The organism is Paenibacillus chitinolyticus, from assembly GCF_045038035.1.
GTDB lineage: Bacteria > Bacillota > Bacilli > Paenibacillales > NBRC-103111 > Paenibacillus_F > Paenibacillus_F chitinolyticus_A.
In genome coordinates, this window is the sequence record NZ_CP173427.1 from 2,357,585 (window position 1) to 2,414,704 (window position 57,120).

Sequence of the window (57,120 nt, forward strand, 5' to 3'; positions counted from 1 at the left end):
TCGCTTGAAACCGAGACGCCTTTCCGTTCCGACGCCAGCCTGAAAATCTCGCGCGACGAGCTTGGGGAACGTACCTTGGCGGCGGAGAAGGCTCTGATCGCCTACCCGAAGGGGCAAAAAGCGGAAGAAATCAAAGCTCTCTACAGCGACTATTTGCACGAATATATTCATGGCTACCGCTATGAAGCGATCGAAGAACCGGGCATGAAGCTCATTCCGCTCGTGAAGCAGAGCTACGAGAAACTCGTCAAAAACAACCCGGATACGAAGACGGCCGGCATCGTGAAAGAATATTTGACGGTCATCAACGCGAACAAGGATGTTATTTATACCCCCGGGAAGAAAGGCGAAAGCGTCATCGGAGACCCCAAACCCGGCATCGAAACTTTCTGGAAGGGGCTTGACGCCCGTATCGCCGCCGCATTTCCGGATGTGAAAACCGCTAATTAAAGAAATAAAAGGATGGGATGAAGGATGAAACAGATAAAAAAATGGACAACCGCACTGACAGCCGGAGGCGTTCTGCTTCTGTCCCTGAACTCGACCACGCAGGCTCACTGGTTGTTTAAAGATATCGATCGTGTGGCCTGGGCTCAGGACAGCATTATCCATGCGTACCAGATGAATGTCATCGACGGCATCGCCGATCAGGAATTCGCCCCGCAGAGCCAGGTTACCTGGGCACAGTTCATTAAAATGGCCGTGATGACCGACAACCCGGCCTTTACGGCAGGCGGCGCAGGAAGCGGCAGCTGGTGGCAGCCGTACTTTGCGGAAGCGCAGCAGACGAAAGGCTTTATTGACGGCAGCGTGAAGAAAGAGAACATGAATAAGCCGATCTCCAGGCTTGAGCTCGCCCGAATCGTCAGCCGCATGATCGACCCGTCGCTCCGCTCAAAGCCGGTTGATGATAAAACGGCCGCGGACGTCAGCCGGAAGAACGGAATCCTGCAAGGCAGAACCGATACCGACCTGGCGCTGGACCCGTATTTAACCCGGGCCGAGGCCGCCGTCATTATCGACCGTCTCTTCGAGAAGAACGGCAGCTACGGCCAACGCCACGATATGCTGCTGGTTAAAGCGGAGAACGGCAAGTTCATCCTGAACGGATTGGCGGTAGGCCAGGCGGCGGATGAAGTTCACGCGCTGCTCGGCAAGCCGTTCGCAACCGGCCAGGACGAAGCGGACGGCAATCCGCAGGAAATTTATAAAAATTTCGTTGTCACTTATTACGAGGGTAAAGCAAGCCGGATCACGTTTAAAGCAGCAGACGATGACCTTCTGAAAGCCAAAAAAGATTTAAGCGGAGCGGCCGTCTTCCGGAATGCGGACACGAGTTTCTATTATTTCCCGGCGTCCGGCGAGCTTCTGACGGCAACGGACAGCACCGTTTATGTGCGCAAGGACAACAAGAATTTTCCTTCATACGTCCAGGGAGGCGAGCTTAAAGCGGTGAACGAAGCGGCCAAAGCTTATCAGCAGCAGGTCCAATAAGTACATGAAAGAAGCCGAGCCGCGTTCTTCGCGGCTTTTTTCGCAACTCCCGGAACACGGGTTTATAATCGTAAAGGGGTTGCTTGATGCAGGTTTATCCCCTGCCAATGTACAATCTACATCGTTTCTACATATTGTGCCGATAAAGTAAAATAGGGCCCGACCCGGCCCTAATCCGGGAATGCCAAGTAAAGGGGGAATCTGCCCTGAAAACGATTCTGGTCGTGGATGACGAAGACAAAATCAGGGAAGTCATCGTGTCTTATCTGCAAAAAGAAGGCTTTCGTACCGCCGAAGCGGGCAGCGGACAAGAAGCGCTGCAAACGGTCCGGCAAGGCGGCGTCGATCTGCTCGTTCTGGATCTGATGCTACCCGATATGGACGGAGAACAGGTTTGCAGGGAAATCCGGCGGTCCGATGCGGTACCGGTTCTCATGCTCACGGCCAAAGCTTCCAAGACGAATCAGATTCACGGTCTGTCGCTCGGAGCCGACGATTACTTGACGAAGCCGTTCGATCCGAGGGAGCTTGTGGCACGCGTGAGAGCTATTCTGCGGCGTTCGGACGACAGCCAGCTGCTGGCGGACCGCGTTTCTTTTCGGAACGGGCATATGGAGATCGACTCGTTGAGGCAGGTTGTTTTTTGCCAAGGGGAGGCGGTCAGTCTGACGCCTATCGAATACAAACTTCTGATAGCGCTTGCGCGTTATCCCAAAAGAAGCTTTACGAGGGACGAGCTCGTCGATAAAATTATGGGTTTCGCCTACGACGGGGACGTGAGGACCATCGATCAGCATGTGAAGAACATCCGGCAGAAAATCGAAAAGGATCCGAAAAATCCCGTCTATATCCAGACGGTTTACGGAGCGGGATACCGTTTCTCCGGTGAGCTCAAGTGAAGAAGAAGCTGCATGTCCGGCTTGCTGTCATGATCGTCGCGATGGCTACGGGAATTCTGATCATCTCGACGGCGACCATTCTGATCAGCACGCATTATCATATCACGATGTACATGAATCAGGCGGACGGTGCGATGCACGATATGCCCCGGCTCAATACGCATCTGGAACAGGCCATCATGCAATCGGTGCTCTGGACGTTCCTGGGTTCGATCGTGCTGGCCGCCTGCATGGGCTTCTTCGTAGCGAAGCGGGTGTCGGCTCCCCTCGTGGAAATGAAGGCCGTGGCCGAGAAAATGACCCGAGGCCAGCTGGACAGCCGTACCGCGGTGGGCGGAGACGACGAGCTGGCGGAGCTCGGGCGGTCGATCAACGAGCTGGCGGAGCAGCTGCAAAGGCTGGAGAAAATCCGCGTTACGATGACCGAGGATATCGCCCATGAGCTCCGCACGCCTCTGGCGACTTTGAAAAGCCACATGAGGGCGCTGGAGGACGGTATCTGGGAGCCGACACCGGAGCGCATCCATTCGTGTTACGAAGAGATCGTCCGCCTGGCCGATCTCATTAAGGAGCTGGAAGAGCTCAACGAACTGGACTCGCCGGTATTCCGGCTCACCCGGACGAAGGTGCCTCTGGACACCGTGATGGAGAAGGTGAAGGCATTTATGTCCGCCGCCTTCCTGGAAAAACGGATCCGCTTCACCGTCGACGCCCCCCGGAACGTGTACCTCGATGCCGACCCCGACCGTCTCACGCAAATTCTGGTCAATTTGCTCAGCAACGCCTTGACCTATACGCCTCCTGACGGGGAAGTGGCGCTCAAAGGCAGGCGTGCGGGAGACAAGGTGCTCATCACCGTCAAAGATACGGGCCCGGGTATACGGGAAAGCGATCTGCCGTACATTTTCGAGCGCTTTTACCGCGGCGACAAGTCGCGCAACCGCAGGTCCGGAGGCAGCGGGCTGGGACTTGCCATCGTCAGCAAGCTGGTGCAGGCGCACGGAGGCCGGATTTCCGCGGCCAATGAAGGGGGTGCGGTTTTCCTAGTCACCCTTTCCGCAGCACAGCCGCCCCTTGCGGCACTAAAGACGCAGATTTTGCGGGAGCCGGATTTCGGAGACGAGTAACGGTTTAAAAAATAAAAATAAACGTTTGAGGGAGCTTCGCCTACACAGGTTCTTCATAATTGATGGGTACACTGATCAATAGAACCCATGAGAATTTTTGTGAAGGAGGCATCCGTCAAATGAAAAAATGGATAGGTGTCGGGATGATAACCTTGACCGCATCGCTGGCTCTTACGGGCTGCTGGAACGATCCGTCCCAAAATACAGCCGGCGGAGCGGCGGCGACTCAGCCTGTTACGGCGGCGGGCGGCGGGGAAGCCGATTCGAAGGCACCCTGGATCGCGTCCAAGAACACGACGCGCATCAATTCGAGCGATCCTTACGAGGCGGCGGTGCTCACCTCGCGTTCGCTGTGGATGGCCACCAGCGACGACAACCGCCCGGGAGGCGTCGTGCTCGTCAATCCCGAGGAGTGGCAGACCGCCCTCGCGAGTGCCGATCTGATTCATCATCCGAATAACGGACCGGTTCTTTTCGTTAACAAGGACGGTATTCCGGATGTAACCGTGCGGGAACTGAAACGTCTGAAACCGGCCGGAGTCGAATCCAACCGGGGCGTGCAGGCCATTCTCGTCGGGAATTTAGACCCTAAAGTGGAAAAACAGGCCAAGGAATTGGGCCTGAAAACGGACAAGATCCCGGCGGACAATCCCGCCGCGGCGGCAAAAGCGATCGATGCTTATTACGCGAAGGTAGCGAAAGAGAACCCGCCTTCCGTTATCGTAGGTTCCAGCGAGAACAAGGAATACACGATGCCGGCCGTCAATTGGATCTCCCATATGCCGGAGCCTCTGCTCTACGTGAGCAAGGATAAGGTTCCCCAAGAGACGATTGACGCTTTAAAAACGCGGGACGGCAAGGCGAACATCTACCTGCTCGGCCCGGACTCCGTCATTTCCGGAGCTGTCGAGAAACAGCTCGGCGAATACGGCAAAGTCGTGCGGATAGCGGGACAAAACCCCGTCGAGAACAGCATCGCGTTCGCCAAGTACAAGGACCCGACAACGGGATTCGGCTGGGGAATCACGACACCGGGCCATAACTTCTCGCTGATCGGCAAGGAGAATCCGGATCTGGCCCTGGCTGCCGCCCCGTTCTCGCATCTCGGCAAGCACGCTCCTCTCATCTGGACGGAGAAGGACAAGCTGCCGGATTCCGTCATGGCGTACCTGATGTCCGTGCAGCCGAAGTACGACAAGTCTCCCGTGGAAGGCCCGTTCAACCACGCGTGGCTTACGGGAGACGAGCGTTCGATTTCGGCTGCGGGCCAGGGCGAGATCGACTCGATGCTCGAAATCGTCTCCAAGTCAGGCGCAGGCCACGGCGGCCACGGCGGCATGTCCGGTATGCCGGCCGCCGGTGACCAATCAGGGACAGTCGGCGGCGATGCGGGTAAAAATTCCGGCGCCGGCGGCGCAGCCGGAGCGGGCTCCGGTTCCGGTTCCGGGAAGACCGACATGCCGGGCATGTCTCATGCGGGCCATTAACGGAAGTCGTCCGCCCGCATCAAACGAGAAAGAGAACGCCGGCGGCGTTCTCTTTGTTTTAACAGCGAAACGACAAGAACGACCTGACGGGTAAACGTCGCCTTGCGTAGGAGATCGACAAGTTCCGTGACGGACACTACGTGCGCGTACATTTCAACGCGGAACCTGCAGTTGCAGCAGAACTTGATTGCATCAAATCGAGGCCAGCCCGTTTTTACGGGTTGGCCTTTCTTCCGGCCGTTCTTGCGCTTCCGGCGGCTGTACTACTCCACAACACCCGTGCGGAGCAGCTCCATGTTCAAATGGACATCGACGGACATGGAGGACATTTTGTCATGCCAACCGCTTTTAGTCAGCTTGCCTCCACGTAGCGACTGGCGGTAGATCTCCCCGAAGCCGACGGGGTCTGTTTTTAATTCCGTCATTTTCGCGAGCACGCTTTCCATTTTCTTCGTGAATTCGTCGGTTACAAGCTTCTCTATCGTGCGCGTTACTTCGGATTCGGTTAAATTGATTCCGGCGGAAATCTCCTCCAGAACGAATTTCAGCTTCATGTTCAGCTCGTAAGCGGGTTTTTCGCGGTCCGTCAGGCGGATTCCCTGCTTGGTATCGACGATCCGGACTACCGTATGAATGTGCTCCCGCCGGTCCGCGTTATTTTCGCTCAAGTAAGGCTCCAGCTTATTCTTGTCGAGCTTAAGTTCGAAGGTGCTGGTCTTGAACCGGTTGCGGATCAGCTTCAGATAAGCGGCGTCGCTGTCGGACAGCATACCGACAAGTTTGTCGGATTGGAACAGGGCGGCCTTCTCGGACGCGATCGTTTCCCCTTTGCGGACAAAAACGGGAAGAACGGGATCTTTGCCGACGGAATAATAATCTCGCAGAAATTCGTGAAGCGTAGGTGAAATAATTTGTCCTTCCAGCACATTCTGCTTGATCGTGTCGTACAAATACGTTCCGATATTACTGATGCTCCGGTACGGATACTGGAGAAGATCGGCGCTTTTCTCGGTGCTGATGCCCAGATATATTTTTGTGCCGATGGAAGGATCGCGGATCAGGGAATCGACGAGATCGATCAGCCCGTCGCGGGCGATCGCTTCCTCGTACAAGACGACGCGCAGTTGGCCCAGCATCAGCTTTTTGGAGGATTTGCGGTTCTGGTCCTCCCGCAGCTTTTTGGTCGTGTAAGCCTGGTTGGCCAGAATCGTAGCCCGGTGACCGGATTCTTTATCCAGGGTATACATGACGGATGTGCCGCTGAGGAGACTGCCGGAGCCTTTGTCGTAACCCAGCGCCACCACAAGACCGATTCTTTCGAAGACCCGCCTCTCCACACATCCAGTCGCAGCCAGAACCGTCACAAGGCCCAGTACGCAAAGCAGCCGAATGTTCACCCGGAGCCACACCCGTTTCGGGGCGGTGAGACCTGTCTTCTGAAGAGCAGGATCAAGCTGAGCAGGAGCGGATACGCAAAAGCCATGTAAATGCTTACTTGCCCGGCTATCGCATTCATCTGCCTAATTTCAAGTCTGCTGCTTAGGAGCGTACAAATTACAAACAAAACGACGACGACGAGGTAAACGGACGCTTTTTCCTTCAGCGGACTTATTTTCGGAATCCCGCGGGAGGCCGACCATACATACAGCATCACGTTCGGCAGAATCCCGATGAGATAGAGCGAAACCGTAATGTATTCGACGCGCTCGATAAAGGGAAATTCCACGATTTTCAGCAGGGTCAGAGTCGGCCAAATGGTGTGGATAAGCTGTCCTCCGCTGAAATAGACAAGTGCCGTAAGCACAAAAATGAGGTAGGTGAGCGTAGTAAACATAAGAGCGAAATGCGTATATTTCTGCGCTTTATTTTTATCTCGTACAAAAGGAAAAACAAACATCAGCAGTTCAAAACCGACAACCGAGAAGGACATTTCTTCCGTTCCTTTCAGAAAATCCCCGGGAGAGTGATTCATAACGGGAAGCAGAAATCCCCAATCCGCGTATTGGAGGGGATAGTAGAACAGCAGAATTTCGGAAGTTACGATCAGAACGCTTACTAATCCGATTCCGGTTATTACTTTGATGCCGCCGAGCACCCCGTACAAGGTCAGGGCAAGAACCATAAGGGCGAGGAACCAGGGGGACAGGTCGGGGAAAATCCACGTCTGGACTATTTCCGCATAATTGCGGAGAATCGTCAGAGCGATGAGCATCAGGTAAGTCACATAAAGAAAGGTCATTACGCCGCCCAGCCATTTGCCGAAGGCATCTTTATGAATGCCGTAGAGATCCTTGTCCGGATATTTTTTCAGAAATGAGAACATGGCGACGACGACAAGATGGCAGAGCAGTCCGGCGAACAGAACGGGAATCCACGAATCCTGCCCCACCATCTTGTAAATTTTCCGTTGGAAGCTGGCCCCTCCCACACCTACCTGCGCAGTCGTAATGATAAAGAAAAGCAGATGGGCTCGCAGCGATTGGTGGGGAGATTCCGGATAGCTGTTCATGTCAGTCACCTAGTTTTCTTCTTGGAATTGTTCGAACAAATCTATATTTTGCCGGTTATCCGGAGTCTCGGCGGCGTCCCCTTTCTTTTTCCGGGCTTGAAAAGAGAAGCTTTTGACGATATTGTCCATAAATTTGCCGTAAGGCCGTCTGATAAACAATTCGGTAAATTCGGACATGTCAAACGGATAAAAAGGCTTCAAGTACGGTGTGCCGAGCGATGTGAGCCTAAAAAGATGGATGAGCAAAAAAGCAATGCCGATGACAATTCCGACTCCGCCCCAGAATCCGGCGATCAGGATCATGGGGAAGCGGAGAATCCGGATGGCCGATCCCATCATAAATCCCGGGGAGGTGAAGGAGGCCAGCGCGCCGAGCGCGACAATCATGATGAGCAGGTTGCTGGTGAAGCCGGCCTGTACGGCGGCTTGCCCGATAACGATACCGCCCACGATGCCCATCGTCTGTCCGACTTTGGTCGGCAGTCTCGCGCCCGCTTCCCGCAGAAGCTCAATGATGAATTCAAGCAGCAGGGCCTCGAATAAAGGCGGGAAAGGAACCTTCGCCCTGGAGCTGGAAAGAGGGTCGAGCAGGGCTGACGGGATCATTTCGTAATGAAACGTGAGCGCGGCCACATAAAGGGGAGTCAGCAGCATGGAGAAGAAGACGGCCAGCATCCTCAATATGAACACGAAAGCGGACATCTGCCAGTGTACGTAGCGGTCTTCTTCGGCTTTGAAAAAGTCGATGAACGTGGAAGGACCGATCATGACACGGGAGCTGCCTCCGACGAGTACGATCACTTTGCCTTCGAGCAGCGAACCGACGGTCCGGTCGGGTCTTTCCGTCAAGAAATACATGGGAAAAATGCTGTCGGGATTGTCTTCGAGCAGCTTGGAGATCATACCGCTGTCCAGAATGCCGTCCGTCTTGAGATTGGACAGGCGTTTGCGGACCATTGCGGCATACGCGTTATTGTTGAGTCCTTCCATGTAGCACATGATCGTTCGGGTTTTGGTCTGACTTCCGATAATGAACGATTCGGTTTTGAGCAGCGGATCGTTCAGTATGCTGCGGATCAGGGCCATATTCTGATCGAGCGATTCCGCGAAGCTGACCTGTGGCCCGAAAATCTGGCTTTCGTTCTCGGCCGCAGTCAGATTCCTTCCGGGAATCTGGTCGGCCTGAAGGATAACCCCGCTTTCATAAAACGACGGATGAACGTAAATCCAGCCTGCGAGCAGCAGGAAAGGGATTTCGCCCCATTCTTCGATTTTTTTGCCCCCGCCCACGGGCAGGTACGAAAGAAGCTCATCCGGACCGAGACCCCCGCCGAGCTCCAGCAGCGGATGAAGAATGTCGCGGTGCAGAATATCTTTGTTAATCAGCTGGTCGAGATAAAACAGCTCGTAAGACTCTCCGGGTATCCCGATGATTTTGCTTTGGATCTGATTCGTACCCTGGGAACAGTACGCTTTGAAATCATCATAGCTGCGGATGGTAAAATCAGGCATTAGGCCGACACGTCCTCCCTTGCGGGCTTGGTCCGCTTAGTATGACCGGAATCGGCTCTCTTTACTTACATTTCCCGGGAAGAAAGGAAAATAGGCAGGCGGAAATCGTTGTTGCGGGACGATAACCCTCCGGCATGTGATATATGGTTAAAAGCGGAAGACTAGACTTCGACGACGGAGGGGAAATTCATGGAGCCGAAACCGGCAAAAAGCTGCTGCGGGGGGAGCCGCGGGCAACGTGTGGAGTGGTGATCGGACTGGTTCGGTGCGGCCTTATTACGCATGCGGCCCCGCCGACAACCCGCAGGGGCCCATGCTTGACGCCGGGCCTTATTGTGTCCGTAAGCAGGACCGGAAAGGCTGGAATACAGCCTGCGAACCTGCTATAATGTGGGAACCGAGGTGATGAGTGATGGGGAAAAAGAACAGACCCGCCCCTGGGCCGCGTGCCGCCGATTCGGATAAGCCCGCAACGCTTAAGGACCTGCTTAACCCGCAGGTTATCGAGAAGTTGAAGGCTCAATCCGATCAGATGAAGGCGGACGAAGCGAAGCGCCGCGAGGAAGAGCAGCGGAAAGCGGCGGAGGCCCGCAAGGCCGAGCAGAAACGGCTGGACAACAATTTCGAACATTTGCTGGCCAACAGCGAGATGGATTGGCGCAAATACAAATAAGCAAGCACACAGGCAGTCTGCTCCGGCAGGCTGTTTTGGATTTTACGGGCCGATCGCTCCCGCTCATTCGGGAAGGAGCGCAGTTGCCCGTCAAGCGGATTTCATCATATAATTATGTAAGCATATACAAATGCGGAAGGAGCTTAAAAGATGGAACAACTCCAAAGCTTGGCCGATACGTTTAAGCTCATGGGAGACAAAACCCGGCTGACGATTCTTGCCCTTCTGCGGGAACGGGAGCTCTGCGTCTGCGATCTGGTGGACGTGACGGGAATGTCCCAGCCGAGCATTTCCCAGCACCTTCGGAAGATGAAGGATGCGGGACTGGTGAGCGAGACGAGAAAGGGACAGTGGATCTACTATTCGCTGGCGGCTGATCAGAAGGACCGGACTCTGGAGCTGCTCCGTCAAGTTCCTTCGATGAGACACAAAATCGCTGAAATAGAAGAGAAAACGGACGGAAACGGACGCTGCTGCTGAGCCCCGTCAAAAGTCCTGCCTTCCCAAGTAACGGCGGGGGAACGATCCGCTACGCTTCATCCCGTAATGGCACGGCCCGGAATAAATTCCGGGCTTTTTTTACTGTTGACACTGACATCCATGTGAGGGTTTATAATAGCCTCAGGAACGAATAAAGGCAGAAAGGAGTTTGCCGGAATGAAAATCGGAGAACTTTCCGCCCGTACCGGAGTCAGTATCCGCTCCCTCCGCTATTATGAGGAACAGGGGCTGCTTTCGCCGGTCCGCGGGGACAACGGATACCGGGAATATGCTTCATTCGCCGTAGAACAGGTGCGGACGATCCAGCTGTACCTCGGGCTCGGCCTCAATACCGAGCAAATTTCCGGATTTCTTCACTGCGTGCTGATGAACAATGAAGCCTTCTGTTCCGAAGTGCTTCCGGTTTATAAGCAAAAGCTTTCGGAAATCGAAGAGCAGATCGGGGTGCTGCAGAGCATCAAATCGAATCTGGAAGAAAGAATCCATTATATTTTAAACAATGAAACCAAGGAGGAGAAATTTCAATGAGCCTGACAACCGTCAACGATGCAACGTACATGGACCATATTTCCGACGGAGGCGTGACCGTTATCGATTTTACCGCTGTGTGGTGCCCGCCTTGCAAAACGCTTCTTCCTATTCTGGAAGAACTGAGTAACGAGTATGCCGGCAAAGTGAATATGCTGAAAGTCGATTGCGACGACTCGCCGGAAGCGGCTTCGGCTTTCGGCGTCATGTCGATGCCTACCGTGCTTGTCCTGCACCGGGGCGAGCCGGTGGAGAAGCTTGTCGGCCTGCGGCCCAAATCCGTCTACCAATCGGTTTTATCCCGTTATATCGGCTGAGGCCCCTGCTTCGCCGGTCCGGAGAATGAAAACGAAAGATTTCGTTCAACTTATACAGAATCGGGGTAAAAGAAGAGAGAGCCTCATTACGAGAAGGAGGGTTACCCATGGCTAACGAGCTCCAGCCCGTCACGGACTGGTTACATTCCAACACGAACAAGGCAATCCGGATCGCCAAAGAAGAACAGGAAGACATCGACCGGGTCGATCTTCAATTGAGCCAGTTTGAATACCGGGAGTATCAGCCCGATGCTCCGGACGACTATACGAACGGCAGCGCTTTGCTTCTTTACGGGGAAGGAACGGTCCTTAATAACGGCAGCGAAGAAGCTCTTCCTCAAGAAACCTTTGTTATCCCGCTCGAAGGCCTCTCCGTGGCGGATTTAAGCGAAGACAGCGTTGTGCTGAAAACGGAACGCGCCATTTATTCGCTGACTCTCCGGTAAGCAGCCGCATGCCAAGTGCATGCGGACGATCGCAGTCCCTTTTCGGGGGCTGCTTTTTTTTGCCCGTGGCCTTATGGACCGAATAAAGATGTATAAAAAGGCGCCGCGCCGCGTCTATTAAAAGAAGAACATTTTTAAGCATTTCAAAAGGGCAGGGAATATTTCCGATCAATTTGTAAACGATTTCTTTTAGGATATTATCCAATTATATTCCGGGGAGGGTTTTTGTTGAAAAGATCTATAAGATGGCTTCCATTGGTTGTCGCCGTTCTGCTGCTGTTCACGGCAGCCTGCTCGAAATCCGGAAGAGATCCGGGTACGTCCGCATCGCCTGGCGCTTCCGCAGAGCAGTCAAGTAAGGGAGATAAGAAGGAAATTACGTTCTGGACGATCTCCTTAAGCCCGACATTCGACGGTTACTTGAATGGTGTCATCCAAGATTTTGAAAGCAAAAACCCCGGCGTTACGGTGAAGTGGCAGGACATTCCTTTTGAGGCCATAGAACAGAAAACGCTTACATCCGCAGCATCCGGCTCCTTGGCCGATGTGCTGAACCTGAACACGGATTATTTGAAAAAGCTGGCCGCTCTCGGCGCGGTCGCCAATATGGATGAACTCGCCGCGGACGTGAAAAAGGAGTACTTCGAAGGTGTATGGTCGGCCGGCGAGTTTCAGGGAGTCTCGTACGCTCTGCCCTGGTATTTGTCGAACAGCGTCCAGCTTTACAACAAGGAACTTCTTAAAAAAGCGGGCTTCGACGCTCCGCCGAAAACGGAAGAAGAATCGTGGGAAATGTCCAAGGCGATCAAAGAAAAAACGGGCGCCTACGGGAACACCCTGAAAGACATCCACTTATACCTGCCTCAGAACGGGATCAAGCTCGTCAGCGACGATTACAAGAAAGCGGCTTTTAACAACGAAAAGACGCTTGAAATTTTCAAGAAATTCAAGGAGCGCTATAAAGCGGGGCTTATCCCCGATGAAATTTTGCTGAACCAGGCAAAGCCGCAGGAGTGGTACGCCCAGGAGAAAATCGCGTTCTGGGGAACGGGCCCGCAGCTGTTCCGGCAGGTGAAGGATTTGTCGCCTCAAGTGTACGCCAAATCGGATTCGTCCGGCGCTCTGATCGGCTCCAGCGGCAAGGTTAACGTGGCTATCATGAACATCGCCGTTTCCGCCAAAAGCAAACATAAAAAAGAAGCGGCGGATTTCGCCAAGTTCCTGACCAACGGCGAGAACCAGTTGAAGTTCGCCCAAATCGTCGCCATTCTGCCCTCCGTTAAGAAAGCGGCGGAAGATCCGTTCTTCACGAAGGGGAAAGATTCAGCGGATCCCGCCGAGAAAGGCTTGTATTACGCGGCCAAACAGCTGGAAATTTCGGAAAACATGTTCCCGCCGGTCGAGAATATTTCGAAAATCAACAAAGCCATCAACGACGAGTTCCAGAAAGTGCTGCTGGAGGACAAAGATCCGGCCCAAGCGCTGCAGGACGCGGAAGCGGCCGTCAACAAGCTGCTTAAATAGGTGAACATCCCGCCACCGGACATCACGGTTTTTTACGGAAGAAGACAAGATCCCGCCACCGGGTTATACACGGGTCAGCCCGGCTGGCGGACTAGGAGGTCTCTTCAAGATGTACAAGACGATTCACGCCTGGGCTTTCCTGGCGCCGGCCGGGATTCTGCTGCTCCTGTTCAGCATTTTTCCTTCCGCGGCGGCTCTTTATCTCAGCTTTACGTCCTATAACGTATTCGAACCGATGGAATGGGTGGGACTGGCCAACTACCAGACCTTGATGCAGGATGCGGAATTTTGGCGGGCGATGTTCAATACGTTCTATTATTGGATTCTCGTTACGCCCGCGCTGGTTATTCTTCCCGTTTTTCTTGCCATCCTGGTTAATCAGGGCTTGACCGGGGTGAAAGTTTTCCGCCTGATTTACTATTTTCCCGCGCTTGTATCGGTTGTCGTCACGGCCTTCTTGTGGGGCTGGATGTTTCAGAGCGAAGGCATTTTCAATTATATGCTGAGCCTGTTCGGAGCGGAGCCGGTGAAGTGGCTGACGAGTAAATATTTCGTGATGCCGAGTCTCGCGATCGTCACCGTCTGGCAGGGTCTCGGCTATTACATGCTGTTTTATTTGGCCGGACTGCAGGCCGTGCCGGAAGATTTGTACGAAGCGGCGGAGCTGGACGGCGCCGGGTTCTGGAGCAAGCATGTCCGCATCACGTTTCCGATGCTGAAGCCGGTTATTTTCTTCGTTTCGGTCGTCTCCACCATGGGCGCCTTCAAAGAGTTTACGCTCATGCTGACCATGACCGAGGGAGGCCCGATCGGGGCTTCGACGACCGTTGTGTACAGGGTATTCGACGAAGCTTTCAAGCAGCTCAATATGGGCTACGCCAGCGCCATCTCGTTTGTGCTGTTTATCGTCATTCTGCTGTTAACGCTCGTAAACAAGCGTTCGATGGAAGGAGAGTGAGGGAGCGATGCGGTTAGAACCGGCAGCAGTGCCGTCCGGCCCGGACCGGCGGATAAGGCGGAAGAGACGTCCGGGATTCCGGCGTCTTATTTCTTACGTGTGCCTGACTCTGATTGCGGTCGTCATGATTCTTCCTTTCTTGTGGACACTGTCCACTTCTTTAAAAGGGCAGAATGAGACCATCTACTCGATGCCGCCCCGCTTTATACCCGAGCTGTTTACGCTGGAAAACTACGCGACGGTGTGGAATTTCCTGCCGCTGCCTTTGTACGTATGGAACAGCACCGTACTCGCTTTCTTCGGAGTGCTGCTTCCGGCCGTATTTTGCTCCATGGCGGCTTTTCCTTTGGCAAGGATGACTTTCAGAGGGAAGGGAGCCGTCTTCCTGATCATTATCGCGACGATGATGATTCCGGGCGAGGTGACCATGATTCCCGTCTATCTGATTCTGAACAAGCTGCATCTTCTCGGTTCGTATACAGGCGTCATCCTGCCCGCCGCCGTCTCGGCCTTCGGCATTTTTCTGATGAGACAGGGGTTTCTCGGCATCCCCAAAGAAATCGAGGAATCGGCCGTGATCGACGGTGCGGGTGTGATCCGGATCTTCCTGCTGATCATGATGCCGATGGTCAGGCCGATGTTGGCCACGCTTGCCATTCTAAGCTTTATCGCCTCGTGGAACAATTTTTTGTGGCCGTATCTCGTCATTGAGGACGACCGCCTTTATCCGCTCACGCTCGGTCTTTACAAGCTCAAAGGCACGTTCGTCACGAATACCAGGCTGATCGCGGCGGGCTCGGTCATTGCCCTGCTGCCCATTCTGGCCGTATTTATCAGCTTCCAGAGCTATTTTATAAAAGGCGTCCAATCGGGCGCGGTAAAAGGGTAAGCGCTTTAATGGACGGAATGTGGAGCCGACACTCAGGCCGGGCGGCTTTTCCCTTTTTTTCATAATAAGTCCGGAAACGGGCAGGATAAGAATTCCTTTATAAAACGCGCAAATTGTATTATAATTTCTATTGGATCACTGGACATGAACGCCATTGATTTTTGGGCAGACAAATTTAGGATCCTTGGACGTAGACGCCAACGGTTTAAAGGAAGGTTACTTTTGGAGAAGAAGACTGCACTGAGCCAATTATCAAGCCAGACGGGAAAGATGCTCAGGGAACGTTTTGGCAAAGGACCTGAGTCCATTTTTATCTCGTATAATGAATACGGCATTACTCTACATTTCCGGAATTTCGTGAGTGCAGTGGAAATGATTCTGCTGGATAAGCAGAAAGGCGAAGCCGTCCGCGAAACCCGCCAAATGGTCATGGATGTGCTGCTGCCGGACTTGAAGGAATTCATTACTCAGACCGTAGGTATTGCGATCGAGGAAATCTATTATGACTGGGATTTGGAAAACCACTCGGGCATCATGATCGGCCTGACGAATAAATCCCTCGATGCGGTTATACAGGAGAAATACGCCGGATACGAGAAAGTTCATCAGCAGGTGAGCGATGTAACGGCGCACGTACAAAAAATTCCCGATCATATTTATTCGTTCTGGACGAATCCGAGAACGCTCATTATCGTCAGGGAAGGCTTGCTCATCATGCTGGAAAAAGAGCTGATTAAAACGGGGTACGAGAATGCCCTTAGGGTCGCCAAAATTTCCCTCGAAAAGAAGCTCTTACTGCATGATGTCGATATGGAACAAGCGATCGGCAGAACCGTAACCGGTTTATATCTGGATTGGGATTTCGAAAGAGACAGAAGCGTTCTCGTCTATACATTTAAATAAAATCATACGGACTGAATGCCCAGATATCTTACATACGCTGGTCATGAGCCAAGATCGCGCAGAGGCGCGTTTCTTGGCTCTTGCTTTTTATGGAATCAAATCGTCAAAAGGAGGAATCCGGAACTCTTGATACACTTACATGGAATGAGAAAGCATATGCCGTATGATCTGGCAGAGGGCGGCAGGCCGTCCAGTGGGTCTGACGCGAGTTCTCCGGGACCGCTGCCCGAAAAGCCCGCAACGAAAGCCTATTCGTATACGTTGGAACGTAAAATCAGGCTGACCGAAAAAATAGCCGTTTCGAAGGAGCTGGATCTGACCGGCGCCTACCTGTTATTCCGTTTCTCGGATTCACCGGGACCGGCTTTTCCGGCCTTGTCTCTGCTGCCTTCGGCCCCTTCGAAGAGAGATTCCCGGGATGGGGAGGACTTGTCCATCCTAATCGTGGAGGACAATCCGATGAACCGGAAGCTCCTGCAGACCATTCTGAGAAAACGCGGGTTTGAACCCGACATCGCGGAGGACGGGGCCGAGGCGGTCGAAGCTTCTGCGCGTAAAGCATACGATCTTATTTTTATGGATATCGCGATGCCCAACATGGACGGCCTTGAGGCGGCAAGAAGAATCCGCGAGGAGGCTTCTGATGACAACAGTCCCGTAATCGTGGCCGTGACGGCTTACGCCCGCAAAGAAGACCGGGTGAAGTGCCTGGCGAGCGGGATGCAGGATTATGTCAGCAAGCCTTTCCGGATCGTGGAAATCGAGGATGTGCTGACGAAATGGATCGGGTACATCAACGGGTTGAAAAAATAAAAAAGAAGCTGGTTTTCGGTTGGCGAAAATCAGCTTCTTTTTTGTGCGTAGGTGCCCATGGGCCGCTTTATTTACTTTATTTGCTTCATTTACAGGAGATGACAGGATGAAACGGGAGATTGGCGGAAAAACTGAAAAGGTGCTTTGACAAAACGTAACGTAAATTGTTACACTAAGAGTCCGTCAAAATTCAGGATTATCCCCGCGGAATAGAACCCTTTACCAAATTCTAACTACGAAAGAAGCGTCTGCATAATGGAAAGTAAATTTGTCAAAGAAACAAGATGTATGAAAGTAGCACGGGTATTCCCTCCCGATGTTAATAACCACAACACGATGTTCGGCGGTAAGCTGATGTCTTATATCGACGATATTGCTTCCATCTCGGCGTCCAAGCTCTGCCGGGTGACGGCTGTTACGGCATCGACGGACTCTGTCGATTTCTTATATCCGATCCGTCCGTCCGATTCGGTTTCGCTGGAATCTTTCGTCACCTGGACAGGTAGAACGTCCATGGAGGTGTTCGTCAAAGTTATCACGGAAGACCTGGTGACCGGCGTAAGAAAAATCGCGGCGACCGCTTTCCTGACCTTTGTCGGCCTGGACGATAACAACAAGGCGGTTCCGGTTCCGAGAGTCATTCCCGAGACGGAAGAAGAGAACAAACTTTACGAGACCGCCGAACACCGCGCGGAAATCCGTAAGGTCAGAAGAGAAGCAAGCAAAACATTTGCAGACTTTCTTTTGACCAAATATCCTTGGGAATAAGGAATAAGCCCAGGGCAGGCTGGGAGTTCCGGCAAAAAAGACTTCGGCGGAAATTTAACCGGAGTCTTTCTTTTGTTTCAGCCGGACTGGCATCGGGTAAATAAATAGTTTATTTCCTTTCCGGGATTCGATATAATAGCGGGTAAGACAACGAAGATTATCGAGGAAGGGATTGAAGGATCGGTTGAAAAATCGGTTGATTGAAGAGCGTGTCGCACGGCTTTTGCACGAATCGAACAGTCAGGTTCAAGTCACGCTGGAGTCGCATTTTCCCGGAGGACGGATGGCCGGCGGAAAGTACAATATGGGCCGTCATCTCATCACCTTATATATAGAAGAAATCAAAGCGCAGTGCTTGCAGCTGTACGGATCGCACGACCTGCTGGAAGCGTATGTCGACATCGTCCTTGCCCACGAAATCGGTCATGCCGAGGACGCGGATCTGGACCGACTGGCGTCCCTGATGGATGCGTCGGACAGCGAGCTTGAGCGCAGTCGGATTGCGCTGCGCATCGAAGAAAACGCCTGGGCTTACGCCCGCGCGCTGCTGCCGGTAACGAGCGGTCCCATGCTCGAAGAGATCGTCCGGGAGTCGCTGCAGGCTTATCACGAAGCGATTGACGAACTGGAGCTTGAACTCCAGCCGATCGGAGCTTAATGAAACCCGCCTAATGCACGTTTAAAAGAGCGCGGAGGCACGCTAAGCTTTGTTGATTTCCTACAAATAAAAAAACCGGAAGCTTCCGGTTTTCGAACCCGCAGACCCGTTCCATCCGGAACGGAACCTGCGGGTTTTTTGTTATGCGGATACGAAAGCGGCAGTGGAAAGCCGGCGGCCGGACAACTACCGGACGTGGGGGAGCGGGGGTTCTTTAGGCCGGGCGGAGCTAAGAGAGAACGGAACATACATGAGCAGGAAAATGACGAAACCCGCGGCTTCCAGAGACAGAAGGTACCACGGATACGGGCCGAGATAGTCGATCAGGGAAGCCGTTTCGGGCTTGCGTGCCAGGAACATATAGTTGCCCCCGGTCAGGAGGTTAACGGTCCCGACTCCGACCAGCAGCACATTGAGGTAACCCATGGCCAGGAACACGGATTTGAAGGTCGGGCGGAAGCCCTCTACCCAGATCAGATAAAGAACCCCGAGAATAATAGCGATATGAGCGGCAAAAAATTCAAAAAAACGGAAATGCGGGAAATCGTACCAGAGTACCGGCGTAGCAAGCGCCATAAGCGCCCCGCCGATTCCGGTGAAATAAACGACCTGAAACAGGTGCCTGCTTTTGAAAAGGAGCATAAATACACTGAGATAAAGGGATATGCTGCAAAGCTCGAGCGGAAGGGTGTACCGGACGTCGTAGATTCCCTCCGCCGCGTACCACACGTTCAGACCCGCTTCGCACAACACCAGAATGACGGCGATGGCGATTCGTCCCCGCAGAGCCCGGTTCCCCTGAGCGAACCAATTCCTCGAACCATAGAGCGCAAGAACGAGGGCCGCAAAAACGGTTAAAGCCGCCCAGTGCGCTCCCGAAAAAGCGGTAAATCCCTCCGCTTCGTTTGCGCCGAAAAAGCGCTCCATTTCTTAAGCCTCCTCAAAAAAAACTCATTTTTTCATTATATTAACATATTTACCTGTGTGCCGAAGGTTTTTTTGTTCAATCACTCTTTCAAACTACCCGGGATTGGTTAAGTAAGGAGAGAGGAGGTGTTCATTAGATGATGAGTAATAATGAAGAAGCCCGCAAGGCCGATTTTTCCAATGAGACTCCTGAGATAACACCCAAGACACCGCCGGAAATCAAACCGAACGATGTGCCGGAAGTGGCTCCGCGAGCGGTACCCGAAACACCGCCGGCAGCTCCGCCGGAAATCAAGCCGACGGTTCCACCGGAGACCGGCCCGCAGAGAAATCCGGAGTTTCCGGATCAAAACCGATAGATTGAGAGAGATGGGGCGGGCAGCTCCGGACACTGAAATTTTCCGACTTGCCTTTTTCCATTTTCCAACAAAAAATTGGAAAATAATCGCCGAGGGTTTGACAAACATCTCGGCCGACAAGATCTATAATCACATTTATGCGCGTATTCGCACATATTCAAGCGGGCTCCGTCATAGGTATCTTGTAGAGTGTTTTCAAAGAATAGGTCGCCCATGACAGGCAAACGCTAATTGCATGCACAGAAGGAGAAGATTAATTGTTTATGGAGAGAAGAGAAGAACCCGTGATTTTGTTCCAGGCTTCACTGTCTTTAGTAGTGTCCGCAGCCAATAAATCGCAGGCTGCCGAAACGGCCGCTTTCCTCTTAAACAGGGAAAGCATCGATCTGAGCCCCGTTCAGATGGTCAACGAGCAGGGGGAGAAAGCCGAATTCCGGATGGAATCCGTAGATGCGGTCGAGTGGACGCGAGTAGAGGATATCCGCGAAGGAGGCCGTTTCAAAGTGTACGGCACGATCAGGCTGAAGCTGAGAGCAGGCAGCCCGGAAGATTACGCGTCCGTGATTCAAGCAGGTTTGTCCGGTTATCACCTGCCGCGCTCGGTCATACACGATCACACGGTATGGGTTATTCCGACAAACTGCGGTCCGGCATTCGCATGTGTGCTGGATGAGAAAGCGTCCTGGAAACCGGCCGTCCAAGAACCCGCCATGCTGGTTGCGGTTGGTTAACGATAAAGACTGTCTCCCCCCGGGAGACAGTCTTGTTTTATGTCGTTATCTTTTTCTCATTTCGAAAAACTCGCAGCCGAGACGGTCGTGATAAGTCAGTTCGCTGACCCGGGTCTGCACCACAACCATGGAATCGTCGAAGCGGGTAATGACGGCCCCCGTATCGATAATATGATCGTTTTTAAACACGCGGACCGGCGATTGGCGGTCCATTGCTTCTTTAAAATCCTGGTCGGTCGTTAAACGTCGGTTCTGGGACATGGGCAGCTCTCCTTGCTCTTTAAGCGCGTTCTTGGTTATAAATCTTTACCCGCTCTATGTTACCATACATGCCGGAAGGAGTCAGGTCTTTACCGGTAAAAGCGTATCGCCGGGCGCTGGTAGATTGCTGGAAGTTGCCGCCCGCCACCCCCATATCTTCAACGCGGTACGAAAGGTAAAGGAGAAGGGGGATTGGAAGGATGGAAAAAAAACGGTGTTTATTCTGCGATCAAATCGTGCCGATCGGCCGTGAGGACGGGTACGATTTATATACGGGATGCTACTGCTCGCCGGATGGCTCCTACGGACTTCACCGGGACAGCTACGACCCTTACAGTGTTTTGTCTTATCAGACCAAACATCTCATGTTTCCCGTCATATCCGCCTACATCCGGGAGCTTACGGACTGCGGGGAGACGGTTCGCCTTACCATCGAAGATCTGGAAGGAATCCGGAACTCGCCCCGTGTCCCGGTTACGATAGAAGACAAAGGCATCCGGCTTCTGCAATTTTTTCACAGGCACAGCGAAGGTCCGGACGAAGCCGTCGTGCTGCAGCAGCTCCCGAAGAGCTACAACTTGACGTATTCGCCCAATTTGCAGGAGCTGATCTATATCATCGAGAAGTTAAAAGAAGAACGGCTTCTCGAACGTATGGGCTCCAGCTTCAAACTGACGGCGAAAGGCTGGAAAACGGCCGAAGAAAGCCTGGGCGGCAAGCGGCTTAAGCCGTGCTTTGTCCTGCTTCCCGAAGACGTGGAAACCCGGCTCGAGTGGACGGAGAAAGTGCTGCCCGTCATCGAGCAGTGCGGCTACGAGCCGCGCACGTCGGAGAAAAACGCCAGGGAAAAGGAAGCGGACTATAGCCTCCGAATGATCGCGGACAGCAAGCTCCTCATCGCGGACTTGGGCGCCCAAGGGCCGGAAGTGTTTCTGGCGGGCGGATACGCGATCGGGCGCAATATCCCTGTCATCTGGACGTCCAGACGGGCCGGGGATGAGGCGACCGCCTCTCCTTCCGAGAAAATCCGGCCTTTCGTCTGGGAGACGGCAGAGGAGCTCGCGTCTATTTTGAAGCAGCGCCTTACGAGCGAAGTGTTTTAAGGAAAGGTTTTAGGGACGGCCATCCGGGAGGATGGCTTTTTATGTGCCGTCCGGAAACAGAGACCGTAACTTTTCGTCATTTTCTGCGTCCAATACAAAGAAACATGGGGGAGGGCACATAATGAAGAATAAAAAATGGATGGCGGCAGCCGTCTTAGGCTGTATGCTGACAGGTTCGGCCACGGCGAACGCCTATGAATCGAGATTGAAACCGTTCGGGGACGTGCCGGAGAGCGCCTGGTCCGCCGAACATATTTATACGCTGGCGGCCGTGCAGGCGCTGGACGGCTATCAGGACGGCGGGTTTCATCCGCTTGCGGCCATGTCCCGCGAAGAGTTTATCAAGCTGCTCGTCACGGCCGCGAAAACCGGGTATGATGCGGATCATCCCGTTACTCTTACGGACGTCGGCCGGGAGCGCTGGTCTTATCCGATGATCGGCGCCGCTCTTCAGCGCGGCTGGATCAAAGCGATGGTGGACGGCGGAGCCTTCCATCCGGCAGCGCCGATCCGCAGGGAAGAGGTGGCCTACGCGATGGGAAGCCTGCTGCTGGACAAGCTGAGCGAGGAGGAGCGCGCAAGCTGGCTGGAGAGCGGCTGGAAGCGCGAACAGAGCAGCCGGGCGTTCGCGGACGCGGCGGGAGTCGACGAGGCGCTGAAGCCTTACGTCTATTACGCGGTGAACCGCGGAATGCTGGAAGGCAGCGAGAACGGCCTTGAGCCAGACAAGCAGCTCAGCCGCCAGGAAGCGGCCGCGGTCATCAACCGGCTGCTGCATAAGGAAGCCGGGAACAAGCCGCTGGAGGTGACGGGGTTTTATGCCGTGCAGTCGTACAACAGCCTCGGCAAAATGCCTCTTCTGGACCGCGTTGCCCTTGGCTGGTGGCACCTGAATTACGAAGGTGCCGGCTCCGCGAAGCTCGGTACGGCAGGCGACCCGTTCAAGTTCAACCGGCCGGACGGCTGGGAAGAAGTGACGGCTGCCGCAAGCTCCAGTCACGTTTCCAAAGATTTAATGATTTTTGCCAACAAATCGCACCGCGTCGAAGAGTTTCTTGGGGATGCCGCAGCACGTAAGGCGTTTACGGCAACGATTGCGGAAACTCTTTCGGATCCGAAGTACGGCTTCACCGGAGTTTGCATCGACTTTGAGGATTTGTACGGAGCGGATAAGAAAGCGGAGTTTGCCGCCTTCCTGAGCGAAGTCAAGGAAGCGGCGAAAGGCAAAACGCTCACCGTAGCGGTGCCTCCGACCTACTATTTCGAAGGTTACGATCTTCCGTCCATAGGTAAGACGGCGGACACGGTCATTCTCATGGCGTACGGTTTTCTGTACAAGCCGGACCGGCTCCCGTCCGCACCTCTTCCGCTAGTGGCCGAAGCCGTGAGGGATACGATTAAAGCGGGCGTCCCGGCGGAGAAACTGGTTCTCGGCGTCAGCAAGAAGACAGACCAATTTATCGATCAGAGCGGAACGACGACCTACGCTTCGCCGGCTAGTTCGGCCGTGGAAGAGCGTCTGAAGAAACCCGGAGTGCAGTCGACCTTATCCGTTCCTTATCTGCTCGGGCATATCCGGTACACGGATGGAGGCGCGCACGAATTGTTTTACGAGGATTCCGACAGTTTGGACCGCAAAATCTGGCTGGCGCGCTATTACGGCTTAAAAGGTGTTTCCCTATGGTATATGGGCCAGTTTACGGATAGCGATTGGCAGCGGATCGACGCAGTGAAGTGAGAAATGACGGAGCTTTGAAATATAGACAGAAGTCCGGAATGTCCGCAAAAAAGCGGCTGTTTAGAGCCGCATTCGCCGTTCTGGCCGCCGTATTGTCCGCGATCATGCTGTTTCAGCTCGTGATGACCAAAACGGACGAAAAAAATCTAGAGAAACTCGGATTGGACAGCGCACGGTTGTTGAGCGGGTTGGACCCGGGAGTCGCCCGGAAAATGGACGAGCTGCTGGCCAAAACGGCGGCTATCGGCATTCAAGTCGTCATTACGGACGATTTCCGCAGCATGGAAGAACAGGACAAGCTGTACAGCCAGGGGCGGACAAGCGAAGGAAAAATTGTGACCCACGCCAAGGCGGGCGAGTCTTATCACAACTACGGCCTGGCAATCGACTTTGCCCTGAAAACAAAATCCGGCAAAATCATTTGGGACATGAACGCCGACTTGAACGGCGACGGCCGCAAAGACTGGACGCAGGTCGTCGCGATTGCCAAGGAGCTCGGTTTCGAATGGGGCGGGGATTGGACCAATTTCCCCGACTATCCCCATCTGCAGTTCAGCTACGGTTTAAGCATCGCCGAGCTTCAGCGCGGCACGAAGACGGCCCGTTCGGGTCCTTAACGGATAAAAAGGCGGTTTTACGGGGACGACACCCCGGAAAACCGCCTTTTGGTATGCAGTTATGCGTTTTCCCCGGAATCGGGGCTGAACGTCATGCGGTTTTTCCCGCTGCGCTTGGACATATACAGAGCCTGATCGGCTAGGCGCATCGTTTCGATCGGATCCTCATGATGAAGCGGCCATACCGCCGCGCCTATACTGCAGCCGATTCTTAACGCTTGATCGTCCACGAGAAACGGCTCGTTCATTCTCTCCAGAATGCTCCCCGCCAGTCGGATGGCAGCGGGATCGGGAGCGGAAGCGCCTGTCGGAAGGACGATGACAAACTCGTCTCCGCCCACCCGTGTAATGATGCTGTCCGTATTCATTCCTTGTGTGAGCCGGAGAGCGGTCTGCTGAAGAAGCTTGTCTCCGAATAGATGTCCCAGCGAATCGTTTACTTTTTTGAACCCGTCCAGATCCAGATAAAGAAAGGTAAGTGTCGTCCCGTTCTCTTTCGCCTGCCGCATCGCCTGCTCCAGATAAGCGTCCAAGGCGATCCGGTTCGGCAAGCCCGTCAGCTTGTCGTGAAGAGCGAGATCGGACATCTGGTCCAGAGCATTCTCGGTTTTCGTCAAGTTGTCGACGAGGTTGCGCAGGGAATCCGATAAGATGCGGATCTCCCGTATAAACGTGAAAGCGGGGAATGCGGCCGGCTCGCCTTTCCGGAGCCGGTCCGCGGACCGGGTAATTTTTTGCAGCGGACGGACGACCCAGCCGGCGAGAAATGCGGCAAGCACCGCAAATACGAGGGCCAGGATGATACCGGCTGCGGTTATGTACGTTTTCAGTTCGCGGACGGACGTAAACGCGACGTCTGCGGGCTCCCTGACGATCACGGACCAGCCCAGCCCGGGATAGTCCAGGTAGCCCTTTCCGTACGCGTAGCCGCTCAAATAGGTGTGCCCGCCCGGATAAGTTTCCGTCAGCCAGCCGTTGCCGCCTGCCTGAGCCTGACGGATGCCGTCCGTGTCCAGCGGACGATACAGGGATTCTTTCGGCCCGAGAAGGACCGTATTTTCTTTTTTACTCACAACGAGTACTTCGAGCTGTTTCATTTTGTCTTTAAGCGGCTGCAGAAGCGTGGCTTCGACTTCCCGGGACCACTCCCAGCTGAGATGGGCGGCGAGTACACCCGTAAGCTGACCCTGCTTGCTGTAGACCGGGGTGCTGATGTCGACGAATTGAAGCGGTTCGCCCGACGGATTGGGCAGAAATTTGGCGAGCAGGACGGCTTCGTGGACGTCCCCGATAAACCGCCCTTTCTTCCCTTCGGTAAAAACGGGACGGGAGGCGATGTTGGTTCCCGTCAAAATACCGTCCGTCGAAGCGGTCACTTTTCCTTCGGGATCGATAAAAGCGACCCAGGTGTAGGAGGGAAAGCTTTTTTTCAATTGTTCGAGCAAATTGCGAAGCTCTTTGGCGTCGCCAGAGGCTTCCCGGTCAGAAAGCAGTTCGCTCAGGACGTCGATTTCACCGGCGCGCGACCACATAAAATGGTCCAGCTTGTCCGCCATTTGATAAGCGACCTGGGAAAGCGAGACGCCGATGGATTCTTCGACCTGAAGGGTCGTTTTTTTGCCGATCACCGTACTCAGCACCACTGTCAGAAGACAGATGACCAAGGCGGATACGAGGGCAAACGTGGTGCGTAAACTGAGCGACATTCAACGGTCTCCTTGTTCGTGTAAATCCGGTTCCCTGACCCTAAACATAGTAATCGGGAACAACCTACTTTATATCGACATCTTCGGACGGCTTGTTTAGAGGAGGCGGACCGGGATAAGGGGATATGCAAAATCGGAAGAATTGATCATTGACTTATGGTCAAACGATGTTTTACAATATCTAATATAATGCAAACAAAACTATATATTGTTTAGTATAACGAAAGAGGAGAGAGCGATGGACAGAAGGGCAGAGCTGATTCGGCAGTTTAAAGAGATGGAGACGGAAGCAGGGGTATATCAAATCCGCAATACCACGAACGACAAGATTTTTGTGGAGAGTTCCCCCAATTTCAAAAATATAAACGGGCGGACATTTGAACTCAACATAGGTTCCCATCTGAACAAGGAGCTTCAGAAAGATTGGACGGAGCTGGGGGAAGAGAAGTTTGTCTTCGAAGTTCTGGAAATCGTCGAGAAGAAAAAATCCGGCTATTTCGACTTGAAGGACGCGTTGAAAAAGATGGAGCGGAAGTGGCTGGACCGTCTTCAGCCATACGGCGATAAAGGGTACAACAAGCCGCCTAGAGCGTAATAAGCGGCCCAAAAGCCGAAGTTAAGAGGGGATACCGTCCGGACGGGCGGCACGCCTCTTTTTTCTTTGTAGGCGGAGTCCCGATATGGGTATAATGGGTGTAAAGCTTTCAGAAGCCGGGGGAACCAGAATCATGACTTACATAGCCTCCTTTGATATCGGCACGACCCACGTAAAAGGAATTCTCGTCAACAGGGACGGGGAATTGTTTCACGAGCGGAACGTTTCCCTGACCTGCCGCCAGGAGCCGCCCTTCATCGAGCAGGAGCCCGAGCAGTGGTTTAAAGCGGTAGGCGCGATTGTAAACGAGTGGTCCCGGGACGGAATCGGCGCCGGGCAAATCGTTCTGGTCGCGTTCAGCGGGCAAATGCAGGATTGTATTCCGGTGAACGAGCAGGGGTACGCTGTCCGTCCGGCCATCCTGTACTCGGACAGCCGCGCGGGAGCGGAAGCCCGGATGATTCGCGATGAAATCGGGGAAGAAGAAATTCTCCGAAGCGCGGCCAACCGGATGGACGGAACGCTGACGTTCCCTAAGCTGCTCTGGCTGAAAACGCATGAAGCGGACAAATGCGCACGTACTAGCCGCTATCTGATTTCTTCGAAGGATTACGTCATCGCGCGCCTGACCGGGGCCTTCGTTACGGACCCGACCTCCGCGGCGACCACAGGGTGCATGGATATCAGGCGGCGGGAGTGGAGGGAGGACTGGCTCGCGCGGATGGGGCTTCCCGCCGGCAAACTGCCGGACATTCTCCCTTCCGGGGAGACGGCCGGACGGGTGCACGCGGAAGGCAGCCGGCTTACGGGCTTGGCCGAGGGCACGCCCGTTCTGTGCGGCATCGGCGACGCGGGAGCCGCTACGCTCGGAGCCGGTGTCTACGAGCCCGGCGAGGTGTACGCCTACATCGGAACGACCGGATGGATAGCCGGAGTATCCGGCGGGGTGTCTGACCCGGCGGCGGGGCTGTTCAACCTCGCTTACGCGGAGCCCGGCCGCTACATCAATGTGGCTCCGCTGACGAACGCAGGCAATGCCCATCAATGGGCCGCCGAAGTGTTCGGACCGGAAGCGGCCGGGACGGACGGGCGCGGGATATACGAGGCGGCCGAACGCCTCGTGGAAGCATCCGACCGGGGCAGGAACAAGCTCCTGTTCCTGCCCTATCTGAACGGGGAGAGATGCCCCGTTCAGGATGAGGGGGCGTCAGGATGCTTCATCGGCCTGCGTCCTTCCACGACGAAAGCCGATATGGCGGCCGCCGTGCTGGAAGGCGTCGCCTTCGCGATGAAGCAGGTCATGGAGCTGCGCGGGACGCCCGAAGGGGCTGCATCTCTGACCTTAATCGGGGGAGGAGCGAGAAGCCGCCAGTGGTGCCGGATCCTGGCCGATGTGTTCGGAACGGAAGTATCCGTGCCCTCGGAATCGCAGTTTTTGCCGTGCCTGGGTGCGGCGGCGCTCGGATTTCCCGGTTTGGGCTGGGAAAGCGGCTATGACCGGTTATGCGAGCGGTTTAAAATTAGACGAAAATGCGAAACGTTTAGTCCGGATGCGGAGAAAAAGGCGCATTACGAGTCCAAATATGCACGCTATCTGGAATTGTATCCGGCGCTTGCTCCGGTTTTCCGGCAGGCGGCAACGGAAGCTTAACAAGATGGGAGATCGACATGGAGCACTATCAGACGCTAATCGGAGTGGTTCTGGAGAAATTGAGCCAGTCTCATCAAGAACTGAAATTTAATCTGGACGGGTTGAACAGCGTGCTGGCCAACCATACCGCGGAAGAAATCGCAGCCGCTCCCGAGCTGCTGACGATTCGCGAACTTAGGGACGTGTATGCGGACATAGTTGCGGCGGCGGAAAAGCGTTTCCCGGGCTTGAAGGGATAGCCGTTCGCGTTCGGCGATAAAAACGCCAAATAAACCGGATCGTGAAGTTTACGATCCGGTTTATTTGCGTCAGCGAGCCGTGCGTCAGCGAGCCGTGCGTCAGCGAGCCGTGCGTCAGCGAGCCGTGCGTCAGCGAGCCGTGCGTCAGCGAGCCGTGCGTCAGCGTCCGCATCTCAGCTGTATTTGCCGAGCAGTTCGGCAAGCATGGCTTTCATTTCCGCCAGAAGCTCAGGCGAATCTTTCACGGTTGCTTCGCCGCCCAAGCCGATAAAAAACCTCGCAAAATAGGAGAGATCCTCCCTGGCAATGGTTCCTTGAAGCCAGCCGGTGCCATCTTCACGCCTGGTAAGCTTCGGTTCCGGCCACGGCTCCGCCTCGCACGTCTCGACCCCTTCAAGGGTCAATTCCGCAAATACACGTACCTCGCTTCGCTCTTTGCGTCCCGCGGATGCCTTGTTTTCAAGATGGATATGGCGGAGGTCCAGCGCTTCCGCTGCCGAAGGGATAGCCGAATGAATGCGGTCGCACCGGAACACACGCATCCCTTCCGACCGGTAACAGTAGGCGGAGCAATACCAGTGGCCGTTTCTCGTAAAAATGCCGATCGGCTGGATTTCGCGGTCGGAACTTTTTTCCCGGGCTTGATACCGGATGAGCAGCACGTTCTGCTGAACGGCCGCATCGAGCAGAATGGACAAATAAGGAGAGACAGCCTTCCGCGCCGGTGTGATGAAATCCACCCGGTTCTTCATCTGATCGATCCGTTCCCGGACATCCTCGGGCAGGTACGCGTAAAATTTTTTCAAGGCGGAAGAGGACTCCGTTTCAAACGGGAGGGAGGAATAGTGCCGGAGGGCGTGAACGGCGAAAAAGATAGACACGGCTTCTTCTTCGGTGAAGGCGATAGGAGGCAGCAGTCTTTCCCTCAGCACTTGGTACCCGCCGTGCGGACCGACCTCCGAATAGAGCGGAACCCCTAATTCGCCCAGCTCCTGCAAATCCCTCAAAATCGTTCTTTGCGAAACGCCGAATTCCCTCGCGAGCTCTCCCACCGTAAACTTACGCTTCCGGTTCACCGTCATCATCAGTTCCATGAGTCGTTTTGATTTGGACATATATAGGCTCCATTTTTTTAATTATGACAAGAATTGTCACTATTATGCGTTATACTGAGTCCAAAGTCCAGGAGAGATTCCCGAAGGAAGCTCAGAAGACAAAATTTGACGAGGAAGAGGAGATTACAAGATGGAGCAAAGCAAGGAACTTTCATCCGCAAAACGCAGCTATTTCAAATCCGGAGCCAACGAGCTTTCTTACGTGGATTACGGCGGTGCCGATAAACCGGTACTTCTGCTGCTGCACGGACATATGAACGATGCGGGAACGTTTACGGACCTGGCCTACCGGTTGAAAAAAGACTGGAGGGTCATCGGTCTCGACCAGCGGGGACACGGCTGGAGCGGGCATCCGGCCGACACGGATTATTCCAGAGAGAGTTACGTCACCGATATCCTGAATCTGGTCCGTCAGGAGCTGGGCGGTCAGCCTGTTGTCATCCTGGGCCACTCGCTCGGCGGCATCAATGCGTATCAGTTCGCGGCGCGTCATCCCGAATATGTCCGGGCCGTGATCGTGGAAGACATCGGGGCGGAAATTCACGCCGACCTTTCTTTTGCCGAGAAACTCCCCGAGCGTTCTCCGACCTTGCAAGATCTGAGAGATTCGCTGGCACGGCTGGGACTTAAAGCGATCGATTATTTTTCCGAAAGCGTGTTTGAGGATGAGGACGGCTGGGGATTCCGGACCGATTTAAAGGGAATGAAGTCTTCCCAGGAAAACAGCAACGGGCAGTGGTGGGAAGACTGGCTGTCGTCGACATGTCCGATCCTGCTCATTCACGGCAAAAAAAGCTTTGTCATGAACGTCGAACAGGCGAAAATGATGCAGTCCCGGCGGCCGAACACTTCCCTCGAAATTTTTGAAGATTGCGGCCACGGAGTTCATTCCGACGATCCCGACGGGTATTATGCCGTTGTAAAAAAATTTCTCGACGTACTGGACGAAAGCAAGAACGAGAATGAATGACTAAAAGGGGAAAGGCAAAGCTAATCGCCTCCGGTTGAAAAGAAGCGGGAAAGGCCGGTAAGCGGCGGAAACACAAAAGCAAGAGAACTCCCCGGCGGGGTGCGGCGTCTTATGACAGCGGTCACCCGCAGTATGCAGGTGAACTATTATAGAAGGAAAAAGAAAAGGAAGAAGGGCGAACGGCATGCCTTTCTTCCTTTTTTCACGATTTAAAGGCCGGCCAAAGCCAGTATTCCGACCCCTGCCGATTACGGGTTGCCTTACTAACAGGTGTCCTCTCAGTCGCTGTCAGACCGGAATAAAAAAAGGCCATCTCAAGATGGCCTCATTCCTTCCCGGGATCGGGTTCCCGGCCGTCCCCGCGCAGCAGCAGCGCTTCTTCCCAAGATAGAGAAGATGCGGCGGAAGCGGGCTTTTCGCCCTCCGGACCGAACTCGATCTCGATCAGCTCGACCGGACCGGAGGAATCCGCGAGCAGCGCATGCCCTGTGGCCGGCTCCAGATGAAAGACGTCTCCGGCCTTTACACGGAATAACCGCGCGTCCAGAATCATTTGGCCGGAGCCGGACAGCACCGTCCAGCTTTTTTTCGCGCTGCCGTGGGCCCGGTAGGGAAAAGATTTGCCGGGCAGCAGGGTGATCCGGCGGATGACGGCCTCCGTTTCAGCGCTGTCCTCCGTGCTGCCGAGCGTAGTGACGGTACCCCACCTGTACTCCTCGTACATGGGAGCTCTGCCTTTACCCGGATTGATTTGCTTAATCCGGCTGCTGCCTGCTTTGCTGGCTACGAGAATTCCGTCGGGACTTGCCGCCACGATAATTCCGGATACGTCGATGACATGTATGGGGGAGGAAAGCTCGTTGACGATGTGCGTATCCGCCGAATCGTCGGATACTCCGCCGGGGCCGACGGCCAGGCTTTCCAAATGCGGAGCCAGTGCCTGCCAGTTCCCCAAGTCGTCCCATTTGCCTTCGTACGGGAGGACAACGATCGGCTTCGTCTTCTCGACGACTTCCTCGTCAAAACTCAGCTCCGGCAGTTTGTCGTACAAGCCGAGCAGCTGCCCGTAATCGTCCGGCAAACCGCGCGATGCCAGAACCTCCAGCATGAATGAATTCGCAAAAGCAAACACGCCGCTGTTCCAGAGAGCTCCCCGGGACAAGAGCGCCGACGCGCCCTGTTCGTCCGGTTTTTCCGCGAATTCCGCGACGGAAAGATACGGCGCTGTCTCACGGTCCTGCGCAGGCGCCGGTACGATATACCCGTACTGGGTGGACGGGAAGGACGGTTTCGTGCCGATCAGAGCCATGCGGGCGCCGGACTGTGCGAGGACAGAGGGGAGGGAGGCGACCTTCTCGAAGAAAGCGGCATCCACGAACGGATCGGCAGGCATAAAACAGACGATCTCGCCGGGGCTTATGCCTTGGGTGTGCAGGTACCGGCTGGCAAGGCCGATAGCCGTGAACGTCCCTCTTTTGTGAGGCTCCGCCAAAACCGGAATTTTTTCGCCGACCTGGCTTCGGACGATTTCAAGCTGGCTGAAGTGGGTAACGATAGATGTCGAGCTGAGCAGCCCGGCGGAATCCAATTGTCTGCACACGCGCTGAAGCATAGACTCTCTTCCGCCGTCAGGCGCCGGCAGCAGCTTCAGGAACGTTTTGGATCGGATTTCGTTGGACAGCGGCCAAAGTCTCTTTCCGGATCCCCCCGACAGCAAAATGATTTTCACGGCCCTTCCTCCTTGTCTGAAAAGTGCCGGTCAAGAAAAATTCTCCGGGCGACCGGCTGCTATTTGGTTTTTTTGGCTTTGAAATAGTAGCCTCCCCGTTTATGGAACGAGAGCGACCGGAATTTGCCGGCCCATTTCTCCCTTTCGCTGTGAGGGACGAACCGGATGCTTTTTTTGAATTCCTTGTTGCGGGCGGGTTTTAACAGGGAAGTGCCCGGGTACCGGGCATGAACGAAGTTGCCGTACGTTTCGAACTCGGAAAATCCGAACTGCTTGGTCGTGTTCAGGTTTTTGAGAATGGCCCTGTACCACGGCATTTTGTGACGGGCAGAGATTGCCTTTTTCAGGCGGGACAGCTTGACTTTGTCGTAGAGCATATAGTGGTTGACATAGGAAGGGCGGGAAGTGGCTTTTTGTCCCAGAAGCTTGGCATGAATGCGGAAATATTCCTGATGGCTCCAATTCCGGGTAAAAAACACCTGCTTGCCTTTTTCCAGAAACCGGTGAGGGCGAATAAGCACGGTATCCGCGTCGGTGACGAGAAAATAGCGGTTGCCGCAAATTTTATCGCCGTTTAGTTTCAGCAGCTGCTGGTACAGCCAGCCTGAGCGGTCCCATCGTTTGGAACGGTAACGGATGTCTTTTTTCGTCAGCGGAAGAACGGAATTTTCATGCACAAACTTGCATTTTTTTACCTTACAAAGTTTCTTGATCCGGGGACTGTCGGGCGAAACGATATAAATGCTGCCGATCGGATGTTTGACATGCCGGCGCAGGCCGTCAATGACGAAGGGAAGAGTTTCCAAATCTTTGTCGATAGCCGGGATCAGCACATCGATGGGGGTTCTGCCGCTTCCGGAAGCTTCGCTCATTCTCGCTTCATCTCCATTTATCAAAATCTATCGAAAGTCATGCATTAAGATATGCGAGGGCGGTCCAACCCGTTTGTGTCCCTGTCTACTTCCTTCTTTCATAGTAAAAAGAGGGCTGAGGCCGGATAGGAGAATTCTTATCGGCCTTAACAAAAGCAGGAAAATTAGGACGAAATGTCGAATGGGATTCTTATGACCCAGGTCAATTCGACTCGCTGCCTGCACCGGGTCCTTTTCATGTTTCCGCTGGGGCGGAGCTGCAGAGGGCTGCGGGAAGCTTGTAAAATAAACGGAAAGCGACGGAAACAGCATGAAAACTCGACAAGTGAAGGTCTTGGGAACCGGGGCCTATCTGCCGGAAAAGCGGGTAACCGCGGAAGATTTGGATAGAAGGCTCGGCAAATCCGAAGGCTGGGTGTATAAAAAATCGGGAGTAAAGGTCAGGCATTACGCGGAAAACGAGAGCGTTTCGCAGATGGGGGCGAAGGCCGCTTTCGCGGCACTGGCGGACGCAGGTCTGGATGCGGAGCGGCTCGACTGCATCGTTTGTACGAATGCGGTTCCGGAGCAGCCCATACCGTGTACGGCGGCGCTGATCCAAAGTGAAATGAAGCTGGGCGATTCGGGCATTCCGTGTCTGGACGTCAACTCCACCTGCCTGTCGTTTCTCGCCGGTCTGGATCTGATTTCCTATCTGATCGACGCGGGCCGGTATGAGCGTGTCCTGCTGGTGGCTCCGGAAATCGCTTCGGTCGGCCTGAATTACAGCCAGTCGGAAAGCGCGATCCTGTTCGGGGACGGAGCGGCCGCCGTGGTAGTCGGGAAAACGCCTGAGGGCGAAAGCTCGGGGATCGTGGCTTCCCGTATCGAAACCTACGGCTCCGGCGCGGCGCTCTCCGAGGTGCGGGGGGGCGGCTCCAAGCTGCCCTCGATCGCGTACGAGCCGGATCGTATCGCGGATTTCCTGTTCGATATGCAGGGGGAAGCCCTGTTTAAGAAGACGTCCAAGCTGCTGCCCGAATTTCTGAAAAAGCTGTTCGGAGAAGGCGGCGTCACGCTTGAAGACGTCGCCCTCGTCATTCCCCATCAGGGAAGCGCCATGGCGATGAGGCTGCTTCAGCGAAAGCTGCGGATTCCGGACGACAAATTGATGAATATCATCGAGCATCACGGCAATATGATTGCGGCCTCGCTGCCGATGGGGCTGCACGAAGCGATCCGGCTGGGCCGGCTGAAACGCGGAGACTTGACGGCCGTTATCGGCATCTCGGCCGGGCTGTCCCTGGGCGGGATTCTTCTTGAGTACTAGCAAGAAGTCCGGAAGCCGCCGCATCCTCATTACCGGCGGCCGGGCCCCTGCCGCGCTGGATTTGGCCCGCCAGCTATCGGCCCTCGGCCATACGATTTATGCGGCCGACAGTCTGGCAAGCCCTCTGCTGCGCTTTTCGCGCTGCATAGAGAAGTTTATCCGCATTCCGGGCCCGCGGGATAATCCGTCCGCTTTTGCGGAAGCGCTGCAGGCAATCGTCCGGGAGCAGAGCATCGACCTGCTGATCCCGACGTGCGAAGAGATTTATTATATCGCTCAAATAAAGAACAAGCTGCAGGGCTGCACCGTGCTGACCGATGATTTCGGCAAGCTGATCGCCCTTCATGATAAAGCGTCCTTTATCCGACGGGTGGAGGAGATGGGGCTGCCTGCACCCCATACGGTCCTTCTGGAAACGGAGGAGGACATGCACGCGCTTCTGGAACGGGAGGGCGCGCGGAAATGGGTGCTGAAGCCTGTTTTCTCCAGATTCGCGAATCACGTACGTCTGTACAGCCCGGGTAAAGTTCGGCCCCGGATTAACGTCTCGCGTGCGAATCCCTGGATCGCTCAGCATTTCGTCGTAGGGCGGGAATACTGCGTCTATGCCATTACCCACAAGGGCCGGTTGACCGCGTATGGAGATTACGCCGCGGATTTCACGGCGGGACGGGGCGCGGCTATTTATTTCAAAACCTGCGGCCGGCAGGATCTCTTCGGATGGGTGGAGCATTTTGTCCGGGAAATCCGGTTTACGGGACAGATCGCGTTTGACTTTATCGTCAATGAAGCCGGCGTTATTTATCCGCTGGAGTGCAATCCGCGGGCAACGAGCGGGCTGCATCTGTTTACGCCCGATGAGGGAATAGACCGGGCCCTGATGGACTGCACGGACACGGTTATAAGCCCTTCACCCGGCGGCCGTCCCGCGATGATTGCCGCCGCGATGCTGATGTACGGGGCGGCCGCGTGCGGAACGCCTGCCGGGCTGCGCCGCTGGATCGCAGGCCTTGTGCGGGGCAGGGATGTGATTTTCAGTCCGGGCGACTGGGGACCCGCTCTGGCCCAAGGCCGGATTTTGCTGGACTTATGGAGAGAAGCGCGGGCAAAACGCGTGCCTCTTAAAGAGATTACCACTTACGACATCGAATGGAATGGTACCTATGAAAGCGTTAGTGACGGGGGCGACAGGTTTTCTCGGAGGAAATCTGATCCGCCGCCTGCTGGAGGAAGGTTATGAGGTGACGGCGGTCGGCCGCAACCCGGAAGCCGGAAGAAGGCTGGCGCAAGAAGGCGCCGGCTTCGTGCGGATAGACCTGGCGTCGGAAGAAATGCCGGAGGCCGTCCGCGGCCACGAGATTGTTTTCCACTGCGGAGCGATGTCCTCTCCGTGGGGAGCTTACCGCGATTTCTACACGTCCAATGTGACCGGGACGCGGCAGATCATCCGGGGCTGCATGAAGCACGGCGTCCGGCGGCTCGTTAATGTGTCCACCCCGTCGATCTATTTCGACTACCGGGACCGCTACGGTATCTCCGAAGAAGAACCGCTGCCGATGAGAGGCGTCAATGCCTACGCGCAGACGAAACGTCTGGCGGAAAGCGAACTGGACGCCGCCCGCAAGGCCGGTCTTCCGGTGATCACGATCCGGCCGAGAGGGCTCTTCGGTCCCGGGGACACGGCGATTTTTCCGCGTCTGCTGCGGGCCAACGAGGAGAAGTTCGTACCCGTTTTCGGCGGCGGACGCGCGTTTATGGATGTCACCTACGTGGACAACGTGACGGAAGCGCTTCTGTGCTGCGCCCGTGCCGACAAGACCTGTGACGGGCAGAAGTATAACATCACCAACGGAGAGCCCGTCTATGTGTACGAGCTGCTGGCGGAGCTTTTCCGGCTGCTGGAGATGCCGTTCCGCGCCCGGAAGGTTCCGTATCCAGCAGCCTACGGAGCGGCGGCGGCGATGGAAGCGTTCGCCGCACTTCCTTTCGCGCGCAAAGAACCGATGCTCACGAGATACACGGTGGCGCTGCTGGCCTTCAGCCAGACGCTCGATATTTCCAAAGCGGAGCGGGAGCTCGGCTACAAGCCCCGGGTTTCCGTCGAGGACGGCATCCGGCGGTTCAGCCTATGGTGGCGGGAACGGGAGGGACACGCATGAAGCTGACGATGCACTGCACGGGTGCCTGCAAGCAGTTGGAGATCCTGTCTGTCCGCGGGGGGAAATGGCGGTCCGTCGCGTTTCCCGGCCTTTTTGCCATGCTTGAACATCCGTCCAAAGGGTTAATTTTGTTTGATACGGGATATTCTCCGCGTTTTGCGGAGGCGACACGCCGGCTGCCCTATACGCTGTACCGCTGGACCACTCCGGTGGAGACGAGGGAACATCTAACCGCCGCGGAGCATGTAAGGGCGGCCGGATACGCTCCGGAGGATGTGACTGCGGTCATCATTTCGCATTTTCATGCGGATCACATCTGCGGGCTGGCGGACTTTCCGAACGCGAAGTTCATCTGCTCGAAAGCGGGCTATGATTCGGTCGCTTCCTTAAAAGGGCTGGCTGCGGTAAAAAGAGCGGTGCTCCCGGACTTGATTCCTCCCGGTTTCGAGACCCGGGCAAACTGGGTGGAGCAGTGCCCGGAAGCGGCGCTGCCCGCCGCGTGCCGCCCGTTCGAGCGGGGCTGGGACCTCTTTGGCGACGGGAGTGTGACCGCCGTGGATCTTTCCGGCCATGCCGCTCACCAGATAGGCGTCTTCCTGAGGGGAGCGGACGGAAATCCCGTGCTGCTCGGCGCGGACGCAAGCTGGTCGGCAGAGGCCGTGCGTGAAAACCGGCTGCCCAGTCCGCCCGCTTTTATTTTGTTCGACGGGAAGCAGGACTACAAACGTACTTTCGGCAATCTCGTGGAGCTGCACCGCAGGCAGCCGGAGATGCGCCTTCTTTTTACCCACTGTGCGGAAGCCTGGGAACTCTGCGGAAAGGAGGGCATTGAACTCCTGTGAAACTTATCCTGCTGCTCAAACAATACGCCCTGACCAAATGGAACGGGCAAAGATGGAAAAGCCGGGAAGACCTTGAGGCTTGGCAAAACGCACGGGTTCGGGCTTTTCTGGAAGAAACCCGGCGCAAGTCGCCTTTCTACGCCAGCCTGTTTGAAGGCCTCCCGCTGGATAGCTGGCGCGAATGGCCGACTATAGACAAGACGGCCATGATGGACGCCTTCGACGAGCTGAACACCGCGGGCATCACGAAGGACGAAGCGCTCCATGCGGCCCTTCAAGCCGAGCGGGAGCGCGACTTTACCCCCGAGCTGAACGGGGTTACCGTCGGGCTTTCCTCCGGCACGTCGGGCAACCGCGGGCTGTTCATCGTCAGCGCCGAGGAAAGAGCGGCGTGGGCGGGCGCCGCCCTGGCGAGAGCTCTGCCGGGTTCCCTGCTGCGGAAGCACCGGATCGCCTTTTTTCTCCGGGCGGACAGCAACCTGTACCAGACGGTGCAGTCCCGGAGAATCCGGTTCAGCTTCTTCGACATGATCCGCCCGGTCCCGGAGCATATCGAGCGGCTCGGTCGGCTGCAGCCGACTCTCCTGATCGCCCCGCCGTCCATGCTCCGTCTGCTGGCGGAAGCGAAGCAGAGAGGGGAATTGGCGATTGCGCCGGACAAAATCATTTCCGTCGCGGAAGTGCTGGAACCGGTCGACCGGCAGGTGATCGAGCTTGCTTTCCGGACCCGGGTGCATCAGATTTATCAATGCACCGAAGGGTTTCTTGGCGCAACCTGCGAACACGGGACGCTCCATCTCAATGAGGATATTGCCGTCATCCAGCGGGAGTACGTAGATTCCGGGCGGCGGACGTTTATGCCGGTGATTACGGATTTTTCCCGTACATCCCAGCCCATCATCCGCTACCGGCTGAACGATCTGCTCACGCTCCGGGACGAACCTTGTCCCTGCGGTTCGGTGTTCACGGCGGTCGAATCCGTCAGCGGACGCACGGACGACTTGTTCTTCGGCCGGAGTATGGACGGAGGCCAGGACGTTCCGGTCTTTCCGGATTTCATCCGGCGGGCGGTGATGCTGGCTTCGGACGGAATCACCGAATATAAAGTCATCCAGCGCGATCGGGAACGTCTGGAGGTATCGGTCCGCACGAAAGAAGGAGTGCCGGACGTCACCGGACCGCTCCGGCGGGAACTGGCCGGGATTTTCGCCCGGCACGGCTGCAGGCCTCCGGAAATCACGTTTGCGCCTTACTCGTTCCAGCCCGGATTAACGAAATTGCGCAGAATTGAGCGCGCCTATGCCGTAGAGCCGGATATGACGGCAAGAGACGGGCGGATCGGCAGCGCATGAATGTGCTCCTCACAGGCTGCCGCTCCTACACGGCGCTGGATCTGGCGAGGCGGTTCCGGGACTCCGGGTGGAACGTATTTGCCGCGGACAGTGTCAAATTTCCGGTGTGCCGCGGCTCGCGGGCGGTAAAAGAATTCTTCCATGTCCCTTCTCCGAGAGAAGGATACCGGGAATTTATTGCCGCGCTGGCGGCCGTTATCCGGTCTGCCGGAATCGATCTGCTCCTGCCTACGAGCGAGGAAATCTTTTATATCGCCCATGGGCGGGAAAAGCTGGCCCGGTACTGCCGCGTGTTCTGCGACGATTTCGAAGTCCTGAAATCGCTGCACAACAAATGGACATTCTCCGGGCTGACGGAAGGAATGTCCGCGCAGACGCCGGAGACACAGCTGCTCACATCCGCCGTTCAATTGAACGAACTCGGCGATCCGTCCGCATTCGCGTTCAAACCGGTGTACAGCCGCTTCGCTTCGGAGGCCCTTCTGGCTCCTTCCCGGCTGCCGGAGGGCTTTGAGCCGTCCGCGGACCGGCCCTGGATCGCGCAGCGGTACATACGCGGCCGGGAGCTGTGCAGCTACCACTTGGCCGTGGACGGCGAAATCGCCGCGTACGGCTCCTACGAGCCCTTGTACCGGCTCGGCCGGGCTTCCGGCTACTACTTCAAGCCGGTTCATCGCGAAAAAATCGACCGCTTCGCGGCCGAACTGGTCCGCAAGCTTGATTTTACAGGGCATGTGGCATTCGATTACATAGAAGATAAGGACGGCACCCTGCACGTGCTGGAATGCAACCCGAGGGCGACGAGCGGACTGCATCTCGCAGACACCGCCGAACTGATGAAGCCGTTCGGCCCCAGGGGAGAACGGCTTTCCGAAGTGACCGGGGGAAAACATTTTGCCGTCGGCCGTACTCCCTTGGAAAATCCGGCGGGAATCCGGATAAGCACCGGAAGTACCGGAAGCACCGGAAGCGCGGAGCACGCGGAAGCTCGCCCGATGATCGGGTATGCGATGCTGGCGAATCCCTTTTACCACGGCTTCAACCCTTCAGGCATCGGGCGGTGGTTCAACGATTTCCGGCATGGGCGCGATATGCTTTTCAGCAGGCAAGACCCGTGGGTGCCGCTGCTGCATGCGGGCAGTCTGGCCGAAACGGTTTTCGACTCGCTGCGCAGGCGGATCTCTATTAAAGATGCGGCAACCGCCGATATCGAATGGGACGGAGAAGCTTTGAACTGAGGGTATGCTGCGCTGCTGCGGCCCTTCTTTCAGGATAAGACCGATGACAGAACAGGAGGTGCCTGCCGTTGCGGGACTATTTTTTCGACGAAGTGTTCGTTAAACAAGCGGGGGCGGCGGAGAGAATTTTGGAGCAATTCCTTCAAACTTGGAAGCAGCCTTTGTCTGAAGAAGAAATTCAGGAAATCGCCGCGAGACAGAAAAATCCTTTTCCGGCAAACTCGCCCTATTACAATCAATATATTCCGATCGATCCGACAAGATGGCGTATGCCGCAGGGGGAACTGCCGGGCGCATATGCGGAATTCCTGCGTTACTCGGACGGTGGGGAGTTTCAGAACGGGGAACGATATTTCCAGTTTTTCTCCACTTCCGATTTCCGTGAGATGAACCTGGCGTACGAGCTGCCCGAATACATGCCGTTATCCGTTTCTTTTGCGATGGACGGCTGCGGCAACCATTATCTTTTCGATATGAGAAAAGCGCCGGTGGAAGGCGAATATCCTATCCTTGCCGCTCATTCGGGAAATCTGGGGTACGACGATTGCGTCCGGGTGGCGGATTCCTTCGAGGCGCTTTGCCGGGGAAGAAGCTCGCTGGACGAAGAATTAGACAGCCGTTACACGTAAACGGCCGGGGAGGTAGCGCATGACACAGCCGGCTGAATCTATGCAAGGGCAGGCAGGACAAACGCCGCGAAACGGAGTTGGAGCGGGAGCCGGGGTTTACCCCTCGAACGAAACCGGTCCGGGTAAAAATCATCCGGCGAACGCAGTGACGGCGGCTTACACCGAGCCGCTGATCGGCAAAGGCGCCGATGCGTATATCCGGAATGTCCGGACGAAGGTGGAACTGGTCCGGGCCGGGGAGCAGCTGCTTCCCGTGACGGTGAACGAAACGGAGTATGACAACTCGTATGTTTGCTCGCCTTATTCGACTTATGTGTCCTACGCGCTGGAAGAGCTGGTGCTGTTCAAAAGCGAGCTGCTGAAAGGCGCGCTGCGGGGAGTGATCGGCATCCTTTCGCCGCTGCTGAAAATCGCCCGGATCAACCGGAACGTACACGTCAATAACTGGCTGCTCTCGACGAATTTATATGAAGAGCTGCCGAAAGAGGATATTCGTGCGCTGACCGCCGGGCTGCTGGAACGTTTTCCGTCGCATGCGGTCATTTTCAGATCGCTGAACGAGGTGACGAATCCGCAGCTGATGAAAGACCTGACCGGACTGGGGTGGATTCTCGTTCCGAGCCGGCAGGTGTATTTTTTCGAGGGGCGCGAGCCGGATTATCTGCACAAACCGAACAATGTGTGGGACCGGAAGCTGCTCCGGCGCTCGCCGCTGCGGATTGTGGAGCACGAAGAGATCGAGCCGTCCGATTATCCGCGCATCGTGGAGCTTTACGAGGATTTGTACATCCGTAAATATTCCCGGCTAAATCCGCGTTTTACGGAGGAGTACATCGCCAATTGCCATCGGCAGAGGCTGCTGCGGATCCGAGGTTTGAGGGACAGCTCGGGGGTACTGCAGGGCGTAATCGGCTGTTTCGATAAAGCCGGTGTCATTACGGCGCCGCTGGTCGGTTACAACACTGCTCTTCCGCAAAAGGAAGGGCTGTACCGGATGCTGATGAGCCTGGTGCTGACCCGGGCCGCCGAGGAAGGGAAGCTGCTGCACTTAAGCTCCGGCGCCGCGCACTTCAAACGGATCCGGGGAGGGCGCCCGGCCATCGAATACAGCGCCGTCTACATCCGGCATCTGCCTCTGAGGCGGCGGGCCGTATGGCTCGGATTGAGTCATCTTTTGAATGGAGTTGGGGTACCCGTGATGAGGAAGTACCGGTTATGAATCTAACGAGGAACGACGTTTGCCAGACGGACGCCGGGAAGGAAGTTGTCTATGCCGAGCTGAAAAAGCACTGGCTCCCGCTCTGTCCGTCGCGGGACCTTAAGCGGAGGCCGCTCGGGCTGACGGTGCTTGACGTGCCGCTCGTCCTGTTCCGCACGGAAGAGGGCGCGCACGCGCTGCTGGACCGCTGCCCGCACCGGAACGTGCCGCTTTCGGGAGGCAGGCTGAAAGCGGGGAAGCTGGTCTGCCCCTACCACGGGTGGGAGTTCGACGGGGCAGGAGCCTGCACCCGGGTACCGGGGCTGTGCACGTTCAAGCCGGGTCCGCACCACGACGCTTCGCCGGCGGCCTTGCTCGAGCGGGACGGCTTTCTGTGGGTCCGGCTCGGCGGAGAGGCGGGGTCGGGGGAACCGCGGGAAGTATCCGTTCGGGAGCCTCTGGCCCTGCCGTTTATGAACAACCCGGAGTATTACTCCTTCGTCTGGAAAACGGCCGTCCGGGGTTCCCTGCTTAACGCGGCGGAAAATTTGCTGGACGCCACGCACACGCATTATGTCCACGCCGGCCTCATCCGTACGGACAGCGGCCGCCAGACCGTGAACGCCCGCATCCGGGCGGAGGGCGCCGCCGTCGAAATCGAATATACCGGCGAATCCGGGCAGGCCGGTCTGATTTCGCGTTTATTCGAGCGGGACAGGCAGCGGAGCTTCGGCCGGTTTTATATGCCCGGCGTCGCCCAGATCGAATACTCTTCCGCCAAAGGTTTGACGCTGCTTATTACGGCCGTGATGAGGCCGACTTCGTTCGCTTACCAGGATGTTTATGCCGTTATCACGATGAAGCGCGGCCGGTTCACGAACGGGCTGAAGAAGCGGGTGCTGACTCCTTTTCTGAAAAAAGCCTTGAATCAGGACATCGCCATCGTAGAAACCCAGCAGCGAACCATCGAGCGGTGGGGCGGGGAAAGCTTTCATTCCACGCAGGCGGACCTGATCCGTCCTTATCTGGAACAGCTTATGAAGGGAAAGGTATACGACGTCCCTTATGAGAAGAAGGTCCAGTTGTTTGTGTAAGGCTATCTATCCAGTATTTTCTATCAAAATCTTGGGGCTTTCCGGTAAATGTTGCTATTTCCGTGAATTTAGATGGGATTTCTAGAAATATTCTGTTTTTTCGAAACCTTTACGCCTGAAAGAGCCGGAAATATAGTACACTTAGAAAGAATCATTATCTGAAAGTATAGAAAGCTGTGTGATAGCTATGACAGACAAGTACCCGAACCCATCCGGTTTTTATAATAATATAGAAGAAGCCGCCGCACATATTATTGATGTCGTCAGCGGGCTGCTACAAGTCAATACGATCTTCATCGCCACTAACGACGGGCAAACGAATACGATACTGAAAGCATTTAACCGGCGGGAACAGCTCGTGAACGAAGGGGACGAGCTTCCTTTCGACATCAGCTACTGCAGTCTCGTGGGACGCCGTGGGGGCGAGCCTCTCGTTATTTCCGACACGGCTTCCAGTCCGCTTACCGCGGAGCTGGAAGTCACCCGTGCGCTCGGAAGCCGTTCTTTTATCGGGCTGCCGATTATTTTGAAGAACGGACAATTTTACGGCACGATCTGTATTCTCGATCATCCGTCTTATCCCGTTTCGGAGACCGATCTCAAAACGCTGAGCGCCATGGCGGTCTTTCTTGCCCATGTAGTGGAGCTTGAACATGCGGTCTCGGAGCTGCGGGAAGCCCAGCAAGTTCTCCGGGAATCCCATGCCGCGTCCGAGCAGTCGTCCAAGATCAAGAGCAAGCTTCTTGCCATGATCGGGCAGGAGATCAAGACCCCGATGACAGGCATCATGGGCATGACGGATCTGATGCAGGATACGGAGCTGAGCGAAGAGCAGAAGAGCTACATGAACATCATTGAAACGAGCAACAACTCGCTGCTTAACCTGGTTACGGACATTCTGGATTATAGCAAAATGGAATCGGGCGGAGTGGCGGTGGAGGCGGAGCCTTTCGAACTGCTTCCTGCTCTGGAAGAAGTCGTGAATCTCTACGAAATCCGAAATGCGAGGGGACGGAAAGTTCGTCTCGACGCGGCGCCGGGACTTCCTTCCGTCGTAGTCGGCGATCCGGTGAAGATCCGGGATGTGCTGGTCAAATTGCTTGATCATGCCTCCAAGAACGCCCGGTCCGGCGAACTTACCTTGACGGCGGTCAATCTGCCGGATACGGAGCATCCAGATGCTCATCATATCCGCTTTGCCGTCAAAGCGCCGCTCATTACACCCGATAAGCTGGAGTTCCTGCTGGAAACGGCCGGCGGCAAAGCAGGCGGATCGTCCGTTCCCATTTATGAAACGAGTCTGGATCTGGCAATCAGCAAAAAGCTGGTCGACCTCATGGAAGGCCAAATCTGGACGGAGAGCGACAGGCAAAAAGAAACCGATTTGATCTTCTCCCTTACGCTGAGCAGGTATGCCGAAGCGGCCGAAGCTGCGGAATTGAAAGAATTTAAATAAAAGATGACAGAAGCGCCCCGCGTTTCTGTCATCTTTTTTTCGTTTGGCGGTCATACTTGTTTTATCGAGAAGGAATATGGAAAGAACGCGACAAATTATAAAACGAAATGGAGACAGAGGAGGGAAGTCCATGAATGCCGATCATAAATGGAGTGCCATCCGGGCGTCGCTTCCGCAGTGGGTCGAAGAAAGCCGCAAGCTGACTTCCCGGGGAAACGTGGCGTCATACATTCCGGAGCTTGCCAAATCACCGGCGTCCGCACTGGGCATTCACCTGCTGAACGGACAGGGGGAACATTTGTCCGCTGGGGACTGCGGGCTGCCTTTTACGATGCAGAGTATTTCCAAAGTGTTTACGCTGATACTGGCGCTAATGGATCACGGGGAAGAAACCGTCTTCTCCAAGGTCGGAAAAGAGCCGACGGGCGACGATTTTAACTCCATGCTGAAACTGGAGCTGGTCGAGCCGGGCATCCCGTTTAATCCCTTGATCAACGCGGGAGCGATCGCCGTATCTTCATTAATCAAAGGCGACGGACCCGAGGCGAAGTCGGCGAGAGTACTGTCGTTTTTCCGGGAGATCGCCGCAAACGACAAGCTGGATTATGACGAGGCGGTATACCGGTCGGAAAATGAAACCGGGCATATGAACCGTTCGCTGGCGTATTTCCTGAAGGAGAACGAGGTTCTGGACGGCAGTGTCGAAGAAGTTCTCCAGGTATATTTCCGCCACTGCTCGATCCGGGTCACATGCGGCGACCTGTCGCGGATGGCCTTGGTTCTCGCTTTTGACGGACAAGATCCGCTTACGGGGAAAACGCTCATTCCGCGGCGCTTCGTACAGATCGCCAAAACGTTCATGACCACTTGCGGGATGTACAACGCTTCCGGGGAGTTCGCCATCAGCGTCGGACTGCCGGCCAAAAGCGGCGTTTCCGGCGGCATTCTGACCCTCGTGCCCGGCCGCTACGGAATCGGGGTTATCGGGCCGGCGCTTAATCACAAAGGCAACAGCGTTGCGGGCGTCGATCTGCTTGAGAAGCTGTCGGGTCGCTTTGACTGGAGCTTGTTTTAAATCGGTTTATTTCTGCCTTGCGCGTGGGGCTTTGGCCTTTCCGTGGCGGCTTTTGGCGCGTGAGCGGGCGGATAACCGGAGCTCGATCCATTGGAGCTTTACTTCAAGCTCCTTTAAGTTTTGCTGGATTTCCAGGTTCTCCTGCTCGGCTTTATAATTGATGGCGATGTCGAGCATCTGCTCCTGTTTGTCCTTGGCGGCCTGGCGGTTCTGGCTTTTCTGAATCAGTGTCGATTGAAACAGGGAAAGGATGGACAGGGAGAAGCTCAAAATAAACAACGAATTTCTTTCGCTGTTGACGAGCAACCACACCGTAATGGTTACGGCGGATGCCGTAACAAACCACCAGCTGCCGGCCAGGACAGCAACGTGATCGGCCAGCCGGTCCCAGCGGCTCGTCTTTTTCTCCTGCTGCTCGTGCAGATGCGCTTTGATCTTCCCCTGATAGTCGCGGACCATTTCGGTGACGCGCTCGACATCCTCTTTGTGCAGCTTCTGCCGGGGATATTTCTCCAACTGTTTGAAAAGCTGTTCTTCGGAAGTTCTCTCCGGCTCGTTTTTATTCCTCATGGTGTCTGTTCCTCCCGGTTTCTTAACATCTTTTATTTTTCTTGAAAAGGTTAGCCAATTTAAGTGAATGGGGGTAAAATAGTGAATTACCCGGTCCGCTAATCCTTTTAACTGGAAAAGAATAGGGGAGCCGGCAATGCTCCTCCACGGACAGGGCAGAATAAGCGGACCCATACTACTAAACGACAAGGGAGAAGCCCAATGCGCGCTATCGCGATGCTTCAAAATCCTAAACAGAGAAAACTGCTGTTCAGCGCCGGTTTAAGCTGGCTGTTCGATGCCATGGATGTAGGCATTATTTCGTTTATCGTCGCGGCTCTGACGGTCCACTGGAAGCTCAGTGCGGGTCAGGTTGGTGTACTGACCAGTCTTAACTCGGTCGGAATGGCCTTCGGGGCGGCGATAGCCGGCTATTTGGCCGACCGCTACGGGCGCAAGTCCGTCCTGCTGTGGACGCTGCTTATTTTTTCGGCCGCCAGCGGCTTGTCCGCTCTGGCCGCCAGTTTTACCGTCCTCTGCATCCTGCGGTTTATCGCGGGTGTCGGACTGGGCGGGGAGCTTCCCGTCGCGTCCACGCTCGTGTCGGAGAGTATGCCCGCGCAGGACAGGGGAAGAGCGGTCGTGCTGCTCGAAAGCTTCTGGGCGGGAGGCTGGATTCTGGCGGCGCTGATCGCATACTTCGTCATCCCGAAGTACGGCTGGCAGTCCGCTTTCGTCATCGGGGCCTTGCCCGCGCTTTACGCGCTGTATTTGAGGCGGGCGATTGAAGATCCTCCGAGGTTCCGGAAAGAACGGTCGGGAGAAACTTCATTTGCCGCGAAAGTGAAATCAGTCTGGTCCCGCGATTACCGCCGGTCGACCGTGATGCTGTGGGTGTTGTGGTTTACGGTTGTATTTTCGTACTACGGCATGTTCCTGTGGCTTCCTACGGTGATGGTGCTGAAAGGCTTTACGCTCGTCAAAAGCTTTCAGTATGTGCTCATCATGACACTCGCTCAGCTGCCGGGTTATTTTACGGCCGCGTATTTTATCGAGAAATTCGGCCGCAAATTCGTTCTGGTCACCTATCTTGTGCTGACCGCGTTAAGCGCCGTATGGTTTGGCGGTGCTTCCACGGAAGGCATGCTGATCGCCGCGGGCATGTGCTTGTCTTTCTTCAACCTCGGAGCCTGGGGCGGGCTGTACGCCTATACGCCGGAGCTGTATCCGACAGGTATCCGCTCGACGGGTGCGGGACTTGCCGCTTCGTTCGGACGGATAGGAGGCATCGTCGCACCGCTGCTGGTCGGTGTACTCGTCGGCTGGGGAATCGGCATTCAGGCGATTTTCATCCTCTTTTTCGTCGTGATCCTTATCGGCGCGTCGGCCGTGCTGTTCTGGGGGGACGAGACCAAGGGCAAGGAGCTTTCTTCCTGACCGGAGGCGGACGCAGATTTGTGACATGGAGTTCCAAAACGGGCGGCGCTTGTAAAAAAGCGTATCTCAGCGAACGGCGGGGATACCGGGCATTTGTTGCGGCGCGAAACTCTTCAAAGGATTGTCTCCTCAGGGGACAATCCTTTTTTACCGGCGGAAGATCTTCCAGGGCGGCAGATGAGGCTGGTTGCCGGAAACGAAGGGCATCCCGAAGAGAGGACATGCGGGTGATTTCCGTAAAGCGGCGCCATAAGACGCACCGGAGCTGCACGAAGAGACTTTACAAGATCGCTCTCGTTGTGCTACTTTAGATAAAGACCAATCATCCTATGTTTGGAGGTTTACGAAATATGCTGGAAAAACCGAAAAAATCAACGCTGGTTGAGCAGGTTGCGGATCAGCTGCAAACTTTAATCGAATCCGGCCAGTGGCCCGTCGGAACGCGTATTCCTCCGGAACCGGAGCTGTCGGAGGCGCTCGGCGTCAGCCGCAATACGATCCGCGAAGCCGTGCGGGCCATGGTTCATGCGGGGCTGCTTCAGACGAAGCAGGGGGACGGCACGTATGTGTGCTCGTCCAGTGTCCTTGGCGTCGTTCTGCAGAAGAGGGTCAGGCAATCCACCCTGGCAGAGACGCTGGAAGTCCGGCAGGCGCTGGAACGCGAAGCGGCAAGACTTGCGGCGGAGCGCAGAACGGATGAAGACGTCGCCTCTCTGGAGCTTCATCTGAAAGCGTGCGCGGCGGCCGCGGAAGCCGGGGACATGGCGGCCTATTCGGGCGCGGATATCCGGCTTCACCAGGCAGTCGTCACAGCGGCGCACAACGAGCTGTTCAGCGAGCTTTATGAGCATATGACCGATGCGCTGGATCATTCCGTCCGGAGTCTGACGGGGCTTCTCCCGGAAGTCGGACTCTATTACCGCAGTCACGCCAAAATGATCGACGCCATCGTCCGGCAGGACGTGGAACGAGCCGCAGAGGCGGTCCACGAATATATCTCGCAATCGAGAAATGATTTGAAACGCTTGGAGGAACAATCATGAACACCCGGGAAATGACACAATCCGAAGAACTTCCGCTGGCGCGGCAGGATCAAGATACGGCGCGGACCGCCGGCTGGCTGCTGATCGTCGGCATTCTGTTTATCGGAGCCGTACTGAGAGCTCCGCTCACATCCGTCGGTCCTTTGATCGGCACCATTAAGGGAGAGCTCGGCATCTCCAATACGCTGGCAGGCACTTTAACGACGCTGCCTCTGCTGATGTTCGCCGTCATCTCCCCGTTTGCGCCCAGATGGGCGCGAAAGTACGGAATCGAGACGGTCCTGCTCGCCGCGGCCGCAATCTTGACGGCCGGAATCTTACTCCGTTCGGCGTCTGGGGCAGGTACGCTCTTTCTGGGAACCGCCCTGCTTGGAGTTGCCATCGCCCTGTGCAACGTGCTGCTTCCCAGTCTGATCAAGCGGGATTTTCCCGCCCGGATCGGCCTGATGACCGGCGTATACTCCGTGTCGATGAACTTGAGCGGCGCGGCGGCTTCCGGCATCAGCGTGCCGGCGGCGAACAGCCTGGGCCTCGGCTGGAAAGGCGCTCTGGGAGCTTGGGCCGCGCTGAGCGTTCTTGCCCTGCTCTTCTGGCTGCCGCAGGTGACCGGCATCCGCAAAGCGCGCCAAGGGGCACGGGTGTCCGCCGTTTCGGGGAACTCCTCCGGCGGCAAAGCTATTTCCGTCTGGAAATCGCCGCTGGCCTGGAAAGTCACCTTGTTCATGGGACTTCAGTCGACGTTCTTCTACGCGTTCGTCGCCTGGCTGCCGGCTGTCCTGAACACCAGAGGACTTTCCGCGGGGTATGCCGGATGGATGCTTTCCCTGATGCAGCTGGCGCTCCTGCCCGTTACGTTCGTCGTGCCCATCCTGGCGGCCAGAATGGCCAATCAGCGGTTCCTGGTTACTCTCACGTCCGTGCTGTTCCTGGCGGGGATTCTCGGACTGCTGCTGGGAAGCACCGCTCTGGTGCCGCTGTGGATCATCCTGACAGGCATAGCCGGGGGCTGCGCATTCAGTCTGGCGATGATGTTCTTCAGCCTGCGTACGCGAAGCGCCCAGCAGTCCGCCGATCTGTCCGGCATGGCGCAATCGTTCGGTTACCTGCTGGCAGCCGCAGGCCCGATTCTGTTCGGGTTCCTGCATGACACGACAGGCGGGTGGACGACCCCGCTTCTCCTGCTCGCCGCAATCGCCGTTCTGCTCTTCGTAGTCGGCCAGGGTGCCGCGGCCAACCGGTTCGTCGGAGAAGAACGCGGGGCCGAATGAAGGCTTTACGTTTTACGCGTTTACGAGATCCGAAAGAAATACGGCGTTCATTTATGGTAAGATAGGGGGGCATGGACCCGTTAAATGGAGTGAGGCTTTTTGACGAAAAAACAAATTAAACTCATACTCGCTTTCGGACTGTTCGTTGTCCTGATGATCGCCGTGAAAAACGCGGGTTCTTTCCTTGTCTATACGGAAGAACCGGTTAAATCCGATGTGATCCTCGTTCTCTCGGGAGACAGGGGGGAAAGGACGGAGAAAGGTGCCGAGCTGTACAAAAACGGAGTTGCCCCGTATCTCATGTTTTCCGGAGGCGAAGTGTACCGGAACAGCAGAATGGCCGATCTCATGAAAGAACACGCGATGGAACTTGGCGTTCCCGAGCAAGCTATCGTCCTGGAGGACCGGGCGGACAGCACGTATGAAAATGCGGTATTTTCCAAAAAAGTCATCGAGAAACATGCGTTCAAATCCGTGACCGTCGTTTCTTCGGACTACCATATGAGAAGGGTTAAGCTCCTTTTCGACCGGGCGTTCAAAGATTCCGGCATTCGGCTGCATTACGCGGCCGCCCCCGATAAAAATTTTACTCCCCGGAAATGGTGGGGCAACAACAAGAGCCTGATGGTTACTTTCACGGAGTATCTGAAGTTAACCGGCTATTTTTTCGGCAAAAATTCATAAGTGTAAAAGCCGCGCTTTCTGCGGCTTTTTTTTATTTGGCGGGAACGGCATGGCCCGGGTGTCCCGGATACACGTCCTTGCGAATACGCTGGTGTGCAAAAAAATCAAGCCTGCATCCGCGCCGCGCAAGGCTCCCGGCACGCGATGCCGGGCCTCACATAAGGCGATCAGCCGCATGTTACTTCGCTATGGAGCGGCACGGCAATAATTGCGTCCGAAACGGAGAGCCTGTACTAAGCTTCGCCCGCTGTGAATACAGATGAGTATAAGGCTGATTGAACATGAGAACCGGCCTGCCGTTTTCGCTGTTTTCGGCCGATTTGGCCTATTTATAGACGAGGAGATGAACCGGTAGATGGACCAGACGACTCCCGCAACCGCAATTCTGGGCATAGGCACGGCAGTTCCGGCCTACCCGCTGAAACAATCGGAAGTAGTCCTCCGGTTGGCACAGGCTTTGGAACGTTATCCCGATTCCGCCCGCTGGGCCAAACGGCTCTTCAAACAGTGCGGTGTTGAAACCCGGTACACCTGCGAACCCGGTCTTCTGGCGCCGGCTTCTTCATGCCGCTATCTGCCGGATACGGAGCCGGGTCTTATCCCGTCGACTGCCGAACGGATGGCGGTTTATAAAAGAGAATCGGTGCCGCTGGCGCGTCAAGCGGCCGGACAGGCGCTGGCGGACAGCGGTATTTCGGTCTCGGACATCACACATCTGATTACCGTCAGCTGTACGGGGCAGTTCCTGCCGGGACTGGACGCCTCGCTTGTACAAGAGCTAGGCCTGTCCAGGGAAGTCTCTCGGATTCCGCTTCAATTCATCGGATGCGCGGCAGGACTGCGTGCCGTATGCCTGGCTCGCGAAATAGCGGATTCCGATCCGCTGGCGAACGTGCTGATCGTTAGCGTCGAATTGTGCACGCTGCATATACAGCCGTCCGGCTGTAAAGAAGCTCTTTTCGGAGCGTCGTTTTTCGGGGACGGCGCGTCCGCCTGCGTAATCGGACGCACGGGAAAATCGCGGCAGGGGATATTCGGGCTGGGGAATCACCGTTCCGTCCTCATTCCGGAAGCGGCGGAGGAAATGACCTGGGAAGTCGGCAATTTCGGCTTCGACTTGTATTTGTCCCCGGCTATTCCCAAGCTCATTACGAACCGGATTCCGCAGGAGATCGGTAAACTGCTGGACGGGGAACACTTTCCCGGGCTGTGGGCGATTCATCCAGGAGGCAAAGGGATCGTGGATGCGGTCGCGCAGGTATACGGCCTGACTGAAGAGCAGACTGCGCCCAGCAGACAAGTGCTGCGGGACTTCGGGAACCTCTCTTCCGCAACGATTCTTTTCGTCCTGCAGCAGATGCGGACGGAGCTTCGGACGGCGAGGGCGGATGCCGCCGACGGGATCGCGCTTGCCTTCGGCCCCGGCCTTACGGCGGAGCTTATCCGGTTCACCTACATACCGGTAGGCGCTGCGCGGGAGAAAACAGCGGATGCCGCCGTTTGACCGCTTGCGCAGACGTTCGCCGGAAGCGGAGTATATGGATGATCTCACCTGCGGAGGAGCCGAGCTTACGGAGGCTTTACGGCATCTCCGCAGGCTCAACCGTCTGTTTGCGGCGTCCGGCCCGACCCTGTACGGGATCGAGAAATTGTGGACGGCAGCCGGAAAGCCGCCAGAACTGTCCGTGCTTGATATCGGTTCCGGCTCGGGCGACGTTAACCGTCACGTGCTCCGGTGGGCGGACGACCGCAAGATACGCGTGACCGTCACCTTATGCGATATTACAGAAGAAGCCTGCGAAGAGGCACGGCGTATGTTCCGCGGCGAACCGAGAGTGGAGATCCGGCGGGTCAGTTTGTTCGAGCTTCCCGAAGGCTGCGCCGATATTGTGACCGGCACCCAGTTTCTCCATCACTTCTCCCCGGACGAGCTCCCAGGTGTCGTTCGCACGATGCTCCGTGCGTCCCGCCTCGGCGTCGCCGTTAACGATATTCACCGTCACTGGCTGGCCTGGTCCGCCGTCTGGCTGGCTTCCCGCGTTTTGTCGGGAAACCGCTACATCCGCCATGACGGACCGCTATCCGTCGCCAAAGGCTTCTCGCCTGAGGATTGGTCCGTTCTCGGGAAAGCACTGGAGACGCCCGGTTATCACGTCTCCTGGAGACCGCTGTTCCGTTATGCGGTCGTGATTCCCCGGCAGCAGCCGGATGCGGGAACGGAGCCTAAGCCATGAACGTAACCGAGACGGACGTTGCCGTTCTGGGTGCGGGCTTAGCCGGAAGCCTTATCGCCAAAAGCTTGGCGGAGAAAGGATGGCGGACGCTGCTTGTGGACCGGCACCGCTTTCCCCGCCATAAGGTGTGCGGGGAGTTTCTGTCGCCGGAAGTCCGGCAGACGCTGGATGCCGCCGGTCTGCTGGACCGCGTGTCGGCCCTTCGCCCTGCCCGGGTGGAGCGGGCGCGGCTGATTTCCGCGGAAGGCGGCCATGTCGACATCCCGTTGCCGGGAACCGCTATGGGACTGAGCCGCTTCCGGCTTGACGAAGCGCTGCATGAGGCTGCCGCAGCGGCGGGAGCCCGGGTCCTGACCTCAGCGGCGGTTCTCTCGGTTACGAGGCTCGCCGATGAAAGCTGCGAGGTAAGAGTGAAGAGAGAGGACGGCATGGAGGTCATCCGGGCCCGCACGGTTATTGCCGCCTGGGGAGCGAACGGGCAGGCTCTCGTAACCGGTGCTTGCTGCCCGGGTGACTACGGCGGGGGGAGATTTTCCGGAGGGCCGGGGAGTCTGCAGGGGTCACAAGGAACGTCGATCCTGACAAGAATGGAGACGGAGAGGCCGTTAAATTCTTTTATGCCGTTAAATTTGCTGGACCCGGCAGATCAGAAAAGCCTGGCTAGCTCATCAAACCGGACAAAACGGGCAAACACGACAGACCCGGCGACCCCGGCAATCCAGACAACCCCAACAGACCCAACAGACCCAATAACCCCGGCAACCCAGGGAAAACAAGCCCGCTCCACCCGAGAGGGACGTACCCGCCGAGCCCTGAACGCGTGGAAACGCAGCTCCCCCGACTATATGGGCGTCAAATCTCATTACACGGGAATCGAGATAGGGCCGGTCGTCGAGCTGTATCTCTTTCCCGGCGGCTACCTGGGGCTGTGCCCCATAGAAGACGGCCTCGTCAACGTCTCCGCGCTGCTGTCGCGGGATGCGTTCCGCGGCGCGGGCAAGAGCGTGCTCGCCCTGCTGGAAGCCGCCGCGCAGCGGTGCCCTCCGCTTCATGCGAAGCTGAAGCGGGGTCTGCCTGTGCCGGGTGCACAGGCAGCGGTCGCGCCGGTGAAGCTGAACCGGCGCCTGAACCCCTGGGACATGGTGCCGCGCCTGGGGGATTCATCGGCGATGATTCCCCCGCTGTGCGGAGACGGCATGTCCATGGCCCTCCGCTCGGCGCGGCTGTGCGCCCCCCTGGCAGACGACTATCTGCGGGGGAAGCTCAGCCTTGCCGGTTGGGAAGAGCAGTACGTCCGCGCCGTTAAGCGGACGTTCGGGAGGCCGCTGAGGTGGGGACGGCTGCTTCAGTCTTCCCTCGATAGTCCGGCCGCGGTGCGCTTGCTGCTGCGTCTTGCGCAGCTTTCGCCGGGCATGGCCTCCGGATTATTGGAGGCCACCCGGCTGAAGCCGGAAGGAGAATACTAATCTTCGGTACCTATTCGGAAATGAGAGGAGGGCATGGGCTTGCACAGACTGGCTGTCCTCTCTTTCCGCTATCCGAAGATTATTCTTGCCTGCTGGGCGGCCTGCCTCGTTTTCTTCGGGGGCTGTGCGCTCAACCTTCCTTCCGTGCTCCAGGGGCACGGACTCGACCCCGAAGGCTCGTTCGGCACGGTCCGGGAGCGGCTGGACGCGGGTTTTAACCGGCCTGCCGAGCCGGTCGTTCTTTGGTTCGAGCAGAACGCGCCGGGTCCGAAGGAGGAATTTAAAGCTTATATCCGCTCCGTTCTGCGCAATGCCGAGGGCTTGCCTGGATTGGAGAGGATCGTTTCGCCCCTGGATCAGGAGGTGATGCTGCGTTCCGGTAAGGCCTACGCGCTGCTGGACATCCGCTTTACCGGACGAAACGAACAGGCGGTGCTGGGTGAGCTGCGCGGACGCCTGCCCGTTCATCCCGGCTTCGCGTGGAAGCTCACCGGGAAGCCGGTCGTTCAGGCGGATGTGAATGCGGCTAGCGAAAAAGATATGAGAAAAGCGGAGCTGATAGGGCTTCCCGCTGCGTTTCTTATCTTGTGGATAGCCTTCGGCGGAGCGGCGACCGCTTTGATTCCGGTTTTACTCGGATTGGTTTCCACCGTAGTCGCGATGGGAATCGTTTACTGGATCGGGATGGTGACGGATTTGTCCAATTTCGTTCTCAACGTCATTCCGATGGTGGGGCTGGCGCTGAGTATCGATTTTTCCCTGATGCTCGTGAGCCGGTACCGGGAAGAACTGAGCTGCGGCAGGGCCGAACCGGCGCTTCGGTTTACTATGCGGACTTCGGGAAGAGCGGTCTTGTATTCGGCCGGTTGCGTGGCGCTTGGCCTGCTCGGCATCCTGTTCATCCCTCTTCCGATGTTCGCCTCGGTCGCGTGGGCTGCCTTTACCGTCCTGACTGTCTCCGTGTTCTTGTCATTTACGCTGCTGCCTGCGGTGTTGTCTTTGCTGCGGACAAGGATTGAAGCGGAGAACGACGCCCGGTTTCCCGTTAACGGCGGCCGGTTCTGGCATCGCTTGTCTGCGGCCGTTATGAAAAGACCCCTGCGGCTGGCGCTGCTCGCCATCCTGATCGTTTTCATCTTCATCCTGCCGGCGGGCCGGATGAAGATGGCGGTTCCGGATGCGGCTTCGCTTCCCGAAGGGACGGAATCGCGCACCGCAGCCGAACAGCTGGCCGCCCGTTTTCCTTCACCGGAAGCCACCCTTCTTCTGGGTGCGGAAGATGCCGGTGCGCACAGCGGACAACGTTTTGACTGGCAGCATGCTTACCGGCTGTTTCAGCGGCTTCAGCGGGACCCGCAAGTAATCCGGGTGGACTCGGTTTTCTCCAGACCGGGCATGAACGGTGAACAGCTCTCTCTGTTTCTTGAAAAGCCGGGTGTCCGTCACGAAGCCTCTTTACTTCCCTTTTATTTTCATCAAAATCAGTTGGTCCTGGACGTTTACCTTCGCACCGATCCCGATTCGGAAGCAACGAGACAGTGGCTGCGCAAATGGGAGGCGGCGGGCAATCAAGAGCAGATTCCGTTTCAACTGGGCGGTGAGACCAAGTATCGTCAGGAAGTGTACGACGCCATTTTTACCAACCTGCATAAAGTGCTGCTGTTTGTCCTCGTTACGAATTTTTTCCTGCTGTACAAGGCGTTCGGGTCCGTATTCATTCCTCTTAAAACGCTTCTGATGAATGTTCTCAGCATTACCGCTTCATTCGGTTTGTTGACCTGGATTTTTCAGGAAGGGGTGGCCGATGGCGGCGGCTCCATCGCGATCATGATTCCCGTATTCATCTTCGGCCTTGTTTTCGGCATCAGCATGGACTACGGGGTGTTCCTGGTCGCCCGAATTGCCGAGGTTTACCGGCAGACGCAGGACAACGATTACGCGGTTGCAGCCGGACTGGCCTCCACAAGCCGGATCATTACGTCGGCGGCGGCGATCATGATCGCCGTCACGCTTCCGTTTGCGGGAGCGGACGTAGCGGGGGTTAAACAGCTGGGGACCGGTATCGCGGGGGCCATTTTTCTGGATGCCACCCTGATCCGCATGATTCTGGTGCCTGCCTTAATGAAACTTCTGGGCCGGTGGAACTGGTGGGCGCCCTAAAAACAAAAGGTGCGAAACCGCAGCTCCTGCGGTTTTTTTGTGTGTTTATAAGGGATTGAGGTTGTTTTTCAATAAGAAATACTTGTCACTTTTTACGAAGTTATAACTATATCGGGGGGATGGGCGTTTATTTATGCTACAATCGAAGTAACTTTGTGCCTTACGCTTGATCTCTAGTCTAAACTTCGTGAGTGAGGAGCAGCGCTATGTCAGATGATGAACCCGATGATTTACAGGAAACCGGAAGTCTCAAGGAAGCCGAACCGGACGGAGTTTCCGCCGGCTCAGACCGGAGAGATGAGCGCGTGTCCCCGGCTCATGAAGCGGTTACCTTCTGGAAGCTGCTTGTCTTCTTCGTACCGCTCGGCATAGCGGCCAGTCTGGTCACGATGTCCCATTCGATCATTAACAGTACGCTTGCCCGGGCGCCCGATCCCGAACATGTTATCGCGGGATATGCCATTGCGATGAGCCTTCTGGGCATAACGGAGAAGCCGGCCGTGCTGCTCAGGCAGACATGTTCCGCGCTTGTCCGCGACCGGGTCTCGTTTCGCGCCATGCGGCGGGTCGCGTTTTACGTATTCGCGTCCATTATGGCGGCCGGACTGATCTTGTCTTATTTACCGCCCGGAAAATGGCTGATGGGCGCCGTTTTCGGAATCGGCGGGGCACAGCTCGAAAACGTTCTGAACGTTTACCGGATTCTTATGTTCGTCAGCCTGTTTTCCGGGCTGAGATGCCTTTACCACGGCTTGATTATTTATAACAAAAGAACGTTCTGGCTCACGATCGGCATGGTCGTCCGTCTTGTCGGCATGTATCTCGTCGCGCAGTATTACATACGGGTACACGGAGTTACCGGAAGCAGCGTGGGCGCGATCATTTTCCTCGTCGGCATGGTGATCGAGAGCGCCGTTGCGGTGTGGGAGGGCAGTGCGCTGCTTAAGCATAAAATACCGGAGAAGAATCCGGGGCATACCATTGAAAAAACGGGCGATGTTTTCCGCTTTTACAAGCCGCTCCTCTTCTCGTCGTTTATTGCGGTCGTGATCGGACCTTCGCTAAACGCTTTACTCGGCAAGGCGGGAGATGCCGTTATCGCTATCGCGGCGTTCGCGGTCGCCTCCAATTTGACGCAGCTCGTCCAAAGCTTTTTTTCGTATATTCATCAGATTGTCCTGAATTTCTACCGGATTCATCCGGGACGCGTCAAGCGTTTCGTGCTGGTCATCAGTTTTATCCCGTCCGTTCTGATCGGTTTGCTTGCTTATACGGATGCCGGGCCCTGGTTTCTGAACGAAGTCATCG

At 55.9% G+C, this 57,120-nt stretch carries 56 protein-coding genes (2 of these 56 only partly in view); 46 read left to right on the forward strand and 10 right to left on the reverse strand.

Going from position 1 to position 57,120, the window contains the following annotated elements:
• The 5 genes from ACI48J_RS10855 to ACI48J_RS10875 all read left to right on the forward strand — a co-directional run.
• Positions 1–450: the end of a hypothetical protein gene (locus tag ACI48J_RS10855; protein ID WP_405082737.1), read on the forward strand. 573 nt of this gene lie to the left of the window's left edge; only the last 450 of its 1,023 coding nucleotides appear in the window; the start codon falls outside the window, past its left edge; the stop codon is at positions 448–450.
• Between the two features lie 24 nt (positions 451–474).
• Positions 475–1,494 (forward strand): S-layer homology domain-containing protein, encoded by a 1,020-nt coding sequence (locus tag ACI48J_RS10860; RefSeq protein WP_405082738.1) that lies wholly within the window; start codon positions 475–477, stop codon positions 1,492–1,494.
• Between the two features lie 206 nt (positions 1,495–1,700).
• Positions 1,701–2,393: a response regulator gene (locus ACI48J_RS10865; RefSeq protein ID WP_405083205.1), complete on the forward strand. Its 693-nt coding sequence runs from the start codon at positions 1,701–1,703 to the stop codon at positions 2,391–2,393.
• Positions 2,390–3,520 carry a sensor histidine kinase gene (locus ACI48J_RS10870; protein WP_405082739.1) on the forward strand — a complete coding sequence of 377 codons (1,131 nt, stop codon included), beginning with the start codon at positions 2,390–2,392 and terminating at the stop codon, positions 3,518–3,520. Before ACI48J_RS10865 ends, ACI48J_RS10870 begins: the two co-directional genes overlap by 4 nt.
• A gap of 119 nt (positions 3,521–3,639) precedes the next feature.
• Complete coding sequence (locus tag ACI48J_RS10875) at positions 3,640–5,007, forward strand: cell wall-binding repeat-containing protein (protein WP_405082740.1); 1,368 nt, start codon at positions 3,640–3,642, stop codon at positions 5,005–5,007.
• Positions 5,008–5,270: 263 nt separating this feature from the next.
• Here ACI48J_RS10875 and ACI48J_RS10880 read toward each other — a convergent pair whose 3' ends face one another.
• From ACI48J_RS10880 to ACI48J_RS10890, 3 genes are read right to left on the reverse strand one after another with little or no spacing between them, the layout of a single operon-like run.
• Complete coding sequence (locus tag ACI48J_RS10880) at positions 5,271–6,404, reverse strand: Ger(x)C family spore germination protein (protein WP_405082741.1); 1,134 nt, start codon at positions 6,402–6,404, stop codon at positions 5,271–5,273.
• Positions 6,401–7,516: a GerAB/ArcD/ProY family transporter gene (locus tag ACI48J_RS10885; protein ID WP_405082742.1), complete on the reverse strand. Its 1,116-nt coding sequence runs from the start codon at positions 7,514–7,516 to the stop codon at positions 6,401–6,403. The genes ACI48J_RS10880 and ACI48J_RS10885 overlap by 4 nt, the downstream gene beginning before the upstream one ends.
• Positions 7,517–7,525: 9 nt before the next feature.
• Entirely contained in the window at positions 7,526–9,028 is a 1,503-nt protein-coding gene (locus ACI48J_RS10890; RefSeq protein WP_405082743.1) for a spore germination protein, read from the reverse strand.
• A 412-nt stretch (positions 9,029–9,440) separates the two neighbouring features.
• Between ACI48J_RS10890 and ACI48J_RS10895 the strand changes: the two genes are divergently transcribed.
• The 12 genes from ACI48J_RS10895 (at position 9,441) to ACI48J_RS10950 (ending at position 18,006) form a co-directional block, all read left to right on the forward strand.
• Positions 9,441–9,701, forward strand: a complete 261-nt coding sequence (locus ACI48J_RS10895; RefSeq protein ID WP_405082744.1) for a YqkE family protein — start codon at positions 9,441–9,443, stop codon at positions 9,699–9,701.
• A gap of 150 nt (positions 9,702–9,851) precedes the next feature.
• Positions 9,852–10,181 (forward strand): ArsR/SmtB family transcription factor, encoded by a 330-nt coding sequence (locus ACI48J_RS10900; protein WP_405082745.1) that lies wholly within the window; start codon positions 9,852–9,854, stop codon positions 10,179–10,181.
• 177 nt (positions 10,182–10,358) lie between these two features.
• On the forward strand, positions 10,359–10,730 hold the full coding sequence (locus tag ACI48J_RS10905; RefSeq protein ID WP_405082746.1) for a MerR family transcriptional regulator: 372 nt from the start codon (positions 10,359–10,361) through the stop codon (positions 10,728–10,730).
• Positions 10,727–11,047, forward strand: coding sequence for a thioredoxin family protein (locus ACI48J_RS10910; protein WP_405082747.1), 321 nt, complete (start codon positions 10,727–10,729; stop codon positions 11,045–11,047). Before ACI48J_RS10905 ends, ACI48J_RS10910 begins: the two co-directional genes overlap by 4 nt.
• A 107-nt stretch (positions 11,048–11,154) precedes the next feature.
• Positions 11,155–11,493, forward strand: a complete 339-nt coding sequence (locus tag ACI48J_RS10915) for a hypothetical protein (RefSeq protein ID WP_326053065.1) — start codon at positions 11,155–11,157, stop codon at positions 11,491–11,493.
• Between the two features lie 228 nt (positions 11,494–11,721).
• On the forward strand, positions 11,722–13,017 hold the full coding sequence (locus tag ACI48J_RS10920) for an ABC transporter substrate-binding protein (RefSeq protein WP_405082748.1): 1,296 nt from the start codon (positions 11,722–11,724) through the stop codon (positions 13,015–13,017).
• 109 nt (positions 13,018–13,126) lie between these two features.
• Positions 13,127–13,975: a carbohydrate ABC transporter permease gene (locus ACI48J_RS10925; RefSeq protein WP_405082749.1), complete on the forward strand. Its 849-nt coding sequence runs from the start codon at positions 13,127–13,129 to the stop codon at positions 13,973–13,975.
• A 7-nt stretch (positions 13,976–13,982) separates the two neighbouring features.
• A complete protein-coding gene (locus tag ACI48J_RS10930) occupies positions 13,983–14,864 on the forward strand; it encodes a carbohydrate ABC transporter permease (protein WP_405082750.1) in 882 nt (293 codons plus the stop codon).
• A gap of 222 nt (positions 14,865–15,086) precedes the next feature.
• Positions 15,087–15,767, forward strand: a complete 681-nt coding sequence (locus ACI48J_RS10935) for a Na-translocating system protein MpsC family protein (RefSeq protein WP_405082751.1) — start codon at positions 15,087–15,089, stop codon at positions 15,765–15,767.
• A gap of 126 nt (positions 15,768–15,893) precedes the next feature.
• Positions 15,894–16,580 carry a response regulator gene (locus ACI48J_RS10940; RefSeq protein WP_405082752.1) on the forward strand — a complete coding sequence of 229 codons (687 nt, stop codon included), beginning with the start codon at positions 15,894–15,896 and terminating at the stop codon, positions 16,578–16,580.
• Positions 16,581–16,835: 255 nt separating this feature from the next.
• Complete coding sequence (locus ACI48J_RS10945) at positions 16,836–17,348, forward strand: acyl-CoA thioesterase (RefSeq protein ID WP_326053071.1); 513 nt, start codon at positions 16,836–16,838, stop codon at positions 17,346–17,348.
• A 184-nt stretch (positions 17,349–17,532) separates the two neighbouring features.
• Positions 17,533–18,006: a hypothetical protein gene (locus ACI48J_RS10950; protein ID WP_405082753.1), complete on the forward strand. Its 474-nt coding sequence runs from the start codon at positions 17,533–17,535 to the stop codon at positions 18,004–18,006.
• A gap of 186 nt (positions 18,007–18,192) precedes the next feature.
• Here the strand turns inward: ACI48J_RS10950 and ACI48J_RS10955 are convergent, their stop codons facing one another.
• Positions 18,193–18,933 carry a TIGR02206 family membrane protein gene (locus ACI48J_RS10955; protein ID WP_405082754.1) on the reverse strand — a complete coding sequence of 247 codons (741 nt, stop codon included), beginning with the start codon at positions 18,931–18,933 and terminating at the stop codon, positions 18,193–18,195.
• A 137-nt stretch (positions 18,934–19,070) separates the two neighbouring features.
• On the opposite strand from ACI48J_RS10955, the gene ACI48J_RS10960 reads away from it, so the two are divergent.
• Entirely contained in the window at positions 19,071–19,292 is a 222-nt protein-coding gene (locus ACI48J_RS10960) for a hypothetical protein (RefSeq protein WP_326053075.1), read from the forward strand.
• A 263-nt stretch (positions 19,293–19,555) separates the two neighbouring features.
• On the forward strand, positions 19,556–20,023 hold the full coding sequence (locus tag ACI48J_RS10965; protein ID WP_405082755.1) for a hypothetical protein: 468 nt from the start codon (positions 19,556–19,558) through the stop codon (positions 20,021–20,023).
• A 45-nt stretch (positions 20,024–20,068) separates the two neighbouring features.
• Here the strand turns inward: ACI48J_RS10965 and ACI48J_RS10970 are convergent, their stop codons facing one another.
• A complete protein-coding gene (locus tag ACI48J_RS10970; protein WP_009672844.1) occupies positions 20,069–20,284 on the reverse strand; it encodes a hypothetical protein in 216 nt (71 codons plus the stop codon).
• 200 nt (positions 20,285–20,484) lie between these two features.
• Here ACI48J_RS10970 and ACI48J_RS10975 point away from each other — a divergent pair, with 200 nt between their 5' ends.
• The 3 genes from ACI48J_RS10975 (at position 20,485) to ACI48J_RS10985 (ending at position 23,742) form a co-directional block, all read left to right on the forward strand.
• Entirely contained in the window at positions 20,485–21,387 is a 903-nt protein-coding gene (locus tag ACI48J_RS10975; RefSeq protein ID WP_405082756.1) for a hypothetical protein, read from the forward strand.
• Positions 21,388–21,508: 121 nt separating this feature from the next.
• On the forward strand, positions 21,509–23,125 hold the full coding sequence (locus ACI48J_RS10980; protein ID WP_405082757.1) for a glycosyl hydrolase family 18 protein: 1,617 nt from the start codon (positions 21,509–21,511) through the stop codon (positions 23,123–23,125).
• A gap of 38 nt (positions 23,126–23,163) precedes the next feature.
• Positions 23,164–23,742, forward strand: a complete 579-nt coding sequence (locus tag ACI48J_RS10985; protein ID WP_326053079.1) for a M15 family metallopeptidase — start codon at positions 23,164–23,166, stop codon at positions 23,740–23,742.
• Between the two features lie 59 nt (positions 23,743–23,801).
• Here the strand turns inward: ACI48J_RS10985 and ACI48J_RS10990 are convergent, their stop codons facing one another.
• Positions 23,802–25,448 carry a diguanylate cyclase domain-containing protein gene (locus ACI48J_RS10990; protein ID WP_405082758.1) on the reverse strand — a complete coding sequence of 549 codons (1,647 nt, stop codon included), beginning with the start codon at positions 25,446–25,448 and terminating at the stop codon, positions 23,802–23,804.
• Between the two features lie 238 nt (positions 25,449–25,686).
• Here ACI48J_RS10990 and ACI48J_RS10995 point away from each other — a divergent pair, with 238 nt between their 5' ends.
• The 3 genes from ACI48J_RS10995 (at position 25,687) to ACI48J_RS11005 (ending at position 27,933) form a co-directional block, all read left to right on the forward strand.
• The gene (locus tag ACI48J_RS10995) at positions 25,687–26,043 is read left to right on the forward strand and encodes a GIY-YIG nuclease family protein (RefSeq protein WP_405082759.1); all 357 of its coding nucleotides are present in this window, start codon (positions 25,687–25,689) and stop codon (positions 26,041–26,043) included.
• Between the two features lie 133 nt (positions 26,044–26,176).
• Positions 26,177–27,694, forward strand: a complete 1,518-nt coding sequence (locus ACI48J_RS11000; RefSeq protein WP_405082760.1) for an FGGY-family carbohydrate kinase — start codon at positions 26,177–26,179, stop codon at positions 27,692–27,694.
• 17 nt (positions 27,695–27,711) lie between these two features.
• Complete coding sequence (locus ACI48J_RS11005; RefSeq protein ID WP_009672673.1) at positions 27,712–27,933, forward strand: hypothetical protein; 222 nt, start codon at positions 27,712–27,714, stop codon at positions 27,931–27,933.
• Positions 27,934–28,106: 173 nt separating this feature from the next.
• On the opposite strand, the gene ACI48J_RS11010 is transcribed toward ACI48J_RS11005, so the two are convergent.
• A complete protein-coding gene (locus ACI48J_RS11010) occupies positions 28,107–29,048 on the reverse strand; it encodes a helix-turn-helix transcriptional regulator (RefSeq protein WP_405082761.1) in 942 nt (313 codons plus the stop codon).
• A gap of 130 nt (positions 29,049–29,178) precedes the next feature.
• On the opposite strand from ACI48J_RS11010, the gene ACI48J_RS11015 reads away from it, so the two are divergent.
• Entirely contained in the window at positions 29,179–30,018 is an 840-nt protein-coding gene (locus tag ACI48J_RS11015; RefSeq protein ID WP_405082762.1) for an alpha/beta fold hydrolase, read from the forward strand.
• A 325-nt stretch (positions 30,019–30,343) separates the two neighbouring features.
• On the opposite strand, the gene ACI48J_RS11020 is transcribed toward ACI48J_RS11015, so the two are convergent.
• The gene (locus ACI48J_RS11020) at positions 30,344–31,747 is read right to left on the reverse strand and encodes a sugar phosphate nucleotidyltransferase (RefSeq protein ID WP_405082763.1); all 1,404 of its coding nucleotides are present in this window, start codon (positions 31,745–31,747) and stop codon (positions 30,344–30,346) included.
• Positions 31,748–31,806: 59 nt separating this feature from the next.
• Positions 31,807–32,619, reverse strand: coding sequence for a DUF6492 family protein (locus tag ACI48J_RS11025; protein WP_405082764.1), 813 nt, complete (start codon positions 32,617–32,619; stop codon positions 31,807–31,809).
• 310 nt (positions 32,620–32,929) lie between these two features.
• Between ACI48J_RS11025 and ACI48J_RS11030 the strand changes: the two genes are divergently transcribed.
• The 11 genes from ACI48J_RS11030 to glsA all read left to right on the forward strand — a co-directional run bounded on the left by ACI48J_RS11030 (position 32,930) and on the right by glsA (position 44,971).
• Complete coding sequence (locus ACI48J_RS11030) at positions 32,930–33,928, forward strand: beta-ketoacyl-ACP synthase III (RefSeq protein WP_405082765.1); 999 nt, start codon at positions 32,930–32,932, stop codon at positions 33,926–33,928.
• Positions 33,918–35,168: an ATP-grasp domain-containing protein gene (locus ACI48J_RS11035; RefSeq protein ID WP_405082766.1), complete on the forward strand. Its 1,251-nt coding sequence runs from the start codon at positions 33,918–33,920 to the stop codon at positions 35,166–35,168. Before ACI48J_RS11030 ends, ACI48J_RS11035 begins: the two co-directional genes overlap by 11 nt.
• Positions 35,092–36,087 (forward strand): NAD-dependent epimerase/dehydratase family protein, encoded by a 996-nt coding sequence (locus ACI48J_RS11040; RefSeq protein WP_405082767.1) that lies wholly within the window; start codon positions 35,092–35,094, stop codon positions 36,085–36,087. Before ACI48J_RS11035 ends, ACI48J_RS11040 begins: the two co-directional genes overlap by 77 nt.
• Positions 36,084–36,929, forward strand: a complete 846-nt coding sequence (locus tag ACI48J_RS11045; RefSeq protein ID WP_405082768.1) for an MBL fold metallo-hydrolase — start codon at positions 36,084–36,086, stop codon at positions 36,927–36,929. Before ACI48J_RS11040 ends, ACI48J_RS11045 begins: the two co-directional genes overlap by 4 nt.
• On the forward strand, positions 36,926–38,281 hold the full coding sequence (locus ACI48J_RS11050; RefSeq protein WP_405082769.1) for a F390 synthetase-related protein: 1,356 nt from the start codon (positions 36,926–36,928) through the stop codon (positions 38,279–38,281). Before ACI48J_RS11045 ends, ACI48J_RS11050 begins: the two co-directional genes overlap by 4 nt.
• Positions 38,278–39,519, forward strand: a complete 1,242-nt coding sequence (locus ACI48J_RS11055; protein WP_405082770.1) for an ATP-dependent carboxylate-amine ligase — start codon at positions 38,278–38,280, stop codon at positions 39,517–39,519. The genes ACI48J_RS11050 and ACI48J_RS11055 overlap by 4 nt, the downstream gene beginning before the upstream one ends.
• 68 nt (positions 39,520–39,587) lie before the next feature.
• Entirely contained in the window at positions 39,588–40,148 is a 561-nt protein-coding gene (locus ACI48J_RS11060; RefSeq protein WP_405082771.1) for an SMI1/KNR4 family protein, read from the forward strand.
• A 19-nt stretch (positions 40,149–40,167) separates the two neighbouring features.
• On the forward strand, positions 40,168–41,367 hold the full coding sequence (locus ACI48J_RS11065; protein WP_405082772.1) for a GNAT family N-acetyltransferase: 1,200 nt from the start codon (positions 40,168–40,170) through the stop codon (positions 41,365–41,367).
• Positions 41,364–42,440: a Rieske 2Fe-2S domain-containing protein gene (locus ACI48J_RS11070; RefSeq protein WP_405082773.1), complete on the forward strand. Its 1,077-nt coding sequence runs from the start codon at positions 41,364–41,366 to the stop codon at positions 42,438–42,440. Before ACI48J_RS11065 ends, ACI48J_RS11070 begins: the two co-directional genes overlap by 4 nt.
• A gap of 187 nt (positions 42,441–42,627) precedes the next feature.
• On the forward strand, positions 42,628–43,896 hold the full coding sequence (locus ACI48J_RS11075; RefSeq protein WP_405082774.1) for a GAF domain-containing sensor histidine kinase: 1,269 nt from the start codon (positions 42,628–42,630) through the stop codon (positions 43,894–43,896).
• A 130-nt stretch (positions 43,897–44,026) separates the two neighbouring features.
• Positions 44,027–44,971, forward strand: a complete 945-nt coding sequence (gene glsA, locus ACI48J_RS11080) for a glutaminase A (protein ID WP_405082775.1) — start codon at positions 44,027–44,029, stop codon at positions 44,969–44,971.
• A gap of 6 nt (positions 44,972–44,977) precedes the next feature.
• On the opposite strand, the gene ACI48J_RS11085 is transcribed toward glsA, so the two are convergent.
• A complete protein-coding gene (locus tag ACI48J_RS11085) occupies positions 44,978–45,541 on the reverse strand; it encodes a DUF1003 domain-containing protein (protein ID WP_405082776.1) in 564 nt (187 codons plus the stop codon).
• 201 nt (positions 45,542–45,742) lie between these two features.
• Here ACI48J_RS11085 and ACI48J_RS11090 point away from each other — a divergent pair, with 201 nt between their 5' ends.
• From ACI48J_RS11090 to ACI48J_RS11130, 9 genes are all read left to right on the forward strand, one after another.
• Entirely contained in the window at positions 45,743–46,957 is a 1,215-nt protein-coding gene (locus tag ACI48J_RS11090; protein ID WP_326050336.1) for an MFS transporter, read from the forward strand.
• Positions 46,958–47,307: 350 nt separating this feature from the next.
• On the forward strand, positions 47,308–48,000 hold the full coding sequence (locus ACI48J_RS11095; RefSeq protein WP_405082777.1) for a FadR/GntR family transcriptional regulator: 693 nt from the start codon (positions 47,308–47,310) through the stop codon (positions 47,998–48,000).
• Complete coding sequence (locus ACI48J_RS11100) at positions 47,997–49,268, forward strand: CynX/NimT family MFS transporter (protein WP_405082778.1); 1,272 nt, start codon at positions 47,997–47,999, stop codon at positions 49,266–49,268. Before ACI48J_RS11095 ends, ACI48J_RS11100 begins: the two co-directional genes overlap by 4 nt.
• A gap of 99 nt (positions 49,269–49,367) precedes the next feature.
• Positions 49,368–49,952 (forward strand): YdcF family protein, encoded by a 585-nt coding sequence (locus tag ACI48J_RS11105; protein ID WP_405082779.1) that lies wholly within the window; start codon positions 49,368–49,370, stop codon positions 49,950–49,952.
• Between the two features lie 355 nt (positions 49,953–50,307).
• Positions 50,308–51,456 carry a type III polyketide synthase gene (locus ACI48J_RS11110; protein ID WP_405082780.1) on the forward strand — a complete coding sequence of 383 codons (1,149 nt, stop codon included), beginning with the start codon at positions 50,308–50,310 and terminating at the stop codon, positions 51,454–51,456.
• Positions 51,443–52,186 carry a methyltransferase domain-containing protein gene (locus ACI48J_RS11115; protein ID WP_405082781.1) on the forward strand — a complete coding sequence of 248 codons (744 nt, stop codon included), beginning with the start codon at positions 51,443–51,445 and terminating at the stop codon, positions 52,184–52,186. The genes ACI48J_RS11110 and ACI48J_RS11115 overlap by 14 nt, the downstream gene beginning before the upstream one ends.
• The gene (locus ACI48J_RS11120; protein ID WP_405082782.1) at positions 52,183–53,652 is read left to right on the forward strand and encodes an NAD(P)/FAD-dependent oxidoreductase; all 1,470 of its coding nucleotides are present in this window, start codon (positions 52,183–52,185) and stop codon (positions 53,650–53,652) included. Before ACI48J_RS11115 ends, ACI48J_RS11120 begins: the two co-directional genes overlap by 4 nt.
• Positions 53,653–53,685: 33 nt before the next feature.
• On the forward strand, positions 53,686–55,812 hold the full coding sequence (locus tag ACI48J_RS11125) for an MMPL family transporter (RefSeq protein WP_405082783.1): 2,127 nt from the start codon (positions 53,686–53,688) through the stop codon (positions 55,810–55,812).
• A gap of 206 nt (positions 55,813–56,018) precedes the next feature.
• Positions 56,019–57,120: the 5' portion of a multi antimicrobial extrusion protein MatE gene (locus tag ACI48J_RS11130; RefSeq protein ID WP_405082784.1), read on the forward strand. The gene runs 335 nt beyond the window's last position; the window shows 1,102 of its 1,437 coding nt (coding positions 1–1,102); it begins with the start codon at positions 56,019–56,021; its stop codon lies beyond the right edge, outside the window.

Bases quoted from the DNA above. Each gene is read 5' to 3' on its own strand.
- ACI48J_RS10860 (WP_405082738.1), top strand. From the start codon at position 475: ATGAAACAGATAAAAAAATGGACAACCGCACTGACAGCCGGAGGCGTT.
- ACI48J_RS10875 (WP_405082740.1), top strand. From the start codon at position 3,640: ATGAAAAAATGGATAGGTGTCGGGATGATAACCTTGACCGCATCGCTG.
- ACI48J_RS10885 (WP_405082742.1), bottom strand. From the start codon at position 7,516: ATGAACAGCTATCCGGAATCTCCCCACCAATCGCTGCGAGCCCATCTG.
- ACI48J_RS10890 (WP_405082743.1), bottom strand. From the start codon at position 9,028: ATGCCTGATTTTACCATCCGCAGCTATGATGATTTCAAAGCGTACTGT.
- ACI48J_RS10895 (WP_405082744.1), top strand. From the start codon at position 9,441: ATGGGGAAAAAGAACAGACCCGCCCCTGGGCCGCGTGCCGCCGATTCG.
- ACI48J_RS10900 (WP_405082745.1), top strand. From the start codon at position 9,852: ATGGAACAACTCCAAAGCTTGGCCGATACGTTTAAGCTCATGGGAGAC.
- ACI48J_RS10905 (WP_405082746.1), top strand. From the start codon at position 10,359: ATGAAAATCGGAGAACTTTCCGCCCGTACCGGAGTCAGTATCCGCTCC.
- ACI48J_RS10910 (WP_405082747.1), top strand. From the start codon at position 10,727: ATGAGCCTGACAACCGTCAACGATGCAACGTACATGGACCATATTTCC.
- ACI48J_RS10915 (WP_326053065.1), top strand. From the start codon at position 11,155: ATGGCTAACGAGCTCCAGCCCGTCACGGACTGGTTACATTCCAACACG.
- ACI48J_RS10925 (WP_405082749.1), top strand. From the start codon at position 13,127: ATGTACAAGACGATTCACGCCTGGGCTTTCCTGGCGCCGGCCGGGATT.
- ACI48J_RS10930 (WP_405082750.1), top strand. From the start codon at position 13,983: ATGCGGTTAGAACCGGCAGCAGTGCCGTCCGGCCCGGACCGGCGGATA.
- ACI48J_RS10945 (WP_326053071.1), top strand. From the start codon at position 16,836: ATGGAAAGTAAATTTGTCAAAGAAACAAGATGTATGAAAGTAGCACGG.
- ACI48J_RS10955 (WP_405082754.1), bottom strand. From the start codon at position 18,933: ATGGAGCGCTTTTTCGGCGCAAACGAAGCGGAGGGATTTACCGCTTTT.
- ACI48J_RS10960 (WP_326053075.1), top strand. From the start codon at position 19,071: ATGATGAGTAATAATGAAGAAGCCCGCAAGGCCGATTTTTCCAATGAG.
- ACI48J_RS10965 (WP_405082755.1), top strand. From the start codon at position 19,556: ATGGAGAGAAGAGAAGAACCCGTGATTTTGTTCCAGGCTTCACTGTCT.
- ACI48J_RS10970 (WP_009672844.1), bottom strand. From the start codon at position 20,284: ATGTCCCAGAACCGACGTTTAACGACCGACCAGGATTTTAAAGAAGCA.
- ACI48J_RS10975 (WP_405082756.1), top strand. From the start codon at position 20,485: ATGGAAAAAAAACGGTGTTTATTCTGCGATCAAATCGTGCCGATCGGC.
- ACI48J_RS10980 (WP_405082757.1), top strand. From the start codon at position 21,509: ATGAAGAATAAAAAATGGATGGCGGCAGCCGTCTTAGGCTGTATGCTG.
- ACI48J_RS10985 (WP_326053079.1), top strand. From the start codon at position 23,164: ATGTCCGCAAAAAAGCGGCTGTTTAGAGCCGCATTCGCCGTTCTGGCC.
- ACI48J_RS10990 (WP_405082758.1), bottom strand. From the start codon at position 25,448: ATGTCGCTCAGTTTACGCACCACGTTTGCCCTCGTATCCGCCTTGGTC.
- ACI48J_RS10995 (WP_405082759.1), top strand. From the start codon at position 25,687: ATGGACAGAAGGGCAGAGCTGATTCGGCAGTTTAAAGAGATGGAGACG.
- ACI48J_RS11000 (WP_405082760.1), top strand. From the start codon at position 26,177: ATGACTTACATAGCCTCCTTTGATATCGGCACGACCCACGTAAAAGGA.
- ACI48J_RS11005 (WP_009672673.1), top strand. From the start codon at position 27,712: ATGGAGCACTATCAGACGCTAATCGGAGTGGTTCTGGAGAAATTGAGC.
- ACI48J_RS11010 (WP_405082761.1), bottom strand. From the start codon at position 29,048: ATGTCCAAATCAAAACGACTCATGGAACTGATGATGACGGTGAACCGG.
- ACI48J_RS11015 (WP_405082762.1), top strand. From the start codon at position 29,179: ATGGAGCAAAGCAAGGAACTTTCATCCGCAAAACGCAGCTATTTCAAA.
- ACI48J_RS11025 (WP_405082764.1), bottom strand. From the start codon at position 32,619: ATGAGCGAAGCTTCCGGAAGCGGCAGAACCCCCATCGATGTGCTGATC.
- ACI48J_RS11030 (WP_405082765.1), top strand. From the start codon at position 32,930: ATGAAAACTCGACAAGTGAAGGTCTTGGGAACCGGGGCCTATCTGCCG.
- ACI48J_RS11040 (WP_405082767.1), top strand. From the start codon at position 35,092: ATGAAAGCGTTAGTGACGGGGGCGACAGGTTTTCTCGGAGGAAATCTG.
- ACI48J_RS11045 (WP_405082768.1), top strand. From the start codon at position 36,084: ATGAAGCTGACGATGCACTGCACGGGTGCCTGCAAGCAGTTGGAGATC.
- ACI48J_RS11055 (WP_405082770.1), top strand. From the start codon at position 38,278: ATGAATGTGCTCCTCACAGGCTGCCGCTCCTACACGGCGCTGGATCTG.
- ACI48J_RS11065 (WP_405082772.1), top strand. From the start codon at position 40,168: ATGACACAGCCGGCTGAATCTATGCAAGGGCAGGCAGGACAAACGCCG.
- ACI48J_RS11070 (WP_405082773.1), top strand. From the start codon at position 41,364: ATGAATCTAACGAGGAACGACGTTTGCCAGACGGACGCCGGGAAGGAA.
- ACI48J_RS11075 (WP_405082774.1), top strand. From the start codon at position 42,628: ATGACAGACAAGTACCCGAACCCATCCGGTTTTTATAATAATATAGAA.
- glsA (WP_405082775.1), top strand. From the start codon at position 44,027: ATGAATGCCGATCATAAATGGAGTGCCATCCGGGCGTCGCTTCCGCAG.
- ACI48J_RS11085 (WP_405082776.1), bottom strand. From the start codon at position 45,541: ATGAGGAATAAAAACGAGCCGGAGAGAACTTCCGAAGAACAGCTTTTC.
- ACI48J_RS11090 (WP_326050336.1), top strand. From the start codon at position 45,743: ATGCGCGCTATCGCGATGCTTCAAAATCCTAAACAGAGAAAACTGCTG.
- ACI48J_RS11095 (WP_405082777.1), top strand. From the start codon at position 47,308: ATGCTGGAAAAACCGAAAAAATCAACGCTGGTTGAGCAGGTTGCGGAT.
- ACI48J_RS11100 (WP_405082778.1), top strand. From the start codon at position 47,997: ATGAACACCCGGGAAATGACACAATCCGAAGAACTTCCGCTGGCGCGG.
- ACI48J_RS11110 (WP_405082780.1), top strand. From the start codon at position 50,308: ATGGACCAGACGACTCCCGCAACCGCAATTCTGGGCATAGGCACGGCA.
- ACI48J_RS11115 (WP_405082781.1), top strand. From the start codon at position 51,443: ATGCCGCCGTTTGACCGCTTGCGCAGACGTTCGCCGGAAGCGGAGTAT.
- ACI48J_RS11120 (WP_405082782.1), top strand. From the start codon at position 52,183: ATGAACGTAACCGAGACGGACGTTGCCGTTCTGGGTGCGGGCTTAGCC.
- ACI48J_RS11125 (WP_405082783.1), top strand. From the start codon at position 53,686: ATGGGCTTGCACAGACTGGCTGTCCTCTCTTTCCGCTATCCGAAGATT.